The following is a 56,859-nucleotide window of genomic DNA, read 5'->3' as shown; positions in this document are numbered from 1 at the left end:
CTGCCCGACCGGCTTGAGATAGTCGCCGGGATAGAGCCCATCCGGAATCGCGCCGATGTCCTCGCCGAGCGCCTCGCGATAGCGGAGGAAGGCGGAGCGCGCGAGCACGTCGACCTGGGCGCCGGCGTCGTTGATGTAGTACTCGCGCGTGACGTCGCGCCCGGCGAACTGCAGCAGGCTGCATAGCGCATCGCCGAACACGGCGCCGCGGCAGTGCCCGACATGCATCGGCCCGGTCGGATTGGCCGACACGTATTCGACATTGACTTTCGGCGCGCCGGACACCGGCGCGACGCGGCCGTAGGCAGCGCCTTCGCGCAGGATCGTGCCGAGCGCTTGCGCCCAGACGGTCGGCTGCAGGGTCAGGTTGATGAAGCCCGGTCCGGCGACGTCGGCCTTGGCGACCAGCTCGTCGGCGCGCAGGCGCTCGGCAATCTGTTCGGCGAGCTCGCGCGGCTTGGCCTTCGCCTCCTTGGCGAGCACCATCGCGGCATTGGTGGCCATGTCGCCATGGCTCGGATCGCGCGGCGGCTCGACCACCACGCGCGAGAAATCGATGCCCTCGGGCCAGCCGCCCTGCTTGGCGATGATGGCGCAGATGGTGTGGACACGCGCGAGCATGTCGGCAAAAAGGTAAGGGGTGGAAGCTTGTTCGACCATGCCGCCGCCTAACGCAAATCCGGAGTCGAGTCAAAAAGCCGGTGGTGCTCGGTTAAGGCGAAACGGTCCGTCATTCCGGCGATAAAATGGCCGATGCGGCGAGCCCGATCGCCCTCGCCGTCGCAACCGTCCAGCCAGCCTGCGGGCAGCGTCGAACCGTCCTCATGGTAGCGGCCATACAGGTCGGCGACGATGCGCTCGGCGTCGCGCATCACCCGCATCACCCGCTCATGGCGGTACATCCGCTGCCAGAGAAACCCCTTGATCGTCGCCTCGTGCTCGGCGACATCGGCCGGAAATGCCACCAGCGGCCCGCTGTGCCGCCTGATGTCGTGCGGCGACATCGGCTGCGCCCGCGTGATCCGGCGCTCGGCTTCGGCCGCTACAGCTGCGATCAGGTAGGAGATCAGCTCGCGCACCAGCTCGGCGCCGCGCCGGATCGGATCGAGCGCCGGATATTGCCGGTCGATCTCGGCGATCATCGCCGCGAGCAGCGGAATCTCCTGGAGGTCATCGACCGTGAACAGGCCGGCCCGCAGCCCGTCGTCGATGTCGTGGGCGTCATAGGCGATGTCGTCCGCGAGCGCGGCGACCTGGGCCTCGAGCGAGGCGTAGCTCCACAGCTCCAGGTCAAACCGGGCATTGAACTCGGCGATTCCCGGCGGGATCGGCGCCTGCAACGGCCCGTTGTGCTTGACGATGCCTTCGAGCGATTCCCAGGTCAGGTTGAGGCCATCGAAATCGGGGTAGCGCTGCTCGAACGAGGTGACGATGCGCAATGTCTGGGCATTGTGGTCGAAGCCACCATGCTCCGCCATGCAGCGGTTCAGCGCGCGCTCGCCGGCGTGGCCGAACGGCGGATGTCCCAGATCATGCGCCAAGGCCAGCGTCTCCGTCAGGTCCTCGTCGAGGCCGAACTGGCGGGCCAGGGCGCGGGCGATCTGGGCGACTTCCAAAGAATGGGTCAGGCGGGTGCGGTAATGGTCGCCTTCGTGGAAGACGAACACCTGGGTCTTGTGCTTGAGCCTTCGGAAGGCGGTCGAATGGATCACCCGGTCGCAATCCCTGCGGAACGGGCTGCGGGTTCGGGACGGCGGCTCGGCGAACAGGCGGCCCCGGCTGCGATCGGGATCGCAGGAATAGGGAGCGCGGGGGGCAGCCATTCCGACCGACACGGGCGATTGTTCCTTTTGCGATTTGATTCCTCGGCGGAGCCCACTTAACTATGGGGAGTGCCCGGGACCAAATGAATAGGGCATGACGCACGACCCTCGGAGACCTCCTGCCATGACCGATGCCTCGACCGGCCCCGTCACCATCAGCGAACGCGCCGCCCGCCGCATCGGAGAGATCCTCGGCAAGGAGAGCGCCGGCGCGATGTTGCGCATCTCGGTCGAAGGCGGCGGCTGCTCCGGCTTCCAGTACAAGTTCGACATCGACCGCGCCAAGGCCGACGACGACCTCGTGATCGAGCGCGATCACGCCGTGGTGCTGGTCGATCCGGCCTCCGTGCCGTTCCTCGCCGGCTCGGAGGTCGATTTCGTCGACGACCTGATGGGCGCCTCGTTCCGGGTCAATAATCCCAACGCCACCGCCTCCTGCGGCTGCGGCACCAGTTTCTCGGTCTAGCGCCCCCTCATTATCGGCTCAGGCCTCCGCCGTCGCGGCCGGGACATCGGACGGCGCAAGCGCCGGCGCCTCGACGTTCGGCGCGGGCGTTCCGATCGCCTTCAGCATCGCCGCCACCATCGCCGGCTTGCGCAACGGCTTGGCCAGAAAGTCGGTCATGCCGGCCTCGCGGCACTGCTTGATATCGTCGGGGAAGGCATTCGCGGTCAGCGCGATGATCGGCAGCGCGACAAGCCGTCCGCCCTTCGCCCGGATGGCCCGGGTCGCGGTGATGCCGTCCATCTCCGGCATGCGGACATCCATCAGCACCAGGTCGAACTCCCGTTCGTCGGCCGCCTTCACTGCCTGCAAGCCGTCCGGGACGATGCATTTGTCGACCGGGAACTCCTGCAGCATCTTCGACACCACCATGCGGTTGGTGGCGTCGTCCTCGGCGATCAGCACGCGCAAGGGACGACCGAGCGCCTCGATCCGCGCCTTGAGGTCGCCGGCGCCGACGCGGTCGCCGCGCTGATCGGACACCTGCTTGTCGCTCCACGGCAAGGTCAGGCTGAAGCGGAAGGTCGAGCCTTCGCCCTGCACCGACGACACCGCGATGACCCCGCCCATCTGCTCGATGATCCGCCGGGAGATCGCGAGCCCGAGCCCGGTGCCGCCGAAGCGGCGGTTGATCGAGGCATCGGCCTGGGCGAAATCCGTGAACAGCTTGCCGACCCGATCGGCGGGAATGCCGATGCCGGTGTCGGAGACGCGCCACTCGATGGTCGCCTTCTGATCGTCGCGCGCGCGGCAGGCCACGGCGATGGTGATGCCTCCCTGCTCGGTAAACTTCACCGCATTGGAGGCGAGATTGATCAGCACCTGACGAATGCGCGCCACGTCGCCCTTGAGCGCCGGCGGCAGCTTCGGATCGATATCCGCGTTGACCAGCAGGCTCTTCGATTTCGCGTTGACGCCCATGATGGCGGTGACCGCCTCGACCAGCGCCGCCGGCGAAAACTCCACCGTCTCGAATTCGAGCTTGCCGGCGTTGAGCTTGGACAGATCGAGGATGTCGTTGAGGATGCGCTGCAGGTTGTCGCCGGACTCGCGGATCGTCATGACCGCATGACGCTGCTCGTCGTCGAGCTTGGTCTCCAGCAAGGTCGAGGCGAGCCCGAGCACGCCGTTCATCGGCGTGCGGATCTCGTGGCTCATCATCGCCAGGAAGTCGGACTTGGCGCGGCTTTCGGCTTCCGCCTGCTCGGCGCGCCAGCGCTCGGTGACGTCGCGGCCGAAGCCGCGATAGCCTGCGAACTTGCCCTCGTGATCCCGCGCCGGCCGCGCCGTCAGCGCCCAACGGCGGCGCTCGCCGCCCGCGACCACGACGTGGATCAGGATCTCCGGGATCGACAGCCGCTGCGCCATCCGATCGGCGAACGTCTTGAGCGTCGCCGTATCCGTCGGGCAGAGATATTTCAGCGTATCGATCAGCCGCTCGCCCTTGAGCTGATCGAGCGGAAGCTGGGCCACGTCGGCGAAGCGCTGCGGCGCGTCGATCAGACGGCCCTCGGCATCGGTCTGCCACAGCCAGCTCGCGGCGTTCTCCTGGAATTCCTTCAGAAGCAGCGAGATCGTCTCGTTCTGGCGCTCGTGCCGGATCTGCGCCTTCAGGTTTTCCAGGAACACGTTGCCGTGCGACACCAGGTGCCGGACCATGAACGAGGTGTAGAGCAGCAGGAACACGACGAGTACGAGATAGGTCGCGCCGCCGCAAAGAAACAGCGAGCCCACCGAGGCGAGCATCAGGGTCCAGGTGTAGGCGAGACCAGCCCGCGGCACGCTCGACATCGCGAACGCGCCACCGGAGATCATCCCGGTCATCAGCGAGCCCACGATGATCTGCAGATGCGGATCGACCTGCGGCATCACGATCAGCGGCAGCGATCCCCAGATGGTCGCCAGGAAAAACGCCTGCAGCGTCATCCGGGAGATGGCGCGTTCGGACGCCTCCTGCGGCCGCGACTTGCGCGCGCGCCACCAGCCGCGCAGCGCCATGCCGCCGGCCACGGCGATCGCGGCGCCCCACGCGAAGAGAAAGAGATTGGAGACGGTGTTCCAGAACACGCCGAGGATGATGGCAGCGTTGGCGAAGTTGATGCCGATGGTCACGGGGACGAGGCGCGCGACGGCATCGACCTGCCGCGCCCGGATGCGCCGGCGATCGCGCTCGGTCAGCGCTTCGTCGTCGAGACCCTCGATGGCGCCGAAGCCGCCGATCCAAAGGAAGAAGGCCCCCAGCGGGCTGCCGCCGGCCGTTCGCTTCGAGCGCGTGGGATCCCCAGGCCAATTCATGAGCGCGCAGAACCTTCCTTGTGATCCCTTGCCATGCCCGATCGGCTGCTTCAGCCACGTTAATTGTTCCGCCCGTAGAATTACGGCACCTCCGAATGCGCGCGCTGACAGGGCTGGATGCAACTCGTCGTTCCCGCGGCACGATGTGCCCGAGTCATGATCGTCCATGTCGCCCTCGTTCAGGTCGAGGGCGCAGGGAATGCCGGGTGCTGGCCGCAACCCATGGCCCGCCTGCAGAAAGAAAGCAGGCGGCAGTCACCACAGGTCCAGCCGGTCAACCGGCATTCCCTGCACGACGGCTCTACGCCTTATACGCACTCTCCCCGGGGACCGGCTGTCTTGCCCCCGTGACCGATGGATCATCGTCACCACCGGCGTAGCGTCAGCATCGGGACGCCAGGACCATGCGACTTCGGCGTGCACCCGGGGTGTTCGTCCGCACGGCATCAAGCCATGCTGCAGCCCAAAGCGCCCATCGCATCCCACCCCGCGTGTCATGACGATCGCGATACGCCCCTCGTGCCGGGGCGGGACGGCGTGATTTAGAGCACAAATTCCGAAAACGCGAAATAGCGATATTTTTTACATCAGGACTGGACAGGGCAAATCAGCTTGATCGCACACGTGAAATGAGCTTCTGGGCGCAGGCGATTTCACATCGACCACCTGGCGCGGCTCCGCGAAAATCGCCCCCCGCCGCGCGGCCGATTTGCCCGTCGGGCACGTTGGATCGCCGGCACCACCCTTGCTCCCGCTCGTCAGATCACGGCGCCCGAGGCATAGGCGCCCGCCCATTGCGGAAAACCATTCTCCACCGCGCGCGCCGCCGCGTGATCCCAGTCATAGGCCAGCGCCAGCAGCTCGGCCTGCCAATGCCCGCGACGTTCGGTCAGCACCGCATAGCGGGCGTGCGGAGAGCGATATTCGAGCTGCGCCGCGATCGGGATGTCGCCGAATACAGGGCAGCCGACGCTGCCGGGATTGACCACCAGAGGACCGCGCGGCACCTGCACCATCGCCTGCCGATGGCTGTGGCCGCACAACACGAGCGTGGCGCCGCCGAGATTGACCAGACGCGCGGCCAGCACGTCGCGGCGCGCCGGGACGTAACGGCCATCGTCGAGCATTTCCTCGAGCAGGAGGGCACAGTCATCGTCGGGCGTACCGTGAACGGCGAGGATGCCGTGGTCCAGCGCGATCCGCGGCGGAAGCGCGTGCAACACCCGGCGCTGCTCGGCGGTCAGCGCCGCGCGAGCGAAGCGACCGGCGGGAGAGAGCTTCTCTTCCGGAAACTCCTCGATCCAGCGGTCATGATTGCCACGCACGGTCGGCAACTGCAGCGACTCCAGCAGGTCGAATGTCTCTCGCGGCCACAACGGGCTGGTCACGCAGTCGCCGAGATTGACGGTGGCATCGACCCCGCGTGTCTCGATGTCCGCGAGCACCGCCTCCAGCGCCGGCAGATTGCCATGCACATCGGAAATCACTGCCAGCCGCATCGTCGTCTCCTTCGTCACGCGGTTCGATCGGTCCGTTCAAGGCAAAGCCTTAGCATCTTCGCCATTGCGAGCGAAGCGAAGCAATCCAGGCCGCGCGTGGGACTCTGGATTGCTTCGCTCGCAATGACGGCGGAGAGGCCGGTGTCCGAAGCGACGCCAGCGGGCGGCGCGTGCCGACGATCCTCAAAGAGACGCGCGGATCACAACCTTGCGGGAACAACCGTCAACACCGGCGCGCGGCCTGCATAGCGCAGCAGCAGTCGGTGGGTCGGATAGAAGATCACGAGCGGCAGGCCGATCAGCAGCATCGCGAACCATGCCGGACCCGGCATGAAGCTCTGCGCCAGGGCATCGCTGAGGCCGAACACGTAGTTGATGTTGACCGGCAGGTCGCTGGTCGCGGGTGGCGGCGGCATCAGGAAGTAGCACACCGACAGCAGCGCCCAGGCGGCGACGGTCCAGACCGCGAAGGCGCGGCGATCATAGCCGAGCCGCCAGACCAGCCAGGCCAGCACGAACGGGAGCCAGAAATGGAAGAACGACAGGCTGCGGGTGAACAGCGGCAGCTTGGCGTCGAACATATAGGCCGTCATGCCCGTCAATGGCACGCCGGCAGCGGTGCCGAGGAAGTCGACGACCCACAACGCCTGCGGCAGCAGGATTCCCACCGCCGGCGCCGAGGCGAGCAGCGGGCTCTCCAGCCAGACCGCGGCCAGCGTGGTCAACAGCGCGACGTCGCAGAAATACAGGAAGTTGGTCGGGCCGTAGGCCATCAGATAGGTCGGCACCAGCACCGCGCAGAACGCGCTATACGCAAGCTTGAACCACAGCGGAATGCCTGGCTTCGCGGCCTCGTTCATCGATCCCCTGCCCCCTGCAATATGAGTGTTTTCGCAATCGCGCGGAGATTGTGGGGAGATGAGCCGGCGCGTCAATCAGGGCGCCCGTGATGTTCACGAGCAGCGTTAACAAGCGTTTGCGCTGATCGGATCTGCAGAGGAAATCGATGGCGCAGCAGCGTGCGCTGCCTGATACAGCGCCCTCTCCCCTTGCGGGCCCCTTGCGGGAGAGGGCTGCACCGGCTTCTCGACGCACTCATTCGGGTCAGGGGTATCTCTCCGCGATCGCGGCTTGTGGAGACATCCCCTCACCCAACCGAGCTTGACGCGCTGTCCTACATGCCCTCTCCCGCAAGGGGAGAGGGCGCATTCACGGGCACCGCGCTCATTCTGACCTCACCTAGAATGAGCTCAAACATCGCTACACTCTTGTGGCCATTGCCGCACCAATCGCGAACACGTCGGCACGCTCGATGATCAGGTCGCGGAACAGCCGCGCGCGATGCGACATCCATTGCGGGTCGGGATAGACGACGTGCAGCGGCAGCGACGGCACATCGTAGTCCGGCAGCAGGTGGACGAGCTTGCCGGAGGCGATGTGGCCCACCGCGCACCAGTCCGGCAGGACGGCGGCGCCGAGGCCTTCCAGCGCTGCCAGGGCCATGATGTCGGCATCGTCGCAGGTCAGCGACGGCGTGATGCCGACGACGTGGCGCCCGGTCTCGGACTCGAAGCTCCATTCGTTCTTCGGCGACAGCCGCGAATAGGTCACGCAGGGCAGCTGGCGCAGATCGTTCGGCAGCCGCGGTGGGCGATGCCGCGCGAGCAGCGATGGCGCCGCGACCAGCAGCCGCTTGACCGTGCCGACGCGGCGCGCGACCAGCGAGCTCGAGCTGAGCACGCCGATGCGGATGGCGAGCTCCGTGCCAGTCTCCACGAGGTCGACGAACTGCTCGGTGAAGCGGATATCGAGCCGCACCTCTGGATAGCGACGGCCATATTCGGCGAAAATGTCGCGGAAGAAAGTGCGGCCGAACGAGGTCGGCACCGTCATCCGCAAGGTGCCCGAGGGCGCGCCGACGCGCTTCGGCGACGGCATGCCCGCGCTCTCGAACAAGGTGACGATGTCCTTGGCGAGCTTGAGCACGCGGTCGGCCTCGGCGGTCGGCCGCAGCTTGCGCGTGGTGCGTACGAATAGCCGACAGCCGAACTGTTCCTCCAAGAGCGCGATGCGCTTGGTGATCGCCGGCTGTCCCAGGCCGAGATCAGCCGCAGCCTGGGTGAAGCTGCCGGCCTCCATGACCCGGATGAAGGTCTGCAGCGCGTCGATCCGGTCCATCCATTCCTCCCCGGAATGAGTTTTATTCTGGCTATTCCGTATACGTCAGGAGGCGGCCTGGTCTAGCCTCTCAAAAAAGATCACAGGGAGGGGAGACCCATGGAGAAGTCGATTGGCATCGTCGGCGCCGGCATCGGAGGGCTGCATCTCGCGCTCTACCTGCAGAAGCACGGCATCCAGGCGACCGTCCTGACCGACCGCGAGCCGGAGCAGTATGCTGCAACGCGGCTGATGAACACGGTGGCGCATCACGGCATCACGGTGGCGCGCGAGAACGAGCTCGGCGTGAACCACTGGGACGATCCCGATGTCGTCTATCACCACCATGATCACTTCTTCAATTTTCCGGGCAGCCCCCTGCTCTTCCGCGGCGCCTTCAAGCAGCCGAGCCGCGCGGTCGACTACCGGATCTACCTGCCGGCGCTGATGAAGGATTTCGAAGATCGCGGCGGCACGATCGAATACGCCAGCATCCAGGACGACGACATTCCGGCGCTGGTGGCGCGCTTCGACCTGCTGGTGGTGTCGACCGGCAAGGGCGCGCTCGGGCGAATGTTCAGCCATCGGCCGGAGCTGTCGCCCTACAACCAGCCGCAGCGCCTGCTCTGCGTCGGCCTCTATGACGGCGTCGATCACGGCAGCCCCGAGGGTGACGATCCGCGCGGCGTCACGCTGTCGGTGTCGCCGGGCCATGGCGAGATGATCGTGATCCCGACGCTGACCTTCGGCGGCATGAAGACGGCGCTGCTGATGGAGAACATTCCCGGCGGCGACATGGCCGAGCTGGTGTCGCTCAACTACGACGCCGATCCCTCGGCCTTTCGGCAGACGCTGCTCGACAAGCTCGAAAAGCACCATCCGCACACCTACAACCGGATCGACACGCACCGCTTCGATCTGCAGCCGCTGGACCTCTTGCAGGGCGCCGTGGTGCCGACCGTACGGCGCTCCTCGGTGAGCTTCGACGACGGCAAGATCGCGATCGCGCTCGGCGACGTGCACTCCGTGGTCGATCCGATGATGGGCCAGGGCGCCAACATGGCTTCCTACGCCGCGTTCGAACTCGGCAAGGCGATCACCGAGGCCGTGGCGTTCGACGACCGCTTCGTCGAGACGGTCGATCGCGCGCGCGAGAACCGCGTGCTCGCCGCGGCGCGCTGGACCAATCTGATGCTGCAGCCGCCGTCGGAGGCGATGGGCCGGCTGATCTTCACCATGGCGCAGGATCGCGTGCTCTGTGACGAGTTCACCGACAATTTCAACTATCCGGAGCGGCAGTGGGACCGGCTGGCGAGCGACCGGCGTATTCATGCCTGGATCGATGACCGGGCAAGGCTCGCAGCGTGATGGCGGAGAGAAGCCGATGAGCCATCATCCGGACCCGGCCAGCTTTCGCGCTGCCGCCTCGCGGTTCTCGACAGGCGTGACCGTCGTGACGAGCCGCGATGCCCAGGGCGCACCGGTCGGGATGACCGCGAACAGCTTCACCACGGTCTCGATGCAGCCGCCCACGGTGCTGGTCTCGCTGAAGCGCGGCCGCACCTGGCAGGCGGTGAGTACCTCCGGCCGCTATGCGGTCAACGTGCTCGCGGCGGATGACGTCGCGATCGGCCGGCATTTCGCCGGCGCACCGCTGCCGCAGGGCGCACCAAGCTTCGACGAACGCGATGGCTTCTTCCTGCTGCCGCAGGCGATCGCGCAGTTCGGCTGCGAGGTCGTCAACGCGATCGAGATCGCAGACCACACGCTGTTCATCGGCGAAGTGCGCTGGTGCCGGCACCAGGACGGCCTGCCGCTGGCCTTCTACGCCAGCCGGTTTTGCAACGGGCTGGGCGCTGAGATCAAGCCGGCGGAGGCGCTGGCGTATCCGGCAGAGGGATGGAGCATTTGATCGCACAGCCGGCGAGCCGAATACGCCACCATCGTTCGCCGTAAGCAGCTTCGCATGATCAAGGTGCAGCGCCGCTCTCGGAGCGGCCCCTCAAGGTGAGGAGGCGCGGAGCGCCGTCTCGAACCATGAGGCCACAGTGTGGGCCTCGCCCTTCGAGACGCCCGCCTGCGGCGGGCTCCTCAGGGTGAGGAGCAAGAGTTTCGCTCTTCAACACAAATCGGATGCGGTTCGCCGGGACGACTTAGTGAGCCAAACATCGTCACATTGAAGACTGCGGGTCCGGCACAGTCGTGAGGCTCAACCGCCGATCGGTCCGGGGTCGATGCCCCCCGTTGTGGCGGCTCCAGAATGACCGGAGCGCGGCCACGTGACGATCGAAGCGTGATTTTAGTGCCGGCCGGGGGACGTCGTCAAATGCATCGGCGCCGCAGGCACGAGGCCTGCGGCCGATGGTCCACAGCAGTTTCGCTCGTCGGCTAGCGCCGCTCGTTCAGCATCGGGAATCCGCGCTGATGCCAGACCGGATAGGCAGCGGGAATGTCGCTGGCGGCATCGAGGGTCGCCACCTGCTCCGCCGTCAGGCTCCAGCCGACCGCGCCGATGTTCTCCATGAGCTGGCTCTCGTTGCGGGCGCCGACGATGATGGTCGCGACCGTCGGGCGCTGCAGCAGCCAGTTCAGCGCCACCTGCGGAATGCTCTTGCCGGTCTGCTTGGCGACGCCGTCGAGCGCATCGACGACGCGATACAGCCGCTCCTCCTCGTAATGCGGTCCCGTGCCGGCGATGTCGTGGGCGCGGGTGCCGGGCTTGGCCGGCTGTCCGCGGCGGATCTTGCCGGTCAGCTTGCCCCATCCGAGCGGGCTCCAGATCACGGCGCCGACGCCCTGGTCGCGGCCCAGCGGCATCAGCTCCCACTCATAGTCGCGGTTGAGCAGCGAGTAGTAGGCCTGATGCGCGACATAGCGCGGATAGCCGTAGCGGTCGGAGGCGGCCAGCGACTTCATCAGGTGCCAGCCGGAGAAGTTGGAGCAGCCGATGTAGCGGATCTTGCCAGCGCGCACGAGCTGGTCGAGCGTGGACAGCGTCTCCTCCACCGGCGTGTTGTAGTCCTGGCCGTGCAGCTGGAACAGGTCGATGTGGTCGACGCCGAGCCGCGCGAGCGAGCCGTCGATCGCCTCGATCAGATGCTGGCGCGAGGAGCCATAGTCGTTCGGGCCACTGCCTTTCGGGAACGTCGCCTTGGTCGAGATCAGCAGGCGGTTGCGCTTGCCTTTGATGGCCTGGCCAAGAATGCTCTCGGCCAGGCCGTCCGAATAGACGTCGGCGCTGTCGAACATCGAGAGGCCGTGATCGAGACAGACGTCGATCAGCCGGGACGCGCCGTCAGCGTCGGTCCCGCCCCAGGCCTTGAAGAAGTCGTTGCTGCCGCCAAAGGTCGCGGTGCCGAAGCTGAGCGCGGGCACGCGGAGGCCGGAATGGCCGAGACGTCGATGGTCCATCATGATCTCCCTGGGTGTTGGCCGCATGAATACGCGCAGCGCGCGCCCCCGACCATGCCGCACCGTGCATGGCATTGTTGCGACGCCTGTGATTCCCACGCCATTCGCCTTGACCGGAGTGGTCGCGGCTTGATCTAACCGGGGCCGTTTCTCTTTCCCCCCGGGAACCTCAGGCCATGCGTATCGCCACTTGGAACGTCAATTCGGTCCGGCAGCGGATCGATCACCTTCTGACCTGGCTCAAGGAATGCTCCCCGGACATCGTCTGCCTGCAGGAGATCAAGTGCACGGACGACGCATTCCCGCGGCTGGAGATCGAGGCGCTCGGCTACAACGTCGTGACCCACGGTCAGAAGACCTTCAACGGCGTCGCGCTGCTGTCGAAGCTGCCGTTCGATGAAACCAAATCGGGTCTGGATGGCGACGCCGAGGACGTGCATGCGCGCTTCCTGGAGGGCGTGGTCAGCCTCAAGAGCGGGGTGGTGCGCATCGCCTGCCTCTATCTGCCCAACGGCAACCCGCCGAACACGGAAAAATATCCCTACAAGCTCAAATGGATGTCGCGGCTTCGTGACTACGCGCGTGAACGGCTGAAGACCGAGGAGCCGCTGATCCTCGCAGGTGACTTCAACGTGATCCCCGCCGCCGACGACGTCTCCAACCCCGAGGCCTGGGTCGAGGACGCGCTATTCCGTCCCGAGACGCGGGAGAGCTTCCAGTCGCTGCTCGGCCTCGGGCTCACCGACGCGCTGCGCGCCGTCACCGACGCGCCGGGGCAGTACACGTTCTGGGACTATCAGGCCGGCGCCTGGCAGAAGAACATGGGGATCCGGATCGATCACCTGCTGCTGTCGCCGCAGGCCAGCGACCGGCTGGTCGAGGTCGGCATCGACAGCTATGTCAGGGCCTGGGAGAAGCCGTCGGATCACGTGCCGGTGTGGGCCGATTTCGATCTCGAGACGGCGTCACTCGAGGGCGCTCGATGACGATCTACACACGGCGGCAATTGTTTCCGCTCGCACTCGTGCCGCTGCTGGTGGCGAAGCCGGCGGTTGCCGCCGACCTGCAGGCGACGATCGCCGGCATCGAAGCCGACAGCGGCGGTCGGCTCGGCGTGGCGCTGCTGGACACCGCGAGCGGCGCGCTCAGCGGCCACCGGCTCGACGAGCGGTTCCCGATGTGCAGCACCTTCAAGGCGCTGCTGGCGGGCGCGATTCTCGGCAAGGTCGATGCCGGCACCGAGCAACTGGCGCGCCGCATTCCGATCGCGCAAGGAGACATCCTGTCCTATGCGCCGGTCACCAAGGCCTATGTGGGGACGTCGGGCCTGTCGGTCGGCGAACTGTGCGAGGCGACCGTGACGCTCAGCGACAACACCGCGGCGAATCTGCTGCTGGCGACGCTCGGCGGCCCCGCCGGCTTGACCCGCGCCATCCGCGGCTTCGGCGACGCCATCACCCGGCTCGACCGCATCGAGCCCGCACTCAATGAAAGCGCGCCCGGCGATCCGAGGGACACGACGACGCCCGCGGCGATGGCGCAGACCTTGGCGAAGCTGACCACCGGCACCGCCCTGTCAACGGCGTCGCGCGATGTCCTGAATGGCTGGCTGATCGCCTGCAAGACCGGTGGCGCCAAGCTGCGCGCCGGCCTGCCCGGCGAATGGCGCATCGGCGACAAGACCGGCGCGGGCGACAACGGCAGCAGCAACGATGTCGCCGTGATCTGGCCGACAGGGCGCGCGCCGGTCCTCGTGAGCAGCTATCTCACCGAGACCAAGGCCAGCGACGACAAGCGCAACGCGGTTCACGCAGCGGTCGGCCGCGCCGTCGCCGCCGCGCTCGGGGCCTGAGCCGCCGCCTCGCGATAGATCGCGGCGATCGCGTCGACTCCGGTGCGCAGGTGGCGCATCTGGCGGCCCGCGAGGCGCACGCCGAGACCGGCGCTCTCCGGCAGCAGGCTCGCCGCGGCGTAGAGGCCGTCGATGCAGGACAGCGCATCGGCGAGACGCTGGCGGAGCGCGGCGAGATCGTTCGTCGGCGGCAGCATCAGAACGGCCGAGCCGAACGCGCGATGACCGTTGAAGACCGCGACATCAGGATCGCTCAGATGCATACGGTCGATGAGGAGCGGCTCCTCGCCCGTCCGGCGCACGACGAGCGCGGAGTCGAGCTCGCGGAACAAGCGTCCTTGCCCGTCCGGGTCATGCATCGTGAAGGCGTCGGTCACCAGCGCCGATGCATCGGCGGCGCAGTTCAGGTCGAGCACCTGGCACAGGGCCGCCCCGGGAAACAGAATACGCGGCTCCGGCCGATAGTCGAGCCTGGCGCCGGTCGCGACATGCAGCAGCACCTGCTCCACGGCGCGCGCGCCGGGCTCGGCGCGATGCACCGACGTGGCGCCCTGCGTCATCACGCAGACGGCTGCACCGGGGCCAAGCGTGAAGCGCTGCGTCAACCGGTCCTCGCCGTGCACGGCGCCACTGCCGGTCTGCAGGATCACGCTGAGGCAATCCGGCCGCGCGGCATCGGTGTGGAAGCTGCGCGTCAGCACGAACGGCCAGGCAAACAGCCGGCGATCGATCACGGTGCGGCCGCCGCGGCGGGCGAAGGAGAGATCGAGCCGCGGCGGCTCTGGGGCTGAAGCGCTCACGTGCGGAACAGCACCTCGCGCTCGAGCAGGTCGACGATCGCTTCAACGCCCTCACCGCGCCGGCAGTTGGTCAAGAGCACCGGCCGGCCGTCGCGCACAGCGGCGGCCTCGCGCAGCATGCGCGCGAGATCGACGCCGACATGAGGGGCGAGATCGACCTTGTTGATCACCAGGAGATCGGCGCGGATCACGCCGGGGCCGCGCTTGCGCGGGATGTCGTCGCCGCCGGCGACGTCGATCACGAACATCCAGAAATCGGTGAGGTCGCGCGAGAAGGTCGAGGCGAGATTGTCGCCGCCGCTCTCCAGCAGGATCAGCTCGACGCCGGGAAAGCGCCGCTCCAGTTCGTCGGCGGCCTCGATGTTGAGCGTCGGATCCTCGCGGATCACGGTGTGCGGACAGGCGCCGGCCTCCACCGCCGAGACCCGCTCGGGGTCGATCAGGCCGGAGCGGCGCACGCGCTCGGCATCCTCTGCGGTGACGAGATCGTTGGTGATGACGGCGATGTCGATGCCGCGCGCCTGCAGCGCCGGGATCAGCTGCTCGACCAGCGCGGTCTTGCCGGAGCCGACGGGGCCGCCGATGCCGACGCGCGCGGCCGTCATTGGCGCATCGGCGCGGGTGAGAGCGAGACGGCTCATCGCAGCATGAACCTCCTCGCGAGCGGCACGGTTGTCGCGGGCGGACACATCAAGAGCTTGCCGTCGGCGCGGACCTCGAAGGTCTGCGGATCGACCTCGACATGCGGCATCGCCGCGTTGCGGACCATGTCGGTCTTGCGCAGGCGGCGCACGTTCTTGATCTGCACCGTCTCGCGGCCGAGCCCGAGCCTGCCGCGGATGCCGGCGTCGACCGCGAGCTTCGACATGAAGTTGACGCCGAGACGCTGCGGCGCTGCGCCAAGCGCGCCCCACATCCGCTTCTGGATCATCGGCTCCGACAGCCCGAGGCTGCCATTGCCGTCGCCCATCGCGGCCCAGACCGGAAAGCCGTTCTTGATCACCATGTAGGGCTTCAGCCCGAACGAGGCGCGCGGCCACAGCACGAGATCGGCCATCTTGCCGACCTCGATGGAGCCGACGACATGATCAATGCCGACGGCAATGGCCGGGTTGATCGTGAGCTTGGCGATATAGCGCTTGATGCGCTCATTGTCGGCGCGCGTCGTCGTCTCCTCCGGCAGGCGGCCAATGCGGTCCTTCATCACGCTCGCAAGCTGCCAGCATTTGGCGACGTTCTCGGCGAGCCGGCCCATGCCCTGCGTGTCCGTGCCGAAGATCGAGATCGCGCCCATGTCGTGCAGGAAATCCTCCGCCGCCATCGACTGCGCGCGCACCCTGGACTCGCCGAACATGACATCCTCCGGCGAATTGTAGTTGAGCTGATGACAGATCATCGTCATCGGCACGCCCTCTTCCATCCCATACGACGTGTACGGATTGGTCGGATTGGTGGACGATGGAATGACGTTCGGCCAGGACACGACCTTGAGGAGATCAGGCGCATGGCCGCCGCCGGCGCCCTCGACGTGGTACATGTGGATGGTGCGGCCATCGACCGCCGCCATCGTATCCTCGCAGAAGCCGTATTCGTTGATCGAGTCGGTGTGCAGATGCACCGCGAAGTCGTGACGGTCCGCCGCGATCAGGGTCTTGTCGATCACGTCGGGCGATGCGCCGAAGTCCTCGTGGATCTTGACCGACATGCCGCCGGCCGCGACCGCCTCCTCGACAGCTTCCGGATTGGAGCCGCCGCGGCCGAACAGCGCGTAGTTCAGCGGCGAGAACTCGATCGACTTGAGGAAATGGCCGAAGTTCGGGCCCGAGCCGGAGCCGACGTCGAACACCGGCCCCGAGCCGTTGCCGACCATCGTGGTGGTGCCGCCGGCCAGCGCGTGATCCGACTGCTCCGGCGAGATCAGATGCGCGTGGCTCTCGATCGCGCCCGCGGTGACGATGAACGGGCCGCCGGCGATCGGCGCGGTGGTGTGACCGACCACCATGTCCGGATGCACGTCCGGCATGATGTCGGGATTGCCGGCCTTGCCGATGCCGACGATGCGGCCGTCGCGGATGCCGATGTCGGCCTTCACGATGCCGATCACGGCGTCGACGATGGTGGCGTTCTTGACGACGACGTCGAGGGCCTTGTGAGTGGACGTCCGGTGCGCCGCGACGGCCTCGCCGTCGCGGATGTTCTTGCCGGCACCGACCAGCAGCTCATGGCCGTAGGTCGTGTAGTCGTGCTCGATCTCGGCGAGCAGGCTGGTGTCGGCGAGCCGGACGAGATCGCCTTTCGTGGGACCGTAAAGCTCGGCATACGCTTGCCGTGTCAGTGTTGCCATGACCTAGGCTCCGAGATAGCCACGCGATTGCGCGAGCTTCAGCGCCGCGTCGCGCGCGCCGGGCGCATCGAGCGGACCATTGACCAGCCCGGCCTGGCCGCGCACGATCCGGTCGCCGGTGATCGGCACCAGCCGCACCGATTTGAAGATCCCCGGTTCGAAGCGCATCCCGAGCCCGGCGGGGCGGTCGATCTTCATGCCCCAGGCGGCGGCGCGGTCGAAGCGCAGCGCGCGGTTGACCTCGAAGAAATGGGTGTGGCTGCGCACCTGGATATCGCGATCCCCGGTGTTGACGACATCGATGGTGACCGCCGGCAATTCGCTGAACATCGCGATGTCGTCGCCGCCGGCGATGATCTCGCCGGGCACGATAGTCTCAGGCTCGGCGCCGTCGGCCGGCTGGATCGGTTCGAACAGCGCCATCACCTTGGTGCCCTCGGCGAACATCAGCTCGACATAGAGCATCGGAATCATCTGGGCGACGCCGGGCTCGACATCGTCTGATGTGAGCAGCCGTCCGGCCATGTCGCGGATCTCGGCATAGGGCAGATTACGGCGCGCCGCGGTCATCACCTCATCGGTAATGTAGGCGACCGCTTCGGGATGGCTCAGCTTGATGCCCAGCAAGCGATTGCGCCGCGCCATCTGCGCGGCGTTGAAGATCACGAGACGATCCAGCTCGGTCGGCGACAGGTTCATCATGGCGCGGCACCTCAGGTCGTGAACATGCGCACATGCCGCAACGGCCCGCGCGACACGGCGATATCGATGAAGGGCGTGAAGCTCGACGGCATCGCGTCGTCGTCGGGTGTGCCGTTGAGCAGATCGCCGAGCCGTGCGCGGGCGCGCGCCAGGCTCTGCTGCGAGTCGATGTGGCCGATCAGGCCGAGCCGCACCGCGGCGCTGACGAGGCCAGTGATGAGGGTCCAGCCGGAGACGAGCTCGGCGGCATCGAGGCTCAGGCCGGCATCACGGCCGGCGATCGCCTGCACCACGGCGAGGTGTCCAAGTCTCGGATCGGCCGAGACGCGCGCGCGGTAGGACACGGACAAGGGGCCTGCAAGCTTGACCCAGACGCCGAGCAACGCCCTGCCCGCACGCCGCGAGCCCTCGCGCATCTCGGCCGACGGCGTCGTGGCCTCGGCGAGGCGATCCACGGCTACCATCGCCGCGGTATCGCCAGCGTGCCAGGCGCGCCGCAGCAGGATGCGATCCATCGTGGCCCAGCGCTGCGCAAGGTGATCGGCAATGACGCCGTCGAGATCGCTGCGGTCGGGCAGCAGGCCATCGGCGGCGAGGCCTTCGATGCCCCAAGAGAAGGCAAAGCCGCCGGCGGGAAAGGCGCTGTCGCCGAGTTGCAGCAGGGCCAGCGTCTCGCCGCGGTCAAACATGCGCGCGCTCCACGACTTCGCCGGCGTCGAGCAGCGGCTTGATCCGCGCACGGTAGGTCTCGATCGGGGCGTCGAGCAGTACGACGAGGCTGTCGCCCTCGAAGCGGACGCGCCAGTGCAGATTGCCGGCATGCCAACCGAGCTTGAGCGCGCTGGCCTCGTCACGCGCCTTGAGGCGCAGCACATGCTGCTCGCCAAAACGTGCGATGATGGCGCGATCGGAGTCGAGATGCAGCAGCGCGCCGTCGACCAGCTCCTCGTCGCGATCCAGGCTGACGGCGCAGTCGGTGCCGCGATCGGTGGTCAGGCGGAAGCGCTTGCGGCCGGCATCCTCCGGCGGCACGAACAGCAACTCGATGCCACCGCGATGCTCCAGCGCGTGGATGCGGCCGGCATAAGCCTTGTCGCTCGCGCGTCCCAGGATGCCGTGCAGACGGAGCATCGGCGATGTTCCTCTTGTTGTTCTGCGCTCGTCGTTTGGGGCCTCATGGTTCGAGACGCCCGCCAAAGGACGGGCTTCTCACCATGAGGATCGAGATAGAGGGCGGGACTTGCATGCGGTGTGGCCGCAAGCCCCGTACGATTTTGCATGAGGCTCGCTTTGGCCGAAGACTTTCATCCGGCCAAACCCGAAGCCCTCGTCGAGAGGAGCCCGCCCTTGGCGGGCATCTCGAAGAACGGTTGGTGTGGTCATCTCTCGCCGCGCCCTACCGCATCGTCGCCGACACCTCCTGCGAGGTCACGAGAATGACCTCGCCGTCGAGGATCGGCATGGCGATGCCGAAGAAGGTCGCCACCGCGGCGGAGCCGTTGTGGCGGTCCATCGCGGCCTTGTCGGCGAAGCGCTCATAGGTCGTGAACAGACCCGGCTCGGTCTCGCTCTGCGAGATGAAGAAGCCGATCGTCTCCGGCTCGTTGGCCGCGACATGGGCCGCGACGGCGACGAGGGCGTCGCGCATCGTGGCCTCTTGTCCCGCCTTGGCCCTGATGACCGCGGTGATGGTGATCATCAGAAGGTCTTCCAGTCGCCGTCGGCCTCGAACGCCGCCGCCGCCTGGTAGATCGTGGCCTCGGCGTAGTCCTTGCCGATCAGCATCAGGCCGACCGGCAGGCCGTCGGAGAGGCCGCACGGCACGGTCATCGCGGGATGGCCGGTGACGTCGAACGGGCTCGTCGTCGCGGTCATCTCGAAGGCGCGCTGCACCACTTCGGCGAGCGGCGCGTCCTTGGCCGGGATCGGCGTGGCGACGCACGGCAGGGTCGGCATCAGCAAGAGGTCGTAGGAGCCGAACATCGCGTCATAGGCTGCCTTGGCCTGGATCGCGATGTTGCGCGACTTGGCGTAGTAGCGGCCGCGGTAGTGCTCGAGGCCCCACTGGCCGACCAGCATGGTCAGCTTCAACGTCACCGACAAATCGTCAGCGCGCGTGCGCCAGCCGGAATGCGCGTCGAGCAGGCCGACGTCGTAGAGGCCCTTCCAGTTGAAGCCCATGCCGTTGCCGAGCATCATCTGCACCAGGAAGCCTTCCAGCGTGATCGGATTCCACGCCGCCAGCGCATGCATGTGCTCGGGGATCGAGACCTCCGACACCGACGCGCCCATCTTGGCGAAGCGCTCCGCGCCGGCCTTGACCTTGCTGACCACGCCCTCTTCCATGTTCGGCGCGCTGAAGCCTTCCTTGAGCACGCCGATCTTGAGGCCCTTGACGCCCTTGCCGAGCGCCTCGGTGTAGGCCGAGACCTTCGGCGCATATTGCCGCGGATCGAGGCCGTCGGCACCGGCCAGCACTTCGAGCAGCAGCGCGTTGTCGGCGACCGACTTGGTCATCGGCCCGGTGTGGTCGATCGTCGACTCGATCGGCATGACGCCGGTGTAGGGCACGAGACCGTGCGTCGCCTTCATGCCGTAGATGCCGCAATAGGACGCGGGAATGCGGATCGAGCCGCCCTGGTCGCCACCGATCGACATGTCGACCTCGCCGGCCGCCACCAGCGCAGCGCTGCCCGAGGACGAGCCGCCGGCCGAATAGCCCATCTTCCAGGGATTGTGCACCGGCGCGGGATTGGAGGTATGGCTGCCGCCGGACAGGCAGAAGTGCTCGCAGACGGCCTTGCCGACGATGGTGCCGCCGGCATCGAGGATGCGGGAGACAATGGTGGCGTCGGCTGCGGGAATGAAGCCTTCCAGCGTGGTCGAGCCGTTCATCATCGGCACGCCGGCGAGCGCGACGTTGTCCTTCAGCACCACCGTGCGGCCGGCGAGCTTGCCGGACGACGCACCCTTCACCTCGGTCTTGATCGCCCAGGCGTTGTACTTGTTCTCCTTAGGCATCGGCTTGGCGCCCGGCGTGCGCGGATATTTCACCGGCGGCAGCGGGTTCGGCAGTTCGTCGATGATGTCATACTGGTCGAACATGCCGCCCATCAGCGACAGATATTCGGCGGCCTCCTCGACCGTCATGTTCATGTGCAGGCTGGCGGCGAGATCGGCAACTTCCTCGGCATTCGGGCGTTTGATGGACATGAGTCATCCTTTCTTGTGAGGACAAGCTGGGCAGAGACAGCAAATTGTCAGTTCAATGGGCCGGCGCGCGCGCGCCGGTACGGGCTCTAGCTCGGGATCATCTGACCTTCCCGGGCCAGGAGAGTCTCACGGTCGAGTTCCTCGGTGATACGCCCCTTCTGGATGTGCAGGATGCGATCCGATAACGACGTGATGAATTCGAGGTTCTGCTCGACCACGATCAAAGACATCTTCCAGCGCGACTTCAACGCCAGCAGCGTCTCGATGATCTCCTCGATGATCGACGGCTGGATGCCTTCGGTCGGCTCATCCAGCAGGATCAGCTTGGGCTTTGTGCACAGGCAGCGCGCCAGTGCCAGCAATTGCTGCTCGCCGCCCGACAGCGCGCCGCCGCGGCGGTCGAGCAGCCGCACCAGGCGCGGAAAATCCTGCAGCACGGCATCGATGACACTGCGGTCCTCCCTCGGCGCCGCAGCGAGCCCCATGCGCAGATTTTCCATGACCGACAGGTCCGGAAAGATCTCGCGGCCCTGCGGCACCAGGCCGATGCCGAGCCGGGAGCGCTCGTGCGGCTTGAGATGCGTGATGGTCTTGCCGGCAAACACGACCGAGCCGTCGGTGGTCGGCAGGTGTCCCATCAAGGTGCGCAGCGCCGTGGTCTTGCCCATGCCGTTATGGCCGAGGATGCCGAGATATTCGCCGTCGGCGACCGTCAGGTCGACGCCGAACAGGATCGGAATCCGGCCATAGCCGGACTTGAGCCCCTTGACCTCGAGAAGCGTGCTCATGCGGCCACCTTCTTGCCGAGATAGACGTCGCGCACGCGCTGGTCGGCGAGCACCTTGTCGACGGTATCCTCGACCAGCACGCGGCCCTGGTGAAACACGGTCACACGCTTGGCGATCTGCTTGATGAACTCCATGTCGTGCTCGACCACGACGATGGCGCGGGTCTGGTTGATCTCGCGGATGATCGCAGCGGTATGGAACGTCTCCTCGTCGGTCATGCCGGCGGCGGGCTCGTCGAGCAGGATCAGCTCGGGCTCGGCGGCGAGCACCATGCCGATCTCGACCCATTGGCGCTGGCCGTGCGACAAGGTCGCGACGATACTGTCGGCGTAGTCGGTCAGCCGGATCATCTCCAGCACGGCATTGACCGCCGGGCCCTGCTGCCGCGGCGTTGCCTTGCGCCGTACCGCCATCCAGATGTTCTCACGCACCGAGAGGCCGTTGAACACGTTCGGGACCTGGGTCTTGATGCCGATGCCCATGCGCGCGATCTCGTGCGACAGCTTGCCCGCGATCGGCATGCCGCGGAACGCGATGCTGCCCGACGTCGGCACCAGTTGTCCGGTCAGCGTCTTGAAGAACGTGCTCTTGCCGGCGCCGTTTGGGCCGATCAGGCAGCGCAGCTCCATCTCCTGCAGGGTGAACGTGATGTCGTCATTGGCGACCACGCCGCCGAAGCGCATCGTCAGGTGCTCGGCCTTGAGCAGAGGAACGAGGTCGGCCATGTCACTCGGCTCCTGCAGGATGCGGCGCCGCCGCTGACGGGACCGGCGGACCATTGGTCTTCGGCTTCTTGTCCGGGATCAGCCGCATCACCAGATCACGCGCGGTCGGGAAGATGCCCTTCGGCAGGAGCAGCACGAACACCACGAGTACGCCGCCGAGAACGAGGTTGGAGTTCAGGAGCTGCTGCGAGCCGATATAGGCGACGATGTACTCGATGACGACGCAGCCGATGATCGGCCCGAGCAAGGTGCCGAGCCCGCCGACCGTGATCCAGATGATGATCTCGGCGGACAGCGACAGGCTGAAGATGGTCGGGCTGACGAAGGCGCCCCAGTTGACGTAGAGCGCGCCGGCAAGACCGGCGATGGCGCCGCCGAGGATGAAGGTCAGGCACTTCACCAGCCGCGGATCGTAGCCGAGCAGCGACGCCCGCACCTCGTTCTCGCGCACCGCGACGATGATGCGCCCGGCCGGCAGCGCCAGCAGCAGCCGCAGCAGCAGGAACACGCCGAGCAGCACGTAGGCGGTGGTCCACCACGACTGCTCGGGCGACAGCACGGTCGACGGATCGAACGGCATGTTGAAGGTCGGCACCGCCGGCATGCCGTTGAAGCCGCCGAGCAGCGCCTTGCCGATCTTGTAGGCGTCGCCCGAGGTCGAATTGACCGAGTTGAACAGGATCAAGGTGACGGTGAGCGTGATGACGCCGAGATAGACGTCCGAGATGCGGCCGAAGAAGATGAAGTAGCCGAGGATCGCCGCGAACAGCGCAGGCACGGCGATCGCCAGCAAGATCGCCGGCGTCGAGTCCTGGAAATTCACCGCTGCAATCGCGTAGGCATAGCCGCCGAGGCCGAAGAAGGCGGTCTGGCCGAACGACAGGATGCCGCCGTAACCCCAGATGAAGGCGAGGCTCAGCGCCAGAACCGACATCGCGGCGAACAGTGTCAGTTGCATCAGGCCGAAGAGCTCGATCACGCTCGGCACGATCGCGATCACGCCAATGGCGACGACGGTCCCCACGGCCTGCAGAGCGAGACGAAGGCGCTTGTCCATCATAGGTTCCCCTTGAAGAAGCGCCCGGAGATGCCCTGCGGCAGCAGACGGATGAGCACGATCGCGGTGGTGAAGACGATCACCTCGCCATAGACGGGCGTGGTGAAATAGGCGCCGATCTGGTTGACCGAGCCGAACAGGCTCGCCGCCGAGAGCGTGCCCGACAGGATCGCCGCGCCGCCGCCAACCACCGTCATGAAGGCCTTGGCGACATAGGCGCCGCCCATCACCGGCGTGATGCCGGACACCGGCGCCAGCAGGCCGCCGGCGAGACCCGTCACGGCGGCCCCGAGCGCGAACGTGCTCATGTAGACGCGGGCCGGGTTGACGCCGAGCGTGGCCGCCATCGCCGGGTTCTGCATGGTGGCGCGGGCGACCAGGCCGAACCGGGTGTAGCGCATCACGCCGTAGATGATGGCCATCATGACGGCCGCCATCAGTGCAAGGAACAGCGTGTAGTAGCTCGACTGGTACGAGCCGATCGAGAAGCCGCCGAGCGGCGTCGGCACGCCCTGCTGGGTGTTGCCGTAGATCGTGGTGATGATGCCGATGATCAGGAGGCTGAGGCCCCAGGTCGCGAGCATGGAATCGACCAGGCGGCCGTAGAGAAACCGGATCAGGCAGCGCTCGATCACGAGGCCGACGATGCCGACGAACAGGGGCGCGATGATCAGCATCGCGATCCAGATGTTCACCCCGGCATTGGCCGAGATCACGGTGGCGTAGGCGCCGAGCATGATGAACTCGCCATGGGCGAGATTGATGATCTTCATCATGCCGAAGATGATCGCCAGTCCCAGGCAGAGCAGGAACAGCGATGAGATTCCGTTGAGGACATCCAGCGCGAGGATGACGTAGATCGCCATGCGTCAGGTCTTTCAGGGCAGTCCAATGAAACCGGGCCCCGCCGGATGGCGGGACCCGGCACGCGTCAGAGATTGATGATGTACTGCTTGACGTCGTTCGGGTTCTTGACGAGGTCACAGACGCTCGCGGTGTCCGCGGGCTTGGCGTCGGTGTAGGTCTCGAGCACCGACCATTTGCGGTCCTTCACCTCGGCCAGGAACGCGTTGCGGACGGTGTGATGGGTCTGCTTGTCCAGCGAGACCTTGCCGCTCGGGCCGTCGAAAACGAGGCCGCTTTCGAGCGCCTCGATCACCTTCATGCGGTCGATGCTGCCGGCCTTCTTGACGCCTTCAGCCCAGAGCATGACGCCCTCATAGGTGCACGAGGCGAGCTCGCTGATGTAAGGCGAATCCGGATGCGCCTTCTTGATCTTCTCGACGAAGCTCTTGGAGGCCGGCGTGGTCAGCTCCTCGAAATAGCCGTAGGCCCCGATGACCCCATCGCTCTCCGCCGCATCCAATGTCGAGGGCTCGTTGACGAGACCAAAGGTGGTCGAGGCGATCGGGATCTTCCCCTTCATGCCGGCCGCGGTCCACTGCCGGTAGAACGCGGTGTGGTTGCCGCCGACCAGCGCCGACAGGATGAGGTCGGGCTTGGCCGCCTGGATCTTGGAGATGGTGGAGCCGAAATTGGTGACGTCGAGCGGGAAGAAGTCTGTCGCCAGGATCTCGCCGCCATTGTCCTTGCAGTATTTGGTCATCCACTTCGCGGTGATCTGACCGTAATTGTAGTCGGCCGCGATGATGTAGGCCTTCTTGCCGGACTTCTTCATCGCGCTCGGCACAAGCTTCTCCACCGTCTGCGCCGGCGTGGTGCCGGTGCAGAAGGTGTTGCGGTCGCAGACGCCGCCTTCGTACAGCGTGTTGTAGAAGTACAGCACCTTGAAACGGTCGAAGGTCGGGCGGATCGCCTCGCGCGAGGCCGAAGTAATGCCGCCATGGACGACATCGACCTTGTCCTTCACCGCCAGCTGCTGGGCGTATTGCGAATAAAGCTGGATGTTGGACTGGGTGTCGTAGTGGATCACCTTCAAGGGACGCCCGAGCAGGCCGCCCGCGGCGTTGATCTCCTCAACGGCAAGCTGCAGCGCGTAGACCATCGGCGTGCCGGAGGTGCCGATGGGACCGGACTGGTCGTGCAGGCTGCCGACCGTGATCGGGTTCTCGGCCGCGAGCGCACCCGAGCGCAGCACGGCGGGTGCCGCGATCAATGTCGAGGTCGCGATGGCCGAGCGTTGCAGGAAACGACGTCGGGAGAGAGTCATAAAGGTCCCCATGGGTTGATGATGCTGGTTCATGATCCGCGAGAAGTTTAAAATTACAATATTTGAAAAGGCAAGTGTTTTTTGGAGCGCGCCCTGCGCCTCAGCGCGAGGCGACGACCGCGAAGTCGTAGCCATCCAGCTCGGCGAGATGGATCGGATGGCGCCCGCCAACCACCGGCTGCGCCTCGTTGCCGCGCGCCGTGCGCCGCTGCAGCGTGCGCCCGAAGACGCGCCTGAGATCGCGGGCGTCGAAGCTCTCGGCGCGCTCGATCAGCGCGGCGAGCGCGTGAATGCCTTCGTAGCAGGACTCGCCATAGCCGTTGGGCGGCGGCGGATTGTCACCGAAGGCCGTGTAGTAGCGCTCGAGAAACGCGCCGTTGTTGCGCGACCGCAGCGAGGCGAAATAGCTGGAGGCGACATAGACATTCTCGGTCTCGCCGCTGTCGAGCCCGTAGACGATGGTCTCGTCGAAGGCGGACGAGAATCGCAGCACGTGACGGCTGAGACCGGCGGCGCAGAAGGCGCGGCTGAAGGCGATGCAGTCGAAGCCGAGAAAGACCGGCAGCACCACGTCGCTGCGCGTGGTCTTGATGCGGTCGAGCATCTCGTCGAAATCGTGGACGCCGACCGGCACGTAGCATTCGCCGGTCACGGTCCCGCCGAAGCGCGCGATCAAGCGCCTGGCGATGCCGAGCGACGAGCGCGGCCAGATGTAGTCGTTGCCGCACAGGAAGAAGCGCCGGGCGCGCTTGATCTCGGAGAGCCACTGCACCGCCGGCCCCAGTAATTCGCCGGCGGTCTCGCCCGTGGTCATCACATCGCTGTTCGCCGGCAGGCCCTCGAACTGGGGCGTGTAGACGAACGGCACGCGGCCGCGCGCGGCTTGCGCGACGGGATCGCGCGCGTAGCTCGGCAGCATGCCGATCAGGCCATCGACGGCGAGCTCGTCGACCGCCTCCACCGCAGCCCGGCCCGCGCTGGCGCCGGTCGCGCCGGCGTCGATGACGATCAGCTCGACCTGTCGGCGGCGGATGCCCGCGGCCTGGTTCAGCTCGGTCACGGCCAGCCGCCCACAGGCTTCCGCGGAGGGTGCCCACAACCCTGCCGAGCCGCGCCGAGGAATGATCAGGCCGATCCGAACGCTGCGCAAACGTGCCGCCTCTGCTGTTGCAGGGGACTTGCACTCACGAATCGTGCCAAGCGCGTTTTGGCGTCATCGCGGTCGTTCGTGTACCAAAGATCGCCGATTTTGGTTATGGAACCTGACGCTGATCAAAACATCGGCGCGCCGACGCCTATTCGTTAGGCATCCGCGGCCATGGCCTCGATGTCTCGCCATGGCTCGCGACTCACGGCGCAGTGGCGAGGGTCTTGCTCATCGGATAGGAGGCCGCGGTGCCGAACTTGCCGGCGGGCACGCCGACATCCGCGTAGCCGCGGGCGAGATAGAATCGGTGCGCGGTCTCGGTGCTCAGCAGGGCCACGTCACGCGCGCCCAGTGCGGCCGCCCGCCGCTCCAGCTCCGCCAGCAGAGCCGAGCTGATGCCGCGAAAGCGTCCGCGCGGCGACACGTAGTTGAGCGTGATCTCGCCGGGGTGGGCGAGCCCGCCGACGGCGAGAATCACATCATCCTCGACCGCGACGAGCAACGATCGCCCTCGCCCGTCCGCCCAGGCCGCGACGTTCTGCGGTGTCTTGTTGGCGAGCCAGCGCGCCAGGATATCAGGGCTGCCGCGGTGATCCGCCAGGCACAATTCGGATATGGAGGCGCGCAACACGGCGCAGGCCACCTCGGCATCGTCAGCCGTCGCATCGCGGATGATCATCGCAGTCCCTCTGTCGAACGGAGGGAACGCGATGCATTCCGCTCCTGCTACTCGCGCTTGCCCTGCACCCAGCTCTCGAGCATCTGCAGCGCCGAGGCGCGGTCATCGTCCGAGGCCTTGGCGAAGGCGCGGTTGTAGCTCTCCTTGATCCAGGCTTCGTCCGGACCGGCGCTGTCGCGCGCCAGCGTGAGCCACATCAGTCCGCGCGCCGGCTGGCGCGGCAACCGGTCGCCGTTGAACAGCATCTGACCAAGCAGCGCCTGGGCCTGGTGCTGGCCCTTCTGCGCGGCGAGGCCGAGCCAGCGCGCGCCATAGCGGAAGTCGTCGCGCGAGGCGTCTGCGGTCTTCAGGTACATCCGCGCCAGATCGTACTGGGCGTCGGCATTGCCGAAATAGGACGCCGCATAGGAGAACATCTCCCGCGCGCGATCCGGATCGGCCTTGACCTTCGTGTTCGGAATGCCGCTCAGGTAATAGCGGCCGAGCGCGACAAAGGCATTGGCGACGATCTGCGCCTGAGGCGCCGACGGACTGTCCTCCGCATGCGCATTGGCGATGCGGCTGAAATAGTCGAAGGCGCGCATGTCGTCGCGCGCAACGCCATCGCCCGCCGCATACATGCGGCCGAGCTTGAACTGCGCAATCGGGTGACCTTCCTCCGCCGCGTATTGCAGCGCCGTCAGGGACTGCGTGGGCGAGGTCGAGGACGTCGTCGCGGGCAGCGCCTTGCGCAGCGCGCCGGCGCCAGCCTGCTGTCCAGCCACGGGGATCGCCGGCTCCTGGTTGACCGGAGCGCCATCGAACGCGAACGATGGCGTCGGCAACGCGAGCGGGGCAACCCCCAGCATCAATGCGAAAAGGATCCGATCAGATGTCCGCATAGCAATACTTCTCTTGCGCACCACCTGGATGGGTCACGGCGCCCGCCACGGCCGGCCCCACCTGCTGGGCATATTTCCAAAGTGCACCTGACGTGTGATGCGTCTCACGCGGCGTCCACTTGGTCTTGCGTGTCGCCAGCTCGGCATCGCTCAACTTCACGTTAAGGATGCCCGCCTCGGCGTCGATCTCGATGATGTCGCCATCCGCGACCAGCGCGATCGGTCCGCCGACCGCCGCCTCCGGTCCGATATGGCCGATGCAGAAGCCCCGCGTCGCGCCCGAGAACCGGCCGTCGGTGATCAGCGCGATCTTGCCGCCCATGCCCTGCCCGGTCAGCGCCGCCGTGGTCTGCAGCATTTCCCGCATGCCCGGACCGCCGCGCGGCCCCTCGTAGCGAATGACGATCACGTCGCCTTCGCGATAGGTGCGCTTCTGGACGGCGTCAAAGGCGTCCTCTTCCCGATCAAAGCAGCGGGCCGGCCCAGAGAATTTCAAGTTCGACATGCCCGCGACTTTCACGATCGCGCCCTCTGGCGCGAGATTGCCTTTCAGACCGACCACACCTCCGGTTGCAGTGATCGGCTGGTCGGCCGGCCTCACCACGTCCTGGTGCGGATTCCACTTCACGCCATTGAGGTTTTCGGCGATCGTCCGGCCGGTGACTGTGAGGCAGTCGCCGTTCAAATAGCCATGGTCGAGCAACGTCTTCATCAAGAGCGGAATGCCACCAGCCTCGAACATGTCTTTGGCGACATAGCGGCCACCCGGCTTCAAATCCGCGATATAAGGTGTCTTTTTGAAGATTTCGGCGACGTCGAATAAGTCGAACTTGATGCCGGCCTCGTGTGCAATCGCAGGTAGATGCAGCGCAGCATTGGTCGACCCGCCGGACGCCGCCACAACCGCAGCGGCATTTTCCAGGGATTTTCGCGTGACGATGTCGCGCGGCCGGAGGTTGGCGGCGATCAGTTCCATGACCTTCTCGCCGGCGGTCATGCAGAAGGAATCACGGATCTCGTAAGGCGCGGGGGCGCCGGCCGAATAAGGCAGCGCCAGCCCGATCGCCTCGGACACCGTCGCCATCGTGTTGGCCGTGAACTGGGCGCCGCAGGCGCCGGCCGACGGACAGGCGACGCGCTCGAGCTCGTCGAGGTCGTCGTCCGACATCGCACCCACCGAATGCTTGCCGACAGCCTCGAACATGTCCTGCACAGTGACCTGCTGGCCGCGGAAATTGCCGGGCAGGATCGAGCCGCCATAGATGAAGATCGAGGGCACGTTGAGCCGGACCATCGCCATCATCATGCCTGGCAGCGATTTGTCGCAGCCGGCGAGGCCGACGAGCGCATCGTAGGAGTGGCCGCGAATCGTGAGCTCGACGGAATCGGCGATCGCCTCGCGCGACGGCAGCGACGAGCGCATGCCGTCATGGCCCATTGCGATGCCGTCGGTCACGGTGATGGTGCAGAACTCGCGCGGCGTGCCGCCGGCGTGGGCGACGCCCTTTTTCACCGCCTGGGCCTGCCGCATCAGCGCGATGTTGCAGGGCGCAGCCTCGTTCCAGCACGAGGCGACGCCGACGAAGGGCTGATGGATCTGCGCCGTGGTGAGGCCCATGGCGTAGAGGTAGGACCGATGCGGCGCACGCTCGGGCCCTTCCGTCACATGACGACTGGGCAGCCTGCGCTTGATGTCGGTCTTCGCGTCCATCGCTGTTTTGGCCTCCCGGTGCTGCGGAGAACGCTCAAAATCCGGCAAGTGGATTTTCGGCAGCCTCACACGCACTGGTTATGTTCTGATCAAAGTATTTCACGACCAGGTGTGGCTAAAAAGCGGCGCGTTTGCGGAGCGCCGGAGATTGTTACCAAAACTTCGCAAACTGTGGCGACGTCGCAACATTCGTGGCCGATGCGCAACCATCCTTGGTTGGCAGGAACTGAGGGCGCCTACTCCGGCACCACCCCTGCGGCGCGGATCATCGGCCACCATTTGCGGATCTCGGCCCGCTGCAAAGTTCCAAGCGCGGCGGGGCCGCGCTGATCGGCCGCCGGCATCTGCAACCCCAGGTTTTTCAACTGGTTTTTCACATCCGGCTCGTCCAGCGCGGCCACCGCCGCCGCACTGAGCGTATCGACGATCTCCTTGCTGACGCCCTTCGGCAGCCAGAGGCCCGACCACAGGGTCATGTGGAAACCCGGCAGGCCGGCCTCGTCGGTGGTCGGAATCTCCGGCGCGGACTCGAGCCGCTTGGCGTCGGTGACGGCGTAGGCGCGGATCGTCCCGGCTCGAACCTGGTTGATGGCGTTGGAGGTCTGGTCGACGATCAGGTCGATCTGGCCAGCGACCAGATCATTCATCGCCGGCCCCGTGCCGCGATACGGCACATATTGCAGCTTGAGGCCGGTGACCTGCTCGAAATAGAGCCCTGCGATGTGGCTGCCGGAGCCATTGCCGGCGGTGCCCGCCGATACGGGGTTCGGCTGCGATTTCACCCAGGCGAGAAACTCCGGCAGCGACTTGGCCGGGATGTTGTTCCTGCTGACGATGATCATCGGATTGCTCGGCAGCAGCACCACCGGCTCGAGATCGGCCTCGAGGTCATAGCCGAGCCGGTAGACGGCGCCGTTCGCGACATGGGTGCCGAGATGGCCGAAGCTCACGGTGTAGCCGTCGGGCTTCGAGCGCACCGCGCGTCCCACGCCGATCGAACCGCCCGCCCCGGTCACGTTCTCGATCAGAATGGGCTGCCCGAGCGTCTGTCTCATGTGCTCGGCGAGGATGCGCATCATCGCATCCGACGGGCCGCCGGCGGCGAACGGCACGATCACGGTGATCGCGCGCGAGGGATAATTGTCGGCCCGCGCCGGCAACGTCAGCACGAGACATACAAACAGCACGGCGCAAAGAGCTCGTCGCATCACGTCCTCCCTTGTGTCGCACGCGCCGGTCACAGACGCGAATGCGTCTGCGCCGGAGCATGTGCCCGAGGCCGCGGTGCTGGTTGTTAGTTAGAACTGCCCGAAGTCGATCGGCTGGTGACGATCGAGCGTGCGGGTAACCGGCGGCAGCGGATATTTAAGTCCTGTCGCGCAATTGAACAGCATGACGCGATCGTTTTTCGTCACGCGTCCGTCGGCCAGGCTCTGCTTGTAGGCGGCATAGGTCGCCGCGCCCTCCGGGCACAACAGCAGCCCCTCCTCGCGCGCGACCTCGGTGAGCGCAGATGAAATCTTCTCGTCATCGACCGCGATGGCGAAACCTTTGCTCTCGCGCACTGCGCGCAGGATGAGGAAATCACCGACGGCCTGGGGCACGCGGATGCCGGACGCGATGGTGTGGGCGTCCTCCCAGCGCGTGGCGTGCTCGACGCCCTGCTCGAAGGCACGCACCATCGGCGCGCAGCCGGAGGCCTGCACCGCCACCATGCGCGGACGTTTTGCGCCGATGAAGCCGATCTTCTCCAGCTCGTCGAACGCCTTCCACATGCCGATCAGGCCGGTGCCGCCGCCGGTCGGATAGAAGATCACGTCGGGCACGTCCCAGCCGAGCTGCTCGGCGAGTTCCAGGCCCATCGTCTTCTTGCCCTCGATCCGATACGGCTCCTTCAAGGTCGAGGTGTCGAACCAGCCGACCTTGGCCTTGCCCTCGCCGACGATCTTGCCGCAATCATCGATCAGGCCGTTGACGCGATACACGGTCGCGCCTTGCAGCTCGATCTCGCTGACATTCACCTCGGGGGTGTCTGCCGGACAGAAGATAGTGGTCTTGATGCCGCAGGACGTTGCATAGGCCGCGAGCGCAGCACCGGCATTGCCGTTGGTCGGCATCGCCATGTGCCTGATGCCGAGCGCCTTGCCCATCGACACTGCCATCACTAGGCCGCGCGCCTTGAACGAGCCGGTCGGCAGCCGGCCCTCGTCCTTGACGATGATCTCGCCGCCGCCGAGCTTCTTCGACAGCTTGGGCAGATTGATCAGCGGCGTCATCACCTCGCCGAGGCTCACGATGTCGGCGCATTTGCGCACCGGCAGCAGCTCGCGATAGCGCCACATGTCGGCCGGACGCTGCGCCAGCGCGTCCTTGGTCAGCGCCTGTTTCACCCCTGCGAGATCGTAGCGCACCAGCAGCGGCTTGCCGGCCTTGGAGAGGTTGTGAACCTGGTCCGCCGGATAATGATCGCCTTCCATCGCGCATTCGAGATGGGTGACGAAGGTCGGGCGCTCGGTGGTGAGATTGTCGCTGGATTTCACGGCGGAGCCTTCTTGTTGTGCCCGTCTGGTCATCTCCGTCATTGCCGGGCTTGCCCCGGCAATCCATCCCCTTCGCAAGTATTTTCGAAGGGGATGGATGCGCGGGTCAAGCCCGCGCATGACGGCCGGTGAGCGGATTACATATTCAGCACGCGGCCGTAGGCGTCGAGCACAGCTTCCTTCATCATCTCCGACAGGGTCGGATGCGGGAACACCGTGTGCATCAGCTCTTCCTCGGTCGTCTCGAGGTTCATCGCGACCACATAGCCCTGGATCAGCTCGGTGACCTCGGCGCCGACCATGTGGGCACCGATCAGTTGCCCGGTCTTCTTGTCGAAGATCACCTTGACCAGACCCTGGTCCTCGCCGAGCGCGATCGCCTTGCCGTTGCCGACGAAGGGGAAGCGGCCGACTCTGACGTCGCGGCCCTGCTCCTTGGCCTTGGCCTCGGTAAGACCGACGGAGGCGACCTGCGGATGGCAATAGGTGCAGCCCGGAATCAGGTTCTTGTCCATCGGGTGCGGATGCAGCCCCTTGATCGCCTCGATACAGACCACGCCCTCATGCTCGGCCTTGTGCGCCAGCATCGGGGGACCCGCGACGTCGCCGATCGCGTAGAGGCCGGGCACGTTGGTCTTGCCGTAGCCGTCGATGACGATGCAGCCGCGATCGGTCTTCACCCCGAGCTTCTCCAGACCGAGATTCTCGATGTTGCCGACCACGCCGACCGCCGAGATGACGCGGTCGAACTCGACCGACTCGGTCTTGCCCTTGCCGTCGTCGATCGTCGCCACCACGCTGTCGCTCTTCTTGTCGAGCTTGGTGACCTTGGCCCCGGTCATGATCTTGAGGCCCTGCTTCTCCAGCTGCTTGCGCGCGATGCCGGCGATCTCGGCGTCCTCGACGGGCAGAATCTGCGGCAGCACCTCGACCACGGTGACCTCGGAGCCCATGGTGCGGAAGAACGACGCGAACTCGATGCCGATCGCGCCGGAGCCGACCACCAGCAGCGACTTCGGCATCCTGTCCGGCACCATCGCCTCGAAATAGGTCCACACCAGTTTCTTGTCCGGTTCGAGGCCCGGCAGCACGCGCGGCCGGGCGCCGGTCGCGACGATGATGTGCTTGGCCTGGTAGGTGCCCTCGCCGAGCGCGCCCTTCGGCGCCTCCACGTCGGATTTGGTCACGGTGACCTTGCCGGGCGCATCGATCGCGGCACGGCCCCAGATGACCTGGACCTTGTTCTTCTTCATCAGAAAGCCGACGCCGTCGTTCAGCCGCTTTGACACCCCGCGCGAACGCTGCACCACCGCCTTCGGATCGTAGGAGATCTTCTCCGCCGACAGGCCGTAATCCTTGGCGTGCTGCATGTAGTGATAGATCTCGGCCGAGCGCAACAGCGCCTTGGTCGGGATGCAGCCCCAGTTCAGGCAGATGCCACCGAGATAGGATTTCTCGATGATCGCGGTCTTGAAGCCGAGCTGGGCAGCGCGGATCGCGGCGACGTAGCCGCCCGGGCCGGAGCCGATGATGATGACGTCGAAATTTGTGTCGGCCATGCTTACGCCTACAGCTCCTCAGAAGGTGTCGAACTGCGAGAGAAAGAGCAGAAAGACATTAGCACGTTCTGTAAGCGGATGCTGTCTACAAAGGAAGCCATTTTGAAGCATAGGTCGTCTACGAACCTACCATCTCTCGACGCTTCTCTTTGATCTCGACAAAATTGCCAACGTAACGCTCGACAATCGACGACAAAATCGGCGTATGCAGGACGCGGTAGAAGAACCCAGCTATAACTCCGCTTTCACTGAGCCAGGCTAAAACGTCTCCCTCCAAGCGGATCGCCATTAGTGCTCGAAATTGTTCTTCATCTATATTGTCAATGATTCTCATCGCGGTCGCATCAACCAGATCCTCTTCGACGGCGCGGCCCAGAGATCGGAACCTATTTCGCGCAATGTAAGCAGACGTCAGATCGATCAGATATGATACGCTGGCATCAAGCCCTTGCTGCGCCTCTGGCACAATCGAGGCCCTATCCCGCTCCAAAAGAAGAGGTAGCTGCTGCGATATGTCGTCATCTATCTTTCGGACGAACGGCCTCTCTCTCGACCGCTTGATTTTCTCGACTAGCTCATACTCTGCGAAGTTGCGCGCGAGATTGGATTTGCCGATCCGAAAAAACCAAACGAAAACGAACGAAAGGTTTGCTCCTATGACGATCAACATAAATATTCCTAGCGAAGTCATCCTAACCTCCTAGGCGGTCCTTTGTTCGTCGAATTTCGACTATGCTGACGAAGTATGCAAAGATGATAGACAGCATCCCAAAAAAGTAGATTTTCAATTCCGCGTCAAAATATTGCGAGTACTTCTCGATAGTCGAAAATGATCCGGCGTATGAAATGTATCCAAAGAGAAATGATCCAATCCCACCGAGAACACAGATTGCAGTCGATACCCCAGCTTGCCAGCCCAACTTATACTTCCCTGTGGCATCAACGGCCGTTTCGAACCAGTTAAGGCCGGCTGCCACGGCGAGGGCCAAGCCGATGAGCAGCCATTGATCGAACGCATGGGCAAACTTCTCGATTCTGCCGACTGCCGTGTGATTTTCCCATGCAGTCAGCCCAACCGTCCGATCATATGCGTTGTACGCCCACACGCAGGGCGCGATGCTTATCAAGACGGTCGCAACAGCTCCGACAAGGCTGTACCCCAATCTGTCCGTCCAGAAATCACTCAGTATTCGCTTTGAAGTCATGGGATTGGTCTGCTATCAGGCTGACATCTCAACAACAGGTTGCATACTGAGTTTGTCCGTCGAAAAAATCAACGCTCCAATTCCTGCTCGTGCAGAATTGTAAGCGGTCCATTTATACCATCATCATCACGGGATTCTCGATCAGCTGCTTGAAGGCGCCGATCAGCTCGGCGCCGAGCGCGCCGTCGATGGCGCGGTGATCGCACGACAGGGTCACGCTCATCATGCTGGCGATCTCGATCTTGCCGTTGCGCACCACGGGGCGTTCTTCCGAGGTGCCAACCGCGAGGATCGTCGCATGCGGCGGATTGATCACGGCGGTGAAGTGATTGATGCCGTACATGCCAAGGTTGGACACGGCCGTCGTGCCGCCCTGATATTCCTCCGGCTTCAGCTTGCGCGAGCGGGCGCGTGCGGCGAAGTCCTTCATCTCGCCCGAGATCGCCGACAGCGTCTTGGTCTCGGCCTTGCGGATGATCGGCGTGATCAGTCCGCCCGGCATCGCCACCGCGACGCCGACGTCCGAATGCTTGTGCTTGACCATGCCGCCTTCGGTCCAGCTCACATTGCAGTTCGGAATCTTCTGCAGCGCCACCGCCATCGCCTTGATAACGAAGTCGTTGACCGACAGCTTGTAGAGCGGCTTCTTCTCCTTGTCCTTCGGCGCGGCCGCATTGATCTCCTCGCGGGCGGCGAGCAACTTGCCGATGTCGCAGTCGATCGTGAGATAGAAGTGCGGGACGTTCTGCACCGACGCCGTCAGGCGCTGCGCGATGGTGCGGCGCATGCCGTCATGCGGGATGACCTCGTAGGAGCCCGGCTCGAACAGCGCCAGGATCTGCTTGTCCGACATCGACGGCGCCAGCGCCGGCGCGCCTGCCGCGGCAGGTGCCGCCGACGGCGCAGCCTTCAGGCCCTTGCCGGACTTTGCGTCCTCAACGTCGCGCGCGACGACGCGGCCGTGCGGGCCGGTGCCGGTGATGCGGCCGAGATCAATGCCGGCATCCTTGGCGAGACGACCTGCCAATGGCGACGAGAAGATGCGCGCGTGACCGTTGACCTGGGGCGCAGCCGCGGGAGCGGCCGGCGCAGGAGCCGCGGCCGGCTTCGGCGCGGGCGCGGCGGAAGGTGCAGGTGTGGCGGCGGGCGCCGCCGCGGACACCGTCGGCTTCGCCTCGGGCTTGGGAGCCGCCGCCGCCGGCGCGCTGCCGGCCGCCTTGACGTCCTCGCCCTCGCCGGCGAGCACCGCGATCACGTCGTTGACCGGCACGTCCTGCGTGCCTTCCGGCACCAGGATCTTGGCGAGCGTGCCCTCATCGACCGCCTCGACTTCCATCGTGGCCTTGTCGGTCTCGATCTCGGCGATGACCTCGCCGGACTTGACCTGGTCGCCTTCCTTCTTGAGCCAACGAGCGAGGTTGCCCTTCTCCATCGTCGGCGACAGCGCGGGCATCAGAATGTTGATCGGCATGATCAGTGACCTTGTTTCGACCTGGGGCTGGTAGTGCCCGTGTCAGTCGGCCGAGCCAGCTCGGCTTCGAACATCTCGACGATGCGCTGCAGCGCCTCGTCTTCGGAATAATCGCTCTCGCGCGCATAGGCGCGCGCAGCATGTCGGGCGACGTCGACCAGGAGCAGCCCCCACACGTCGGGCTCCTCGAAGGCGCGCTGGAATGCGATCGAGAGCCCGCCATCGAGCACGAAGGCGCGCAACACTTCGGTGGCGTCCTCGCGGCCGATGACGTCGGGCGGCAGCGGCTGCTCCTTGGGTCCGGCCATGGTGGGATGTCCCTTAGCGGTAGCAGACGGACTTGGCGGCCTGCACGACCTCCGCCGCCGAGGGCAGCGCGAGCTTCTCGAGGTTCGCCGCGTAAGGCATCGGCACATCCTTGCCGGACACGCGCGCGACTGGCGCATCGAGATAGTCGAAGGCGTGCTCCATGATGCGCGCGGCGATCTCGGCGCCGACGCCGCTCTGCGCCCAGCCTTCTTCCACCGTCACCGCACGGCCGGTCTTCTTGACCGAGGCGACGATGGTCTCGGTGTCCATCGGACGCAGCGTGCGCAGGTCGATCACCTCGGCCTCGATGCCCTCCTTGGCGAGCTCATCGGCGGCCTTCAGCGCGTAGGTCATGCCGTTCGACCACGAGATGATGGTGACGTCCTTGCCGCTACGGGCGATGCGCGCCTTGCCGATCGGGATCACGTAGTCGTCGAGCTTGGGCACCTCGCCGGAGTGACCGTAGAGCACCTCGTTCTCGAGAAAGATCACCGGATTGGGATCGCGGATCGCGGCCTTCAACAGGCCCTTGGCGTCCGCGGCGGAATACGGCGCGATCACCTTGAGGCCCGGGATGTGCGAGTACCAGGACGAGTAGTCCTGGCTGTGCTGCGCGGCAACGCGGGCGGCAGCGCCGTTCGGACCGCGGAATACGATCGAGCAACCCATCTGGCCGCCGGACATGTACAAGGTCTTGGCCGCGGAGTTGATGATCTGGTCCATCGCCTGCATGGCGAAGTTGAAGGTCATGAACTCGACGATCGGCTTCAGGCCGGCCATCGCGGCACCGACGCCGATGCCGGCGAAACCGTGCTCGGTGATCGGCGTGTCCATCACGCGGCGGGCGCCGAACTCCTGCAGCAGGCCCTGGGTGACCTTGTAGGCGCCCTGATATTCGGCGACCTCCTCGCCCATGATGAAGACGTCGCCGTCGCGGCGCATCTCCTCGGCCATCGCGTCGCGCAGCGCCTCGCGGATGGTTTGCGTCACCATCTCGGTGCCCGCGGGCACCTCGGGATCGGGCTCGGCCACGCTCTGCGGCGCAGCCACGCCGGTCGGCGCAGGCGATGCCGACACCGAAGCAGCCGGCTCGGCCGGCGGCGCCGACTGCGCGGCCTTCATCTCGGCTGCAGGCGCCGCGGCCTTGCCGAGATCTGCGGCGGTCTCGCCGTCGGCCAGGATGGTCGCAATCGGCGTATTGACCGCGACGTCGGCAGTGCCTTCGGGGATCAGGATCTTGCCGAGCGTGCCCTCGTCGGTCGCCTCGACCTCCATCGTGGCCTTGTCGGTCTCGATCTCGGCGATCACGTCACCCGACTTGATCGCCTCGCCTTCCTTCTTCAGCCATTTGGCGAGATTGCCCTTTTCCATCGTGGGCGACAGCGCAGGCATCAAAACTTGAATAGGCATATCAGCTCCAGAGAAACAGCTTGCGCGCGCTCAGCGATAAACGTCGGTGTAGAGCTCGGCGACATCGGGCTCGGGATCGGCCTGGGCAAAATCAGCGGCCTCGTTGACGATCTTGCGCACGTCGGCATCGATCGTCTTGAGATCCTGCTCGCTGACCTTGGCCGCCAGCAGGCGGTTGCGCACCTGCTCGATCGGATCCTGGTCGTGACGGACCTTCTCCACCTCCTCGCGGGTACGGTACTTGGCCGGGTCCGACATCGAGTGGCCGCGATAGCGGTAGGTCTGCATTTCCAGGATGTACGGACCCTTGCCCTCGCGGCACCACGCGACCGCCTTCTCGCCGGCGGCCTTCACCGCGCGAACGTCCATGCCGTCGACCTGCTCGCCCGGGATGTTGAAGGAGATGCCGCGCTTGGAGAAGTCGGTCTGCGCCGAGGCGCGCGACACCGCCGTACCCATGGCATAGCGGTTGTTCTCGATGACGTAGATCACCGGCAGCTTCCAGAGCTCCGCCATGTTGAAGCTCTCATAGACCTGCCCCTGGTTGGCCGCGCCGTCGCCGAAATAGGCGACGCTGACCGAGTCGTTGCCGCGGTAGCGGTTGGCGAGCGCAAGGCCGGTGCCGAGCGAGACCTGGGCGCCGACGATGCCGTGGCCGCCGAAGAAATTCTTCTCCACGCTGAACATGTGCATGGAGCCGCCCTTGCCCTTGGAATAGCCGCCGCGGCGTCCCGTGAGCTCGGCCATGACGCCCTTGGCATCCATGCCGGTGGCCAGCATGTGGCCGTGATCGCGATAGCCGGTGATGACCTGGTCGCCCGGCTTCAGCGCCATCTGCATGCCGACCACGACCGCTTCCTGGCCGATGTAAAGATGGCAGAAGCCGCCGATCGCACCCATGCCATAAAGCTGACCCGCCTTTTCCTCAAAGCGGCGGATCAGCAGCATGTCGCGCAGCGCAGCCAATTCCTGTTCTCTGGTGAATTCCGGCGGCGGGCCGTTATCTCTGTCCTGCCCTTGTTCCTTTGCGGCGGTCTTCTTCGGTGCGGCCATGGCAATTCCGGATGAGAGAAAAAGTAGCTCTCTCTAGCTCAACTCCAGGAGACGTAAAAGGACCGCGTGGCACGTCCGAAGGCTTTGGCGTGCCGCACTGCAATGCACACGAAATATTGCAAATACAATTCCACCATTTTTGGAATCCGACCGCAGGCCGCTACAAAAAAGAGCAGTCATCTCAGCGGATGGGACGCGTCAGGCCAAGCCGACGACGCCCTCCGCGACACCCTCATCGGTGGATCTCGACGACGCCATCGGCGACCAAAAAACCCGACATATCGAACATCGGCATAACGGATATTCCGACCGAGCAGCGGCAGAGAGTCTCCGTGTTTCTACGGGCGTTCGAATCAATCAATTCTAAACCTTCCGCAATGCACAATTTTTCCGAATTCATCAACGAAATCAAATAACTCAACGGAAATCCCTGGCTGCCTGAACTGTCCGGCTGCCTCGTCCCCCTGACAGGAACGAACATGGTTCTCACCATCCCTCGCCGCTTTGCGGTTCTGGTCGCGTTATCCATCGGCGTCTGTATCGTCGCCGTCGTCAGCCAGCTGCTGGCCACCCGCACAGCCCTGGTCGAAGAGCGTAAGGCCGCGGTCGTCGGACAGGTGCAATCTGCCGTGTCGATCGTTAAGGGCTTTGCCGATGCGGCGGCGAAGGGCGCCCTGACCGCGGACGAGGCGCAGAACCGCGCCAAGGCCGTGCTCCGCGGCATCCGGTTCGGCAAGAACGACTACATCTTCGTCTACCAGCCGGACGGCGTGAACCTCGTGCTTGGCCCGAAGCCGGATTGGGAGGGCAAGGGCCTGCTCAACGAGAAGGACGCCAACGGTCTGCCTTTCGTACGCGAGTTGATCGCGGCTTCGACCCAGCCTGGTGGCGGCTTCGTCAGCTATATGTTCGCGCGCGCCGGCAGCAGCGTCCCGGTGGCGAAGCTCGGCTACACCTTGAAGGCCGATCCGTGGAACTGGGTCGTCGGCACGGGCGTGTATGTCGACGATCTCGACGAGGCGTTCTACGCCTCCGTCAAGGTGACGCTGATGTGGGCCGTCGGATTGATCGCCCTGCTGTGCGTTGCGACCCTGATGATCGCGCGCGGCCTGGTCCGGCCGCTGCAAGCGATCACCCGGACGATGACCGAGCTCGCGAACGGGAATCTCGCTGTGCAGATACCGAGCTCGGAACGGCGCGACGAGGTCGGCGAGATGGCCCGTGCCGTCGAGGTGTTCAAGGTCAATGCCGTCGCCCGCCAGCGGCTCGAAGCCGAGCAGAACGAGCTGGAGGCGCGCCAGGCCGAGCAGCGCAAGATCGATACGATGCGCCTTGCGAACGATTTCGAGACAGCGGTCGGCCAGATCATCGAGACCGTGTCGTCGGCAGCGACCAATCTGGAGTCATCGGCCCAATCGCTCAGCGCAACGGCCGAGCGCTCGAAGGGTCTCGCCACCGTCGTAGCCGGCGCCTCAGGCGCCGCCTCCAACAACGTCCAGTCGGTCGCCGCCGCCACCGAGGAAATGTCCTCCTCCGTGAACGAGATCAGCCGGCAGGTGCAGCAGTCTTCGGCGATCGCCAGCGAAGCCGTCGAACAGGCCCGCAAGACCAATGAACGCGTGGGCGAATTGTCGCAAGCGGCGGCTCGCATCGGTGACGTGGTCGAGCTCATCAACACCATCGCCGGCCAGACCAACCTGCTGGCCTTGAACGCCACCATCGAGGCGGCGCGGGCGGGTGAAGCCGGCCGCGGCTTCGCCGTTGTCGCCTCGGAGGTCAAGGCGCTCGCCGAGCAGACGGCCAAGGCGACCGGAGAAATCAGCCAGCAGATCGGCGCCATCCAGACCGCCACCCAGCATTCGGTCACCGCCATCAAGGAAATCGGCGACACGATCGGCCGGATGTCGGAAATCGCCGCCACCATCGCAGCGGCAGTCGAAGAACAGGGCGCCGCAACCCAGGAAATCTCGCGCAACATCCAGCAAGCTGCCAGCGGCACGAAAGAGGTTTCCGCGAATGTTGCCGACGTCCAGCGCGAAGCAACCGAGACAGGAACGGCTTCGTCCCAGGTGCTCAACGCTGTGCAGTCACTGTCCCAGGACAGCAACCGCCTGAAGGCCGAGGTCCACAGGTTCCTCGCCACCGTGCGGGCCGCATAAAGAGCAGCGCATCAGCGATCGTCGAAGGCCCGCGCGCAGCGCGGGTCTTCCTCGTCATGGGCTTGTCGTGCACGCGTTCGGTACGCAGACAAAGGCCAGTCTCACGACGATACCTCGAGGAGACCGGCTCGCTCAGTTTGGCCGGTTGATCCGGATCAGATCGCGCGGGTTGGCGTAGCCGAGCTGAAAGCGGGCGCGCTCATCGAGCATGTCGGGATCGACCCGGTCGGAGCGCAACAGCGACACGCGCTTCTCACCCTCCGCCCGCTCCTGCTTCAGCCGGGCGAGCTCGGAGGTCAGCGCAATGATCTCCTGGTCGAGCTCCTGGCGCGCGGTCAGGCCGTAGCGGCCGGTATAGGCGTTGATGCCGAAATAGCCGATGATGGCGGCCGCCATCGTGTAGAGGGCGAGCCCGGTCAGGAACGATTTGAGCCGCGCGCGGGAGACCATGGCCGGAAGATGGGGCGCCTTGGTTAAGGATCTGCTAATCCGCCCCGCGAGGCTTCTTTACGAAGGTCGCATCACCGGTCACGGGCTGACGGATTGCCGAAGCACCGTGAAACACAAGGTGGCTCGCGACATGAAGCCGAGACGCTCATACAGCGCGATCGCGGCATGATTGTCCTCTATGACGTGGAGAAACGGCGTCTCGCCCCTGCCCCTGATGGCCGTCATCAGGGCTGTTACGAGCCTCTGGGCATAGCCACGGCCGCGATAGTCCGGATGGACACAGACCGCGCTGATTTCCGTGAACCCGTCGAGGCGCATGCGCTCCCCGGCCATCGCGGCCAGGCGCTCCCCGTCGCGAATGCCGATATAGCGGCCCAGCTCGTGGGTCCTGGCCAGGAACGGGCCCGGCTTGGTCAGCGCCGTCAGCTCCAGCATCGCCTGAATGTCACGCTGGTCGAGCGTTTCGATCACGGCATCCCCAACAGGGGCCTCGGCCTCGACCGCAACCATCTGGCGGACGCAGGCGCTGAACCAGGCGGCAAGGCCGTGCAGGTCGCCCGGAGGAGCGGGAGTCACGATCGCAACCACGTCCTTCTTGGCGAAGTCGGCGAGCTCCGACCATGCGGCATCGCTGTCGTCCGACATGGCGGCAAATGGTGCAATCGCCGCAGGATAGCGACGGGCATGCGCGGCGCCCTCGGCAAGCGCCCGGTGCCCGGTGGTCAGGGCTGACCAGACGGGACGATCCAGCGCTGCGCGCTGCTCGGCAGAAAGCTCCAATCTGGACATCGCACCAGCCTCCAGACGATCAGTCCTCAGCTCCGGTAGACCGGCTCCTCGAGGTCGAGCATGCGTTTGACGGCCTCGAGGTGCAACCGAGCCGATTCCGCATCTCCTTCGCGCATCTGGCGAGAGGCGGCTTCCGCGATTGCCGGCGCGACGGCGGTGACCTTGCGGCCGGTCGACAGCGCCAGGCACTGCACCTGGCAGGCGCGCTCGAGATAATAGAGATCGTCCCAGGCTTCAGCGATGGTCGGCGCCAGAACCATGACGCCATGATGCTTCATGAAGACGATGTCGGCGTTGCCGACCGCCCCGGCGATGCGGTCGCCCTCCCGCGCGTCGAGCGCCAGCCCGTTGTAGTTCGCGTCGACCGCGGTTCGTCCGTAGAATTTCAGCGCCGTCTGCCCGGCGAAGATCAGCGGGTCGCCTTCGGTCATCGACAGCGCGGTGGCGTAGGGCATGTGGGTGTGGAACGCGACCTTGGCCCGCGGCAACGCCTTGTGGATGCGCGCATGGATGTAGAAGGCAGTCGCTTCCGGGCGGCCATCGCCGGCAATGACGTTGCCGTCGAAATCGCACACCAGCAGCTTCGAGGCCGTCAGCTCACGAAAGGCATAGCCGTAGGGATTGACGATGAAGAGGTCGTCATAGCCGGGCACCAGCGCCGAGAAGTGGTTGCAGATGCCCTCTTCGAGCCCGTGCCGCGCCGCCATCCGGAAGCACGCCGCGAGGTCGATCCGCGCCTGCCAGACGGCCTCCGAGTCGAGATCCGGCTGGTTCGGGCCGGGCCTCGACGACGACGCGGGTGTGAACGAATGGGCCATCATGCTTCCTTGGCAATGCGCATCCTTGCGCTGGTCCGGCATGGCCTTGAAACGGATCGGGCAAGGCGCGTCAACGCCCTGCCCGCATCATACCCGTCATGCAGTTGGCGACCGCCGCACGGCGACGACCAGGGTCAGCCGTTCTGCTTGGCCACGAAGGCGGCGAAGGCATCCAGATATTGCTGCAACACCGTCTTGAGCGAATCCTTGACCAGCTCACCCTGGGCGTCGAACGCGTCGCCGACGCCATTCAGGTAGATTTCCGGCTGCCCCATGATCGGGCCCGAGATGCCCGGCATGATGTTCTGCAGGTGCTTGGCCGCCGCCACGCCGCCGAGCGGGCCCGGCGAATTGGAGATGAGGCCGACCGGCTTGCCCAGGAACGAGCTCTGCCCATAGGGGCGCGAAGCGATGTCGATCGCGTTCTTCAGCACACCGGGAATCGAGCGGTTGTATTCGGGCGTGAGGATCAGCACGCCGTTCGAGGCCTTCAGCTTGTCGCGCAGGACGAGCCAGTCGGCCGGCGGATTGGCTTCGAGATCCTGGTTGAAGAACGACAGGCCGTTGAGCGAGGTGACGTCGATCTTCAGGCTGGCCGGCGCCAGCTTGGCGAGCGCATTGGCGATCTTCAGGGTGAAGCTCTCCTTGCGGAGACTGCCGACGAGGGCGACGATGGCGTACGGAGCAGGCATAGGGCATCCTTTGCAGGGGAACGTGAGAGGTGCACTTAAGACACATGGGCAAGACCATGCAAGTGCATGAAAACAGCGTGTCGCGAAACTCAGCGTTTCATCGCGACAGGGGCTCCCATGTTCCAGACCTTCGCCGCGGCGAGCTCAAGCCGTGGCTTTGAGGCTGCGGGCAAATTCAGCCACCGCCTGATGCGTCAGCCAGATCGCCTGCCCGTCGACCGGCTGAGCCCAGCTCGACAGCTTGGCGATCACGATGCCGTTGGCGGCATCGACGAACAGGTTCTGGCCGTGAATACCCATCGCGAACATTAGCTGCGGCGCGTCGTTTGTGACGTACCAGCCGCTGCGATAGTGCATGTTGCGGCTGATCGCGGCAAAACTGTCGCGCCATTGGCCGTCGCGCCAAGCCTGCACATCGCCATTGTGCCTGATGTCGTCGAGCCAGGCCTCGGGGATGATCGCGTGCGAGCCGCGCCGGCCGCCTGACAGCACGAGCTGCCCAAGGCGCGCGAAATCGCGCAAGGTGGCGCAGAAGCCGCCGGTGCAGCGCGGCGCGCCCTTGCGATCGAGGGTAATGAAGGCCTCGCCGCTCGCCCCCATCGGCTTCCACAGCAGCGTGCTGACGAGGCTTGCGAAACTGCGGCCGGTGGCGCGCTCGATCGCCCAGCCCAGGAGATCGGTGTTGGAGGAGACGTAGCTGAAGGCGCCGCCATGCGGCGCCGACTGGGCGCGCATCGTCGCGAAGAAATCGTGCAGGTTCGGCGTCGTGCCCGGCGCGGCCGGCTCCCAGCCGCTGGCGTCGGCATAGGCCTGCAAGCCGGCGCCATCGAAGACGATGCCGGCGCGCATGTCGATGAGCTGCCGGATCGTGGCGCCGCGATAGGCCGTGGCGGCCACCTCCGGCACGTAGCGCGTGACCTCGGCGTCGATGTCGATCTCGCCGCGGCCAGCCAGGATGCCGACCATGAGGCCGGTGATCGACTTGGTCGCCGACATCAGGATGTGCGGCGTGTCGCGGTCGGTGCCGCCGTCATAGTGCTCGAAGACGATGCGGCCGTCCTGCAGGATCAGCAGCCCGTCGGTCGCCGTCGCCTTCAGGAAACCGTCGAGATCGAGCGTCCCGCCCTTGGGCAGCCGCACGCCGAAATCCTCGAACGCAACCGGGCTCGCCGGCAGCGGCCAGGCGCTGCCGGGCGCGCTCTCGATGTCGGCGGCCGGCAGGATCGCGCGGATGTTGTGAAAGGCCCAGCGGCTGAACGGCGCAGTGCGCCAGTTGGAGAGATCGGCGCTGGTGGGAGAGAGGTCGATCGACATGCAAGGCCCTGCGGAGTCCCGGGAACGCCTGACATAGGCGTTCGCCGGAGCGGCGGGAAGCCCGGCATTTCGCATATGCAAAACAAGCAGACCGCATCGAAAGACGGCCTGGCACACTCCATCCCCGTCATTGCGAAGAGCGAAGCGACGAAGCAATCCAGAGTCTCAACCGACCCCTGGATTGCTTCGCTTCGCTCGCAATGACGAGGAGGAGATCAGATCACCGGATTCCACGGCGCCGGAATCAGCCGGTACTTGGCGCCGTCCTTCTCGACATAGCCCACGGAGGGCAACGAGAAGTGGAAGCCGATCACCTTGGCCTTCTCGGCGGCGGCCATGTCGTAGAACTTGTGCCGCGTCTCCTGCGCCATCGCGGCATCGGTGTCGAACATCACGTGCCAATCCGGATTGCGCAGGAACAGTTCGGGGACGTTGGTGACGTCGGCCTGGATCAGGACCTTGGCATTGCCGGAAGCGACCGCGAACGAGGTGTGTCCCGGCGTGTGACCGGGCGTGCCGAGCGCGGTGATGCCGGGTGCGACCTCCTTGTCCCACTCGTACTGCGTGACCTTGCTTTCAAGCCCGCCGAACACCTTCTTGAAGTTGGCGAAGTTGCCCTTCATCAAGTCGGTCTGCGCCTTGGCGGCGTTCTCGTCGCTATTCCAGAACGCCCACTCCTTGGCCGGCACCTTCAGCTCGGCGTTCGGAAATGCCAGCGAGCCGTCCGCGAGCTTGAGGCCGTTGATGTGGTCGCCATGCATGTGGGAAAGCACGACGACGTCGATGCTCTTCGGATCGACGCCGGCGGCAGCGAGATTCTGCAGGGTGCGCCCGACCGCGCCCTTGCTGGCCTCGAAGGCCCCGGCGCCGTTGCCGGTATCGATCAGGACCAGCTTGGAGCCGGTGTTGATCAGTTGCGGATTGAAGGGGATCGTGATCATGCCCTTCGGCATGTAGGCGCTTTCGGCAGCCGCGAGCGCGTCGTCCTTGGCGGTGTTGACGACGAACTTGTCGGGCATCGGGAAGGTGCGCGCGCCGTCATTGACGGAGGTGCACTCGTAGTCGCCGACCTTGTAGCGGTAGAAGCCGGGGGCCTGCGCGCCGGCGGGCGCAACCGCCGCGCGTGCCTGTCCGGCCAGCGGCGGCAAGGCGGTTGCAGCTCCGGCGAGGGCCGCACCAGCCAGAAATCGACGGCGATCCAATCGGGTCATGACAAATCTCTCCTCAGTGCTCCATGCGGCTGACGCCGCCCCCCAGACAAACGGGGCGGATTGTCTCCGCATGCGGGCCAAACGCAAGCCCGTCAGCAACGTCCGGGGAGCGACGTTAGGTCACTTATCTTTGTTGGGGTCGATGAGGAATTTTTCGCCGGTAGCCCGTTTGGCGTACACGGCGAGGTTGGCCGGATCGAGCGCCTCGGACAAGGAAACGACCTTGGTGTAGTGGCTGGCAAAGGTCGTCTTCAGCTCGTCGACGACGCGCTGGCGCAGCCGCTCGGTATCCGCCTTGCCGATCTTCATCAGGAACGGAAACAGCAGCCAGCCGCCGACGCTCCAGGTCATGCCGAAGCCGCGGGTGATCTCGGTCGGCCTGACGTCGAGGCTGCCGTAGATGTAGACCTGCTTGTGCACGTTCGAGCCGTATCGGCTGTACGGGTGCTTGCCGGACTTGTTGATCGCGGCTTCCATCGCGTTGAGGATCTGGCCGGCGAGCTTGCCGCCGCCGATCGCATCGAACGCGATGGTCGCACCGGTCTCGACCAGCGCCGCGATCAGATCGTCCATGAAGGTGGGCGAGGTCGAATCCACGACGTATTTGGCGCCGAGGCCGCGCAGGATCTCGGCCTGCGCCGCACTGCGCACGATGTTGACGAGCGGGATGCCGTCCTTGAGGCAGATCTTGTTGAGCATCTGCCCGAGATTGGACGCGGCCGCGGTATGCACCAGCGCCGTATGGCCCTCGCGCCGCATCGTCTCGGTCATGCCGAGCGAGGTCAGCGGATTGACGAAGCAGGAGGCGCCCTCGGCCGGGGTCGTGCCGGCCGGCAGCGGCAGGCATTCGGAGAGCTTCAGGCAGCGATACTGGCTGTACATCGCCCCACCGATCGCCGCGACCGTGCGGCCCATCAGCGCCTTGGCGGCGTCGGAGGATCCGGTCTTGACCACGACGCCCGCCCCCTCGTTGCCAACAGGCATGGACTCGTCGACCCGGGCGGCCATCGCCCGCATCCCCGCCTCCGGCACCTTCGCGATGATGACCGGACGGTCCTTGGTGCCGGACGCCTGCATGGTCGTGAGGTCGGCAGCGCCAACGAGCAGGCCGAGATCGGACGGGTTGATCGGCGCCGCCTCGATCCGCACCACGACCTCGTCCGGCCCAGGCTCAGGGGTCGGCACGTCGACCAGCGAGAGCTCGAGCTCACCGCTGCGCTTGATCAGCGTCCGCAGTTGCAGGCCTGCCTCGACACCCATGCGCGCCTCCCTCTTCCGTGTTGCGTTCCGGATCAGGCCAGCGCCTTCAGCGCCGCCCTGCCCGCATATTTGGCCTGCGCGTCGAGCTCCTGCTCGATGCGCAGCAGCTGGTTGTACTTGGCGGTGCGGTCGGCGCGCGCCAGCGAGCCGGTCTTGATCTGCCCGCAATTGGTAGCGACGGCGAGATCGGCAATCGTCGAATCCTCGGTCTCGCCGGAGCGGTGCGACATCACGGCGGTGTAGCCGGCCTTGTAGGCCATCTCGACCGCAGCCAGCGTCTCCGTCAGCGTGCCGATCTGGTTGACCTTGATCAGAATCGAATTGGCGCGGCCGTTGCGGATGCCGTCCTCGAGCCGGTTCACATTGGTGACGAACAGGTCGTCGCCGACGAGCTGGCACTTGTGGCCGATCAGGTCGGTCAGCTCCTTCCAGCCGTCCATGTCGTCCTCGGACATGCCGTCCTCGATCGAGGCGATCGGATAGCGCGCGACGAGGTCGGCGAGATATTTGGCCTGCTCCGAGCGCGAGCGCGACTTGTTCTCGCCCTCGTAGACGTACTTGCCGTCCTTGAAGAACTCGGTCGCGGCGCAGTCGAGCGCCAGCATGACGTCCTCGCCCGCGGTGTAGCCGGCCTTGCCGATCGCGGCCATGACGAAGTCGAGCGCGGCATCCGCCGACGGCAGGTTCGGCGCGAAGCCACCCTCGTCGCCGACATTGGTGTTGTGACCGGCCTTCTTCAGCTCGGCCTTCAGCGTATGGAAGATCTCCGAGCCGCAGCGCAGCGCCTCCGCAAAGGTCGGCGCGCCCACCGGCATGATCATGAATTCCTGGAAGTCGATCGGGTTGTCGGCGTGGACGCCGCCATTGACGATGTTCATCATCGGCACCGGCAAAGTGCGGGCCGAGGTGCCGCCGACATAGCGATACAGCGGCATGTCGTAGGAGATCGCCGCCGCCTTGGCGCAGGCGAGCGACACGCCGAGAATTGCGTTGGCGCCGATCCGGCTCTTGTTCTCGGTGCCGTCGAGCTCGATCAGGATCTGGTCGATCTGGACCTGGTCCTGCACCGACATGTCGGCCAGGGCCTCATAGACCTCGTCGTTGATGGCCTCGACGGCCTTGAGCACGCCCTTGCCGAGATAGCGGTGCTTGTCGCCGTCGCGCAGCTCGACCGCCTCATGGGCGCCGGTGGAGGCGCCGGACGGCACGGCGGCGCGGCCGACCGAGCCGTCCTCTAGCACGACGTCGACCTCGACCGTGGGATTGCCGCGGCTGTCCAGGATTTCGCGGCCGATGATGTCGACGATGGCGGTCATGAGGGTCCTCGTGCGGGCTTTTCTGGTTGACGACTTTTGCTGCGCCGCTTCTATCGCAAGCCCGGGGGGCCGAAAAGGCCACCCCGCCCGGAAATCACGAAGCGGGTGACGTCAGGCCTTCGATTGGCTAAACGGGCGCCAATTGCGACAGGTGACACGACATATGGCGAAGAGATCCACCCCGAGCACGACATCGGCCGGCCTTCAGCTGGGCCACCAGGTGGCGCCCCCCGACAGCCCGGAGACGGCGAGGCTCGACCGCGTTCCCAATCCGCAGAAGGACACCGACTACCTAGCCCGCTTCACGGTCCCGGAGTTCACCTCGCTGTGCCCGGTGACGGGACAGCCGGACTTCGCCCATCTCGTGATCGATTACGCCCCCGGCCCCTGGCTGGTGGAATCCAAGTCACTCAAGCTCTACCTCGCGAGCTTCCGCAACCACGGCGCCTTCCACGAGGACTGCACCGTCGCCATCGGCAAGCGCCTGGCCTCAGAGATCAAGCCCAAATGGCTGCGCATCGGCGGCTACTGGTACCCCCGCGGCGGCATCCCGATCGACGTGTTCTGGCAGACCGGGAAGCTGCCGAAGGGCTTGTGGGTGCCGGACCAGGGCGTGGCGCCGTATCGCGGGCGGGGGTGAGGCGCCGCGACTACGCCGGTCGACGGGCTCTTCTCGAACTGAAGTCACGGACGAGCCCCCGTTCGACGTATAGTAGCCGAAAGGACTGTATCGGTCGGCCCGCGCCGGAATTGCAAATTGTCGTCCATGAAGTCGATCACAACGCATAGTACTTCTGCGGATGCGCGTCGTTCGATGCCTCCGGCCCCTGCACCTGCCAACATCGTATCCAGTCATGCAGAAGTTTGCTCGCAATGCCGAGGGCGCGAGCAACCGCAGAATACCCTCGCCCCGCTCGATTGACTTTAGATCGTGAGTCGCCGGAAGCTGATGGATCTTTCCTCGTAATGCCACAGGTCATCCTCGAAGTGCCTGTCATAGAAATTATCGCGTCTCCCTGAGGGGGCAGTCCAGTACATCCCTTTTTGGAATCTGCCGATTCAATCAGATGCACGGTCAAGGTAATCTATTTGTTCAGAAGCATAAGCGGACTTTTGGAAAGCTCCACGCCTAACATTTCCTACGGTTCATCCAGCCCTGATCCTGCAAAATCTCCGGTTGTGTTTTACCTGACCGCGTATAACATAGGCCCGAGGATCCTTGGGGGTAGCGCATGTATCAACGGTCGTCGGCCGCGCTCATTCTTATATTCTCCCTCTATATATTTTCTTCGCCGGCAGAAGCTGTTGTTCCCCCTGATCCACTTGTCGCCCAGAAGGTAATTGCATGCTACCGAGCGTCCGGTAGCAAGTCGCCGACCATAGAGGAGTTGCACAATTGCTCCGGCGTGTGGGTCACGCCTCGCGGCCTTCTATTGTGTGCAATGCAAGTGACTTACTGCCCTGTCTTTTCGGACACGCTCACTGATCGAGCAACTTTTTTTGCCGAACTTCAGGCCCAAAAACTTAGCCTTACTAGCGTTGTGCAGCTACCAACCGGACCAAACGATTTGCCGCCTCTACCGAGCAGGGAGCAACTCGACTCGTGCCGACTACGGGTCGGCACCTCAGAAGCCTTCAAGAACTGTGTGCTACCCAAAATGGTGCCAGCAAAATTCCAAAAGATGTTAGATTGCCTCGAAACCGGAAAGAGCAAGGGCTCGCTAGACAAAGAGGCTAGCCAATCTAGCTGCCTTTTGAAGGAAGTTAATAATCCGAGCTTCACGAGCTTGCTAGAGTGCGTTGGTAAGGCTCCCAAGCCCGACAAGTTGATGGAATGTGGCGCAGCCCCTCAGCTTCAGCAAGCTGCGGAAGCGGCGAGAAATTGTGTCAAAACACAACCGAACAAGGATCTTGCGCGCGATTGCCTCGTGAGCAAGCTAGATCCCGCTCACGCTAAGCTCACTCAATGCTTGGCGAAGGCCCGCGATGGCGCTACTGCCGCTGCCTGTCTAGACGAAGTCACCGAGGGATATCGGAAGGCGCGGGTTACCGTAGATTGCCTCCGATCGGCCGGGAGTTCGTTGCTATCCTGCAGTGGTCAGGTGCTAAGTGGACCCAGCCAGGCTTTGGCTGCCTGCCTTCTAGCCGCCAAGACTCCGGCAAGCCGATTGGCCTGCGGAGCGTCTATAAATCCCGAGCTTCCCCGTGCGCAAAGGCTCTCACAATGTCTTATCGATTCTCCTTCGGGGTCGGATCTTGCTAATTGCGTGGCGCCCTATCTAGGAGATAGAACCCAGACCCTCGTGTCGTGTATGGGCGCGCCAAATCCGAACTTCAGCAACTGCCTCGCATCACTCAGCCCTCAATTGAAGACCGCGGGCGAGACTGTGAAATGTCTGGCGACTGCTAATACATCGGACAAGACATTTGGATGCGTAGCACCGCTCGTGGGGGGCGAAGTAGGAAAAATTGCAGAGTGCGCTTCGAAGCCGGATCGCACTGAGATGGCGGTTTGTATTTTTGGTAATAGCCCTGAGGTGCGAGCGGCTCAGGCCGCTTACACTTGCGTTTCAAAAGCGAATGACGCGATATCGGTGATTGGCTATTGCGCTCAGGTTATACCGATCGACGACAAAACGCGTGAAGCATTGAACTGCATTGGCCACGCCGGAGACGACGAGTCAAAGCTCCTCGGTTGCGCCGCCGCCGCTATCCTGCCCCCGGACGCAAGCAGAATTATTGCCTGCGGCGCCAGCAGTACTGGAACAGTATCCTTCGCTCTCTGCGCCGCAAGCCCTGGAATGAACGAGGAATGGCGAATTGCAGCCGAATGCGCCGTACAAAGCGGAGGAAATCCGGTCGGGTTTGCCGGTTGTACTGCTGGCCGCCTTACTCTCAAAGAGCTAGAGAACTGCTTCAACGGAAAAGGCTGCTTTGGTCCCAACAATACAATCGTAGTTGGCCTCAGGAATGCTTTTCATGACGTACTGGAAGGACCCGGTCCAAACAACGAATTGGTAAAGGCGGTAAATGCAATTGGAGATCTGACCGGAGGACCTAACTCAGTAATAAATAGGCCCGGGCAAATATGGGGCGGTCCAAACTCGATGATTAACAATCCTGGTCAAATATGGGGTGGGCCAAACTCCGTCTTCAACAATCCCAAACAGATCTGGGGAGGACCAAATTCGGTTTTCAATAATCCGAAGCAACTATTGGGCGGACCTAATTCGCTCGTTAACAAGCCGGGTCAGATCTTCGGCGGCGATCATTCGGTCGTCAACGAGTTTATTCAAAAGCCACTCGGTGGCGACTGCTCGGTCTTTCACCGGCCCTTCGGCTGCTAGCACAACGTGGAGATATCCGTTAGCAGTTTCCCCTCTTTGGTCTCCGGTATCTCGCATGTCCATTTGGTTCACTCTTCATAGTTCACCAGGCTGAAACGGAAGTGACTTCGCGCTAGGAACGAAGCTAATTCAGAAACTATTGATACCTTTGTACCACACGCACAGTAAAAAATTGCAACTGAAAAAGGGAGAACGAAATGAAATGGACGACGATGTTTGCTATCGCGATTGCAACTCTGGTTTGTGCAACTACCGCGCGGGCGGACTGCAGCGCGTCGAACGACAATAGAGATAGTACGTGTTCATGTAGCTCTAACAGCTGCGGTGGAGGACAACAGTGCTATTGCGAGAAGGGAACTGGTTCCAGCAGACCCTCATGTGGCTGTCACTTAACGGATTCAAACTTCAGTCCGATGGCGGGCAGACCTCAGCCCACGCGGGCTGTTTCAATGCAGCTCAGAATACTATCAAACTGAGGCGATCGAGCCTATTTCGTTAGGTGTGACCCCAATTGTAGGCTTCCGGTCTCGCCATTGGTACAGGCGGGACCCAATTTTTTCCGTACCGTACAAGGCCGCTGCGGTAGAAGGTCAAGGAAGCATGGTACCGTACAGATGTGAAAGCAATTGGTTTGAAGGCCAGCAGCACGCGTTGCCGTTGTCGTGTGGATCAGTCAGTGTCCGCGTCTCATGCACAAAAATCCGGCCCGGCTGTACCTCTTTGCGCGCACAATCAGCTTGATAGACTTTTTTAGTTCTCTGGAATGCGTTTTTGAACCGGAGCGCAATGCCGCGACCTTGATGCCGCCGATCCATGGCCCCTGAGTCGCCCGACGGGCGCGCTCCCGCTCGACTTTATCATTCCATGCGACCATCAAACCGATGCGCCGCAAAACCGATTTTCGCCGCGCTTTCAAGCAGATCACGTCTGTCACGCCGTTCGCAAAAATATTCCACTTTCTATTTTTCAGAATTTGTGATTGACTGTCGCCGTCCCGTCTCGATCAGAGGGGCGCTTCGCGGTCGTCACGGACGTTGAGGCGGGATGCGGTGGGCGTGTCGGGTCGCAGCGTGATCATTTGCGCGGACGAACGAGCCTGATGCGCCGGCGAAGTCGTATGGTCCTGGCCTCCCGACGCTGAGGCTACGCTGGCGGTGATGATCCGCCGGTCACGGGGGCAAGACAGCCCGGTCCCCGGGGAGAGTACGTATAAGCCGCCCAACCATCGCGCGGGGAATGCCGGGATGTCTCGGCTGAACCTGTGGTTCTCGCCGCCTGCATTTTTTTCCGCAGGCGGGCCATGGGGCGGCCAGCTCCCGGCATTCCCCGTGCCCTCTTTTTAGGAATAGGGCATATCCAAAGGCAAAGCTCGGACGCAGATGCGCCGCGAGAGGGTGAGCTCATGTCTCACAGCCGTCATTGCGAGCGAAGCGACGTGTCCGCCATAGCCCGAAGGGCGACGGCGGAAGCAATACAGGGGCTCGGGTGGGACTCTGGATTGCTTCGCTCGCAATGACGCCTGAGCAAACTTCGAATGCACCTGCGCCGCGAGGCGGGATCGCATCGGCCACCAACGAGAGTGCCCCCGGGACATGTCTCAGCCGCGCGGGCCCAGCACCGCGTACGACGACCAACTTCGCCGCTCAGATCCGGGCTCGATCGGACATGCTACGCCGCATCCGCCGGCGGGCGTTGCCGCAGCAGCGCGGCGCAGGCGAAGCCGAGCGCGACCATCAGGACGGCGGCGGCGAGCAGTGTCGGCTGCTTGCCGCCATGGACGACGCCGAAGCCGTAGGCGATCGGGCCGACGGTCTGGCCCAGGAAGAAGAAGAACGAGTGCAGCGACATCGCGGTCGCGCGGGCGCCGATCGACAACTCGCTAGCGAACACCTGCAGGCAGCCATGGATCATGTAGAAGCCCCAGCCCATCATCAGCATGCAGGCGAATTGCAGCTTCCAGCCGGGACCGAAGGCGAGCGCGGCGAGTTGCAGGGCCACCAGGGCAGCACCCACGATCATCATGCCCTTGACGCCGAGCCGCGGCAGGAAGCTCGACACCGTGGCCGTGTAGAACAGCCCGCCGACCGCAAATCCCGCGATGACGATGCCGGCGATCGACAGCGAGGTCTCGCCGAGGTCGAACAGGAACGCGGCAATGAACGGAAACAGGCCGAACACGCAGCAGCCTTCGACGAACACCGCCGGAAAGCAGAAGCGCGCATTCGGATTGGTGAAGATGGTGCGGTAGCCCTTCTTCAGCGCGGCGAGATCGGTGGTGGCGACGTGGGTGACCTTGGCGCCGCGAAAGCCGGCCGCCACCGCGAGCGAGGCGATCAGTCCGAGCGCGCCGAGGATCGCGAGCACGCCGCGCCAGCCGATGAAGTCGCCGATGATGCCCGACGCGGTGGCGCCGAGCAGGTTGCCGGCCATCGAGCCCGCGAGCGTCCGGCCGATCGCGACCTGGCGCTTGTCGGGCGCAACCAGATCGCTGGTCAATCCGAGCGCGACCGGAAACACCCCGCCCGAGGCGATGCCAGCCAGGATGCGCGTGGCGAACAGCAGCGGAAACGAGGTGGCGAGCGCGCCGAGCACGCTGGCGACGCCGAGCAGCGCGAGACACAAGGTCATCAGCCGCGCCTTGCCGAACAGGTCGGCCGCGGCGCCGATCGCCGGCTGGATCAGCGCGTAGATCAGCGCATAGCCGGCGGCGATGCCGGCCGCCGTCGCAATGCTGATCGAAAAATCCTCGGCGACATGCGGCAGCACCGGATCGAGCGCCCGCGTCGACAGCGCCGCCGAGAAGCCCGCCAGCGCGATGATGTTCACGGCTGGCGGAAACTTGTTGTCTGCGGGCTTGGCGACGGGCTGGTGCATCAGCTGATGGCGTCTGCCGTCTGCGCCTTGGCGAGCCGGTCGAAGTCCATCAGCGTCTTCAACAAGGCCTCGAACTGTGCGAGCGGCACCATGTTCGGTCCATCGGAGGGCGCATGATCCGGATCGGGATGGGTCTCGATGAACACGCCGGCGACGCCGACCGCGACCGCCGCGCGTGCCAGCACCGGCACGAATTCGCGCTGGCCGCCCGAGGAGGTGCCCTGCCCGCCCGGCTGCTGCACCGAGTGCGTGGCATCGAAGATGACCGGCGCGCCGGTGGTCTTCGCCATGATCGGGAGCGCGCGCATGTCCGAGACCAGCGTGTTGTAGCCGAACGAGACGCCGCGCTCGGTCGCCAGCACGTTCGGATTGCCGGCGCCGGTGATCTTGGCAACGACGTTGGCCATGTCCCACGGCGCGAGGAATTGGCCTTTCTTGACGTTGATCACCTTGCCGGTCGCGGCGGCCGCGAGCAGCAGATCGGTCTGCCGGCACAGGAAGGCGGGGATCTGCAGGATGTCGACAGCCTGCGCCACCTCGGCGCACTGGCTCGCGTCGTGGACATCGGTCAGCACGGGAAGGCCGAGCGAGGCGCGGATCTCGGCGAAGATCGGCAGCGATTGCGCCAGGCCAAGCCCGCGCGCGGCGGAGCCAGAGGTGCGGTTGGCCTTGTCGAACGAGGTCTTGTAGACGAGGCCGATGTTCAGCCGCGTCGCGATCTCCTTCAGCGCCGAGGCGACCTCGAGCGCGTGGGCGCGGCTCTCGAGCTGGCACGGTCCCGCGATGACCGCGAGCGGCAGCTGATTGCCAAACTTGACGGAGCCGAGGCTGACGACCGGCGCGGCGGAGATCGGAGCGTTCACAACTTCATCCTCTTCGTGCGCGCGACCATGACCCGGCGCAGGCCGCCGGATCAACCCGGTGCGGCCCCGCGAATAGCAGGGTTGCGGGGATCGGTCATCCCCGCCCCTCTCCGGCCTCTACTTCAGCGCCGAGAACGCGGTCGGCACCAGGAACTGGCTGGTGATGTTGGCGACGATCTGGCCGTCCTCCTCGCTCTTGGCGCGCGCCGCGATCCAGTCCGGATTGGTCATGAACGCGGTCCATTTGGTCTCGCGCTCGGCGAGCGACTCCCAGGCGAGGAAATAGGTCAGGTCCTGGTTGGACTCGCCGATCAGGGTGGTGAAGAAGCCGACCGGGCGGATGCCGTGCTTTTCCCACAGCTTCAGCGTCGTGTTTTCGAAACGCTTGAGCAGCGCCGGCAGGCGGCCGGGAATGCAGCGATAGATGCGGCTCTCATAGATCATGTGATCCTCCCTGATC

The 56,859-nt window shown here is 64.9% G+C and carries 53 protein-coding genes (1 of these 53 only partly in view); 8 read left to right on the top strand and 45 right to left on the bottom strand.

The window, feature by feature from the left end:
- A protein-coding gene (argS, locus tag ACQR10_RS18180) for an arginine--tRNA ligase (RefSeq protein WP_316218771.1) crosses the window boundary here: on the bottom strand, positions 1-660 show its beginning. Its footprint begins 1,137 nt before the window's first position; only the first 660 of its 1,797 coding nucleotides appear in the window; its start codon is at positions 658-660; its stop codon lies off the left edge, out of view.
- 8 nt (positions 661-668) lie between these two features.
- Positions 669-1,835: a deoxyguanosinetriphosphate triphosphohydrolase gene (locus ACQR10_RS18175; RefSeq protein ID WP_315799814.1), complete on the bottom strand. Its 1,167-nt coding sequence runs from the start codon at positions 1,833-1,835 to the stop codon at positions 669-671.
- A gap of 112 nt (positions 1,836-1,947) precedes the next feature.
- On the opposite strand from ACQR10_RS18175, the gene erpA reads away from it, so the two are divergent.
- Positions 1,948-2,289: an iron-sulfur cluster insertion protein ErpA gene (gene erpA, locus ACQR10_RS18170; protein WP_315799813.1), complete on the top strand. Its 342-nt coding sequence runs from the start codon at positions 1,948-1,950 to the stop codon at positions 2,287-2,289.
- 18 nt (positions 2,290-2,307) lie between these two features.
- Here erpA and ACQR10_RS18165 read toward each other — a convergent pair whose 3' ends face one another.
- From ACQR10_RS18165 to ACQR10_RS18150, 4 genes are all read right to left on the bottom strand, one after another.
- Positions 2,308-4,623: a hybrid sensor histidine kinase/response regulator gene (locus ACQR10_RS18165; protein WP_316218770.1), complete on the bottom strand. Its 2,316-nt coding sequence runs from the start codon at positions 4,621-4,623 to the stop codon at positions 2,308-2,310.
- Between the two features lie 758 nt (positions 4,624-5,381).
- Positions 5,382-6,122, bottom strand: coding sequence for a metallophosphoesterase family protein (locus ACQR10_RS18160; protein WP_316218769.1), 741 nt, complete (start codon positions 6,120-6,122; stop codon positions 5,382-5,384).
- 200 nt (positions 6,123-6,322) lie between these two features.
- On the bottom strand, positions 6,323-6,982 hold the full coding sequence (locus ACQR10_RS18155) for a hypothetical protein (RefSeq protein WP_315799810.1): 660 nt from the start codon (positions 6,980-6,982) through the stop codon (positions 6,323-6,325).
- A gap of 400 nt (positions 6,983-7,382) precedes the next feature.
- Positions 7,383-8,300: a LysR family transcriptional regulator gene (locus tag ACQR10_RS18150; RefSeq protein ID WP_316218768.1), complete on the bottom strand. Its 918-nt coding sequence runs from the start codon at positions 8,298-8,300 to the stop codon at positions 7,383-7,385.
- Between the two features lie 99 nt (positions 8,301-8,399).
- Between ACQR10_RS18150 and styA the strand changes: the two genes are divergently transcribed.
- The gene (gene styA, locus ACQR10_RS18145) at positions 8,400-9,647 is read left to right on the top strand and encodes a styrene monooxygenase subunit StyA (protein ID WP_316218767.1); all 1,248 of its coding nucleotides are present in this window, start codon (positions 8,400-8,402) and stop codon (positions 9,645-9,647) included.
- Positions 9,648-9,663: 16 nt separating this feature from the next.
- Positions 9,664-10,191 carry a flavin reductase family protein gene (locus tag ACQR10_RS18140; RefSeq protein WP_316178541.1) on the top strand — a complete coding sequence of 176 codons (528 nt, stop codon included), beginning with the start codon at positions 9,664-9,666 and terminating at the stop codon, positions 10,189-10,191.
- 476 nt (positions 10,192-10,667) lie between these two features.
- On the opposite strand, the gene ACQR10_RS18135 is transcribed toward ACQR10_RS18140, so the two are convergent.
- Entirely contained in the window at positions 10,668-11,690 is a 1,023-nt protein-coding gene (locus ACQR10_RS18135; protein ID WP_316218766.1) for an aldo/keto reductase, read from the bottom strand.
- A gap of 176 nt (positions 11,691-11,866) precedes the next feature.
- Here ACQR10_RS18135 and xth point away from each other — a divergent pair, with 176 nt between their 5' ends.
- A complete protein-coding gene (gene xth / locus ACQR10_RS18130) occupies positions 11,867-12,676 on the top strand; it encodes an exodeoxyribonuclease III (protein WP_316218765.1) in 810 nt (269 codons plus the stop codon).
- Complete coding sequence (gene bla / locus ACQR10_RS18125; protein WP_316218764.1) at positions 12,673-13,542, top strand: class A beta-lactamase; 870 nt, start codon at positions 12,673-12,675, stop codon at positions 13,540-13,542. The genes xth and bla overlap by 4 nt, the downstream gene beginning before the upstream one ends.
- Here bla and ACQR10_RS18120 read toward each other — a convergent pair.
- The 26 genes from ACQR10_RS18120 to pdhA form a co-directional block, all read right to left on the bottom strand.
- Complete coding sequence (locus tag ACQR10_RS18120) at positions 13,497-14,342, bottom strand: urease accessory protein UreD (protein ID WP_316178533.1); 846 nt, start codon at positions 14,340-14,342, stop codon at positions 13,497-13,499. The genes bla and ACQR10_RS18120 overlap by 46 nt on opposite strands.
- Positions 14,339-14,983 (bottom strand): urease accessory protein UreG, encoded by a 645-nt coding sequence (gene ureG / locus ACQR10_RS18115; protein WP_316218763.1) that lies wholly within the window; start codon positions 14,981-14,983, stop codon positions 14,339-14,341. Before ureG ends, ACQR10_RS18120 begins: the two co-directional genes overlap by 4 nt.
- On the bottom strand, positions 14,980-16,686 hold the full coding sequence (gene ureC / locus ACQR10_RS18110) for an urease subunit alpha (protein WP_316218762.1): 1,707 nt from the start codon (positions 16,684-16,686) through the stop codon (positions 14,980-14,982). The genes ureG and ureC overlap by 4 nt, the downstream gene beginning before the upstream one ends.
- A gap of 3 nt (positions 16,687-16,689) precedes the next feature.
- Complete coding sequence (gene ureB, locus ACQR10_RS18105) at positions 16,690-17,388, bottom strand: urease subunit beta (protein WP_316236397.1); 699 nt, start codon at positions 17,386-17,388, stop codon at positions 16,690-16,692.
- A gap of 11 nt (positions 17,389-17,399) precedes the next feature.
- Positions 17,400-18,077 (bottom strand): urease accessory protein UreF, encoded by a 678-nt coding sequence (locus ACQR10_RS18100; protein ID WP_434864060.1) that lies wholly within the window; start codon positions 18,075-18,077, stop codon positions 17,400-17,402.
- Positions 18,070-18,519: an urease accessory protein UreE gene (gene ureE / locus ACQR10_RS18095; RefSeq protein ID WP_316178523.1), complete on the bottom strand. Its 450-nt coding sequence runs from the start codon at positions 18,517-18,519 to the stop codon at positions 18,070-18,072. The genes ACQR10_RS18100 and ureE overlap by 8 nt, the downstream gene beginning before the upstream one ends.
- Before the next feature lie 265 nt (positions 18,520-18,784).
- Positions 18,785-19,087 carry a putative quinol monooxygenase gene (locus ACQR10_RS18090; protein ID WP_434864059.1) on the bottom strand — a complete coding sequence of 101 codons (303 nt, stop codon included), beginning with the start codon at positions 19,085-19,087 and terminating at the stop codon, positions 18,785-18,787.
- Complete coding sequence (locus ACQR10_RS18085; RefSeq protein ID WP_434864058.1) at positions 19,087-20,601, bottom strand: amidase; 1,515 nt, start codon at positions 20,599-20,601, stop codon at positions 19,087-19,089. Before ACQR10_RS18085 ends, ACQR10_RS18090 begins: the two co-directional genes overlap by 1 nt.
- 86 nt (positions 20,602-20,687) lie before the next feature.
- Entirely contained in the window at positions 20,688-21,389 is a 702-nt protein-coding gene (locus ACQR10_RS18080) for an ABC transporter ATP-binding protein (RefSeq protein ID WP_315799794.1), read from the bottom strand.
- The gene (locus tag ACQR10_RS18075) at positions 21,386-22,114 is read right to left on the bottom strand and encodes an ATP-binding cassette domain-containing protein (RefSeq protein ID WP_315711676.1); all 729 of its coding nucleotides are present in this window, start codon (positions 22,112-22,114) and stop codon (positions 21,386-21,388) included. The genes ACQR10_RS18080 and ACQR10_RS18075 overlap by 4 nt, the downstream gene beginning before the upstream one ends.
- Position 22,115: 1 nt before the next feature.
- Positions 22,116-23,171 carry a branched-chain amino acid ABC transporter permease gene (locus ACQR10_RS18070; RefSeq protein ID WP_434864057.1) on the bottom strand — a complete coding sequence of 352 codons (1,056 nt, stop codon included), beginning with the start codon at positions 23,169-23,171 and terminating at the stop codon, positions 22,116-22,118.
- Positions 23,171-24,037, bottom strand: a complete 867-nt coding sequence (locus tag ACQR10_RS18065) for a branched-chain amino acid ABC transporter permease (RefSeq protein WP_315711674.1) — start codon at positions 24,035-24,037, stop codon at positions 23,171-23,173. Before ACQR10_RS18065 ends, ACQR10_RS18070 begins: the two co-directional genes overlap by 1 nt.
- Before the next feature lie 65 nt (positions 24,038-24,102).
- Complete coding sequence (locus ACQR10_RS18060; protein ID WP_315799792.1) at positions 24,103-25,341, bottom strand: urea ABC transporter substrate-binding protein; 1,239 nt, start codon at positions 25,339-25,341, stop codon at positions 24,103-24,105.
- Positions 25,342-25,441: 100 nt separating this feature from the next.
- The gene (locus ACQR10_RS18055) at positions 25,442-26,491 is read right to left on the bottom strand and encodes a substrate-binding domain-containing protein (RefSeq protein WP_315799791.1); all 1,050 of its coding nucleotides are present in this window, start codon (positions 26,489-26,491) and stop codon (positions 25,442-25,444) included.
- Between the two features lie 199 nt (positions 26,492-26,690).
- Positions 26,691-27,167: a GNAT family N-acetyltransferase gene (locus ACQR10_RS18050; RefSeq protein ID WP_316218758.1), complete on the bottom strand. Its 477-nt coding sequence runs from the start codon at positions 27,165-27,167 to the stop codon at positions 26,691-26,693.
- A 47-nt stretch (positions 27,168-27,214) separates the two neighbouring features.
- Entirely contained in the window at positions 27,215-27,931 is a 717-nt protein-coding gene (locus ACQR10_RS18045) for a tetratricopeptide repeat protein (protein ID WP_409977886.1), read from the bottom strand.
- Positions 27,932-28,034: 103 nt separating this feature from the next.
- On the bottom strand, positions 28,035-29,759 hold the full coding sequence (ilvD, locus tag ACQR10_RS18040; protein ID WP_316178514.1) for a dihydroxy-acid dehydratase: 1,725 nt from the start codon (positions 29,757-29,759) through the stop codon (positions 28,035-28,037).
- A 236-nt stretch (positions 29,760-29,995) separates the two neighbouring features.
- Complete coding sequence (locus tag ACQR10_RS18035; protein ID WP_316178512.1) at positions 29,996-30,967, bottom strand: tripartite tricarboxylate transporter substrate binding protein BugD; 972 nt, start codon at positions 30,965-30,967, stop codon at positions 29,996-29,998.
- Between the two features lie 90 nt (positions 30,968-31,057).
- A complete protein-coding gene (locus ACQR10_RS18030; RefSeq protein WP_316178511.1) occupies positions 31,058-32,299 on the bottom strand; it encodes a threonine synthase in 1,242 nt (413 codons plus the stop codon).
- A gap of 137 nt (positions 32,300-32,436) precedes the next feature.
- A complete protein-coding gene (gene lpdA, locus ACQR10_RS18025; protein ID WP_316178509.1) occupies positions 32,437-33,858 on the bottom strand; it encodes a dihydrolipoyl dehydrogenase in 1,422 nt (473 codons plus the stop codon).
- A gap of 118 nt (positions 33,859-33,976) precedes the next feature.
- Positions 33,977-34,549, bottom strand: coding sequence for a hypothetical protein (locus ACQR10_RS18020; protein WP_316178507.1), 573 nt, complete (start codon positions 34,547-34,549; stop codon positions 33,977-33,979).
- A 1-nt stretch (position 34,550) separates the two neighbouring features.
- Positions 34,551-35,063 carry a hypothetical protein gene (locus ACQR10_RS18015; protein WP_316178505.1) on the bottom strand — a complete coding sequence of 171 codons (513 nt, stop codon included), beginning with the start codon at positions 35,061-35,063 and terminating at the stop codon, positions 34,551-34,553.
- Positions 35,064-35,175: 112 nt separating this feature from the next.
- Positions 35,176-36,534, bottom strand: a complete 1,359-nt coding sequence (locus tag ACQR10_RS18010) for a pyruvate dehydrogenase complex dihydrolipoamide acetyltransferase (protein ID WP_434912037.1) — start codon at positions 36,532-36,534, stop codon at positions 35,176-35,178.
- Positions 36,535-36,536: 2 nt separating this feature from the next.
- Positions 36,537-36,842, bottom strand: a complete 306-nt coding sequence (locus ACQR10_RS18005) for a DUF5076 domain-containing protein (protein WP_015666657.1) — start codon at positions 36,840-36,842, stop codon at positions 36,537-36,539.
- A 13-nt stretch (positions 36,843-36,855) separates the two neighbouring features.
- Positions 36,856-38,253 carry a pyruvate dehydrogenase complex E1 component subunit beta gene (locus ACQR10_RS18000; RefSeq protein ID WP_316178503.1) on the bottom strand — a complete coding sequence of 466 codons (1,398 nt, stop codon included), beginning with the start codon at positions 38,251-38,253 and terminating at the stop codon, positions 36,856-36,858.
- Between the two features lie 30 nt (positions 38,254-38,283).
- Positions 38,284-39,306, bottom strand: a complete 1,023-nt coding sequence (gene pdhA, locus ACQR10_RS17995; RefSeq protein ID WP_316178501.1) for a pyruvate dehydrogenase (acetyl-transferring) E1 component subunit alpha — start codon at positions 39,304-39,306, stop codon at positions 38,284-38,286.
- Positions 39,307-39,785: 479 nt separating this feature from the next.
- On the opposite strand from pdhA, the gene ACQR10_RS17990 reads away from it, so the two are divergent.
- The gene (locus tag ACQR10_RS17990; protein ID WP_434912036.1) at positions 39,786-41,465 is read left to right on the top strand and encodes a methyl-accepting chemotaxis protein; all 1,680 of its coding nucleotides are present in this window, start codon (positions 39,786-39,788) and stop codon (positions 41,463-41,465) included.
- 132 nt (positions 41,466-41,597) lie between these two features.
- Here the strand turns inward: ACQR10_RS17990 and ACQR10_RS17985 are convergent, their stop codons facing one another.
- From ACQR10_RS17985 to eno, 8 genes are all read right to left on the bottom strand, one after another.
- Positions 41,598-41,915, bottom strand: a complete 318-nt coding sequence (locus tag ACQR10_RS17985; protein WP_315711657.1) for an FtsB family cell division protein — start codon at positions 41,913-41,915, stop codon at positions 41,598-41,600.
- A 78-nt stretch (positions 41,916-41,993) separates the two neighbouring features.
- Positions 41,994-42,704 carry a GNAT family N-acetyltransferase gene (locus tag ACQR10_RS17980; RefSeq protein WP_316218756.1) on the bottom strand — a complete coding sequence of 237 codons (711 nt, stop codon included), beginning with the start codon at positions 42,702-42,704 and terminating at the stop codon, positions 41,994-41,996.
- A 26-nt stretch (positions 42,705-42,730) separates the two neighbouring features.
- Positions 42,731-43,522 (bottom strand): aldolase, encoded by a 792-nt coding sequence (locus ACQR10_RS17975; protein WP_315799778.1) that lies wholly within the window; start codon positions 43,520-43,522, stop codon positions 42,731-42,733.
- 134 nt (positions 43,523-43,656) lie between these two features.
- Entirely contained in the window at positions 43,657-44,214 is a 558-nt protein-coding gene (locus ACQR10_RS17970; RefSeq protein WP_434912035.1) for an NADPH-dependent FMN reductase, read from the bottom strand.
- Positions 44,215-44,358: 144 nt separating this feature from the next.
- Positions 44,359-45,528, bottom strand: a complete 1,170-nt coding sequence (locus tag ACQR10_RS17965; protein WP_434912034.1) for a serine hydrolase domain-containing protein — start codon at positions 45,526-45,528, stop codon at positions 44,359-44,361.
- Positions 45,529-45,743: 215 nt separating this feature from the next.
- Positions 45,744-46,739: an MBL fold metallo-hydrolase gene (locus tag ACQR10_RS17960; protein WP_434912033.1), complete on the bottom strand. Its 996-nt coding sequence runs from the start codon at positions 46,737-46,739 to the stop codon at positions 45,744-45,746.
- A gap of 120 nt (positions 46,740-46,859) precedes the next feature.
- Positions 46,860-47,999, bottom strand: coding sequence for a zinc-binding dehydrogenase (locus ACQR10_RS17955; protein ID WP_316218752.1), 1,140 nt, complete (start codon positions 47,997-47,999; stop codon positions 46,860-46,862).
- Positions 48,000-48,031: 32 nt separating this feature from the next.
- Entirely contained in the window at positions 48,032-49,315 is a 1,284-nt protein-coding gene (gene eno / locus ACQR10_RS17950) for a phosphopyruvate hydratase (RefSeq protein WP_434912032.1), read from the bottom strand.
- A gap of 163 nt (positions 49,316-49,478) precedes the next feature.
- Between eno and queF the strand changes: the two genes are divergently transcribed.
- Together queF and ACQR10_RS17940 are read left to right on the top strand one after the other, a co-directional pair.
- A complete protein-coding gene (queF, locus tag ACQR10_RS17945) occupies positions 49,479-49,955 on the top strand; it encodes a preQ(1) synthase (protein WP_434912031.1) in 477 nt (158 codons plus the stop codon).
- Between the two features lie 1,864 nt (positions 49,956-51,819).
- Entirely contained in the window at positions 51,820-52,662 is an 843-nt protein-coding gene (locus tag ACQR10_RS17940; RefSeq protein ID WP_434912030.1) for a hypothetical protein, read from the top strand.
- A 673-nt stretch (positions 52,663-53,335) separates the two neighbouring features.
- Here the strand turns inward: ACQR10_RS17940 and ACQR10_RS17935 are convergent.
- From ACQR10_RS17935 to ACQR10_RS17920, 4 genes are all read right to left on the bottom strand, one after another.
- Positions 53,336-53,596, bottom strand: coding sequence for a hypothetical protein (locus ACQR10_RS17935; protein WP_434912029.1), 261 nt, complete (start codon positions 53,594-53,596; stop codon positions 53,336-53,338).
- A 734-nt stretch (positions 53,597-54,330) separates the two neighbouring features.
- Positions 54,331-55,536, bottom strand: coding sequence for an MFS transporter (locus ACQR10_RS17930; protein WP_434912028.1), 1,206 nt, complete (start codon positions 55,534-55,536; stop codon positions 54,331-54,333).
- A complete protein-coding gene (gene kdsA / locus ACQR10_RS17925; RefSeq protein ID WP_434848280.1) occupies positions 55,536-56,399 on the bottom strand; it encodes a 3-deoxy-8-phosphooctulonate synthase in 864 nt (287 codons plus the stop codon). The genes ACQR10_RS17930 and kdsA overlap by 1 nt, the downstream gene beginning before the upstream one ends.
- A gap of 117 nt (positions 56,400-56,516) precedes the next feature.
- Positions 56,517-56,843 carry an NIPSNAP family protein gene (locus ACQR10_RS17920; protein WP_316183674.1) on the bottom strand — a complete coding sequence of 109 codons (327 nt, stop codon included), beginning with the start codon at positions 56,841-56,843 and terminating at the stop codon, positions 56,517-56,519.
- Positions 56,844-56,859: the final 16 nt, after the last annotated feature.

Source organism: Bradyrhizobium sp. HKCCYLRH2060 (genome assembly GCF_051168135.1).
Lineage (GTDB): Bacteria > Pseudomonadota > Alphaproteobacteria > Rhizobiales > Xanthobacteraceae > Bradyrhizobium.
Note: the sequence above shows the minus strand (reverse complement) of the source record. Positions and strands in the feature narration are given on the sequence as shown.

What these genes read in the sequence shown, in the direction of transcription:
- ACQR10_RS18070 (WP_434864057.1), bottom strand. Translation starts at nt 23,171, where the DNA reads ATGGACAAGCGCCTTCGTCTCGCTCTGCAGGCCGTGGGGACCGTCGTC.
- ACQR10_RS17960 (WP_434912033.1), bottom strand. Translation starts at nt 46,739, where the DNA reads ATGACCCGATTGGATCGCCGTCGATTTCTGGCTGGTGCGGCCCTCGCC.
- ACQR10_RS17920 (WP_316183674.1), bottom strand. Translation starts at nt 56,843, where the DNA reads ATGATCTATGAGAGCCGCATCTATCGCTGCATTCCCGGCCGCCTGCCG.
- pdhA (WP_316178501.1), bottom strand. Translation starts at nt 39,306, where the DNA reads ATGGCCGCACCGAAGAAGACCGCCGCAAAGGAACAAGGGCAGGACAGA.
- ACQR10_RS18165 (WP_316218770.1), bottom strand. Translation starts at nt 4,623, where the DNA reads ATGAATTGGCCTGGGGATCCCACGCGCTCGAAGCGAACGGCCGGCGGC.
- ureB (WP_316236397.1), bottom strand. Translation starts at nt 17,388, where the DNA reads ATGATGAACCTGTCGCCGACCGAGCTGGATCGTCTCGTGATCTTCAAC.
- ACQR10_RS17955 (WP_316218752.1), bottom strand. Translation starts at nt 47,999, where the DNA reads ATGGGTGTCGAGGCAGGCCTGCAACTGCGGACGCTGATCAAGCGCAGC.
- ureE (WP_316178523.1), bottom strand. Translation starts at nt 18,519, where the DNA reads ATGCTCCGTCTGCACGGCATCCTGGGACGCGCGAGCGACAAGGCTTAT.
- ACQR10_RS18050 (WP_316218758.1), bottom strand. Translation starts at nt 27,167, where the DNA reads ATGATCATCCGCGATGCGACGGCTGACGATGCCGAGGTGGCCTGCGCC.
- ilvD (WP_316178514.1), bottom strand. Translation starts at nt 29,759, where the DNA reads ATGGACGCGAAGACCGACATCAAGCGCAGGCTGCCCAGTCGTCATGTG.
- styA (WP_316218767.1), top strand. Translation starts at nt 8,400, where the DNA reads ATGGAGAAGTCGATTGGCATCGTCGGCGCCGGCATCGGAGGGCTGCAT.
- bla (WP_316218764.1), top strand. Translation starts at nt 12,673, where the DNA reads ATGACGATCTACACACGGCGGCAATTGTTTCCGCTCGCACTCGTGCCG.
- ACQR10_RS18160 (WP_316218769.1), bottom strand. Translation starts at nt 6,122, where the DNA reads ATGCGGCTGGCAGTGATTTCCGATGTGCATGGCAATCTGCCGGCGCTG.
- ACQR10_RS18090 (WP_434864059.1), bottom strand. Translation starts at nt 19,087, where the DNA reads ATGATCACCATCACCGCGGTCATCAGGGCCAAGGCGGGACAAGAGGCC.
- eno (WP_434912032.1), bottom strand. Translation starts at nt 49,315, where the DNA reads ATGACCGCCATCGTCGACATCATCGGCCGCGAAATCCTGGACAGCCGC.
- ACQR10_RS18010 (WP_434912037.1), bottom strand. Translation starts at nt 36,534, where the DNA reads ATGCCGATCAACATTCTGATGCCCGCGCTGTCGCCGACGATGGAGAAG.
- ACQR10_RS17970 (WP_434912035.1), bottom strand. Translation starts at nt 44,214, where the DNA reads ATGCCTGCTCCGTACGCCATCGTCGCCCTCGTCGGCAGTCTCCGCAAG.
- ACQR10_RS17930 (WP_434912028.1), bottom strand. Translation starts at nt 55,536, where the DNA reads ATGCACCAGCCCGTCGCCAAGCCCGCAGACAACAAGTTTCCGCCAGCC.
- ACQR10_RS18005 (WP_015666657.1), bottom strand. Translation starts at nt 36,842, where the DNA reads ATGGCCGGACCCAAGGAGCAGCCGCTGCCGCCCGACGTCATCGGCCGC.
- ACQR10_RS17965 (WP_434912034.1), bottom strand. Translation starts at nt 45,528, where the DNA reads ATGTCGATCGACCTCTCTCCCACCAGCGCCGATCTCTCCAACTGGCGC.
- ACQR10_RS17985 (WP_315711657.1), bottom strand. Translation starts at nt 41,915, where the DNA reads ATGGTCTCCCGCGCGCGGCTCAAATCGTTCCTGACCGGGCTCGCCCTC.
- ACQR10_RS17940 (WP_434912030.1), top strand. Translation starts at nt 51,820, where the DNA reads ATGGCGGTTTGTATTTTTGGTAATAGCCCTGAGGTGCGAGCGGCTCAG.
- ACQR10_RS18155 (WP_315799810.1), bottom strand. Translation starts at nt 6,982, where the DNA reads ATGAACGAGGCCGCGAAGCCAGGCATTCCGCTGTGGTTCAAGCTTGCG.
- ACQR10_RS18020 (WP_316178507.1), bottom strand. Translation starts at nt 34,549, where the DNA reads ATGACTTCGCTAGGAATATTTATGTTGATCGTCATAGGAGCAAACCTT.
- ACQR10_RS18085 (WP_434864058.1), bottom strand. Translation starts at nt 20,601, where the DNA reads ATGTCCATCAAACGCCCGAATGCCGAGGAAGTTGCCGATCTCGCCGCC.
- ureC (WP_316218762.1), bottom strand. Translation starts at nt 16,686, where the DNA reads ATGGCAACACTGACACGGCAAGCGTATGCCGAGCTTTACGGTCCCACG.
- ACQR10_RS18140 (WP_316178541.1), top strand. Translation starts at nt 9,664, where the DNA reads ATGAGCCATCATCCGGACCCGGCCAGCTTTCGCGCTGCCGCCTCGCGG.
- lpdA (WP_316178509.1), bottom strand. Translation starts at nt 33,858, where the DNA reads ATGGCCGACACAAATTTCGACGTCATCATCATCGGCTCCGGCCCGGGC.
- ureG (WP_316218763.1), bottom strand. Translation starts at nt 14,983, where the DNA reads ATGAGCCGTCTCGCTCTCACCCGCGCCGATGCGCCAATGACGGCCGCG.
- ACQR10_RS18100 (WP_434864060.1), bottom strand. Translation starts at nt 18,077, where the DNA reads ATGTTTGACCGCGGCGAGACGCTGGCCCTGCTGCAACTCGGCGACAGC.
- ACQR10_RS17975 (WP_315799778.1), bottom strand. Translation starts at nt 43,522, where the DNA reads ATGGCCCATTCGTTCACACCCGCGTCGTCGTCGAGGCCCGGCCCGAAC.
- ACQR10_RS18015 (WP_316178505.1), bottom strand. Translation starts at nt 35,063, where the DNA reads ATGACTTCAAAGCGAATACTGAGTGATTTCTGGACGGACAGATTGGGG.
- ACQR10_RS17990 (WP_434912036.1), top strand. Translation starts at nt 39,786, where the DNA reads ATGGTTCTCACCATCCCTCGCCGCTTTGCGGTTCTGGTCGCGTTATCC.
- xth (WP_316218765.1), top strand. Translation starts at nt 11,867, where the DNA reads ATGCGTATCGCCACTTGGAACGTCAATTCGGTCCGGCAGCGGATCGAT.
- ACQR10_RS18080 (WP_315799794.1), bottom strand. Translation starts at nt 21,389, where the DNA reads ATGAGCACGCTTCTCGAGGTCAAGGGGCTCAAGTCCGGCTATGGCCGG.
- ACQR10_RS17980 (WP_316218756.1), bottom strand. Translation starts at nt 42,704, where the DNA reads ATGTCCAGATTGGAGCTTTCTGCCGAGCAGCGCGCAGCGCTGGATCGT.
- ACQR10_RS18060 (WP_315799792.1), bottom strand. Translation starts at nt 25,341, where the DNA reads ATGACTCTCTCCCGACGTCGTTTCCTGCAACGCTCGGCCATCGCGACC.
- ACQR10_RS18035 (WP_316178512.1), bottom strand. Translation starts at nt 30,967, where the DNA reads ATGCGACGAGCTCTTTGCGCCGTGCTGTTTGTATGTCTCGTGCTGACG.
- ACQR10_RS18135 (WP_316218766.1), bottom strand. Translation starts at nt 11,690, where the DNA reads ATGGACCATCGACGTCTCGGCCATTCCGGCCTCCGCGTGCCCGCGCTC.
- erpA (WP_315799813.1), top strand. Translation starts at nt 1,948, where the DNA reads ATGACCGATGCCTCGACCGGCCCCGTCACCATCAGCGAACGCGCCGCC.
- ACQR10_RS18000 (WP_316178503.1), bottom strand. Translation starts at nt 38,253, where the DNA reads ATGCCTATTCAAGTTTTGATGCCTGCGCTGTCGCCCACGATGGAAAAG.
- ACQR10_RS18075 (WP_315711676.1), bottom strand. Translation starts at nt 22,114, where the DNA reads ATGGCCGACCTCGTTCCTCTGCTCAAGGCCGAGCACCTGACGATGCGC.
- ACQR10_RS18150 (WP_316218768.1), bottom strand. Translation starts at nt 8,300, where the DNA reads ATGGACCGGATCGACGCGCTGCAGACCTTCATCCGGGTCATGGAGGCC.
- ACQR10_RS18065 (WP_315711674.1), bottom strand. Translation starts at nt 24,037, where the DNA reads ATGGCGATCTACGTCATCCTCGCGCTGGATGTCCTCAACGGAATCTCA.
- queF (WP_434912031.1), top strand. Translation starts at nt 49,479, where the DNA reads ATGGCGAAGAGATCCACCCCGAGCACGACATCGGCCGGCCTTCAGCTG.